General features: G+C 70.8%; 40 protein-coding genes and 2 pseudogenes. 29 read left to right on the top strand and 13 right to left on the bottom strand.

All coding sequences use genetic code 11. The annotated features are described in order from the left end of the window. Nucleotides 1–710, bottom strand: a 710-nt coding sequence (locus CR470_RS08795) for an IclR family transcriptional regulator (protein WP_097867004.1), incomplete at its 3' end; no start/stop codon positions are given. Nucleotides 711–950: 240 nt separating this feature from the next. Between CR470_RS08795 and metH the strand changes: the two genes are divergently transcribed. The 3 genes from metH to CR470_RS08780 all read left to right on the top strand — a co-directional run bounded on the left by metH (nt 951) and on the right by CR470_RS08780 (nt 7,244). Beyond that, on the top strand, nt 951–4,469 hold the full coding sequence (metH, locus tag CR470_RS08790; protein ID WP_097867001.1) for a methionine synthase: 3,519 nt from the start codon (nt 951–953) through the stop codon (nt 4,467–4,469). A gap of 142 nt (nt 4,470–4,611) precedes the next feature. Next, nucleotides 4,612–5,322 carry an HAD family hydrolase gene (locus CR470_RS08785; protein WP_097867000.1) on the top strand — a complete coding sequence of 237 codons (711 nt, stop codon included), beginning with the start codon at nt 4,612–4,614 and terminating at the stop codon, nt 5,320–5,322. A gap of 323 nt (nt 5,323–5,645) precedes the next feature. Next, nucleotides 5,646–7,244, top strand: coding sequence for an ABC transporter substrate-binding protein (locus CR470_RS08780; RefSeq protein ID WP_097866999.1), 1,599 nt, complete (start codon nt 5,646–5,648; stop codon nt 7,242–7,244). A gap of 124 nt (nt 7,245–7,368) precedes the next feature. Here the strand turns inward: CR470_RS08780 and CR470_RS08775 are convergent, their stop codons facing one another. Together CR470_RS08775 and CR470_RS08770 are read right to left on the bottom strand one after the other, a co-directional pair. Further along, nucleotides 7,369–8,040: a response regulator gene (locus CR470_RS08775; protein WP_003970158.1), complete on the bottom strand. Its 672-nt coding sequence runs from the start codon at nt 8,038–8,040 to the stop codon at nt 7,369–7,371. A 9-nt stretch (nt 8,041–8,049) separates the two neighbouring features. Further along, nucleotides 8,050–8,895, bottom strand: coding sequence for a RecB family exonuclease (locus CR470_RS08770; protein WP_257138520.1), 846 nt, complete (start codon nt 8,893–8,895; stop codon nt 8,050–8,052). Between the two features lie 177 nt (nt 8,896–9,072). On the opposite strand from CR470_RS08770, the gene CR470_RS08765 reads away from it, so the two are divergent. From CR470_RS08765 to CR470_RS08755, 3 genes are all read left to right on the top strand, one after another. Continuing rightward, complete coding sequence (locus CR470_RS08765) at nt 9,073–10,323, top strand: site-2 protease family protein (RefSeq protein WP_097866997.1); 1,251 nt, start codon at nt 9,073–9,075, stop codon at nt 10,321–10,323. A 92-nt stretch (nt 10,324–10,415) separates the two neighbouring features. Next, nucleotides 10,416–11,327 carry a tRNA (adenine-N1)-methyltransferase gene (locus tag CR470_RS08760; protein WP_097866996.1) on the top strand — a complete coding sequence of 304 codons (912 nt, stop codon included), beginning with the start codon at nt 10,416–10,418 and terminating at the stop codon, nt 11,325–11,327. Nucleotides 11,328–11,509: 182 nt separating this feature from the next. Further along, entirely contained in the window at nt 11,510–12,091 is a 582-nt protein-coding gene (locus tag CR470_RS08755; RefSeq protein WP_097866995.1) for a hypothetical protein, read from the top strand. A 51-nt stretch (nt 12,092–12,142) separates the two neighbouring features. Here CR470_RS08755 and CR470_RS08750 read toward each other — a convergent pair whose 3' ends face one another. Then, complete coding sequence (locus CR470_RS08750; RefSeq protein WP_097866994.1) at nt 12,143–12,454, bottom strand: ferredoxin; 312 nt, start codon at nt 12,452–12,454, stop codon at nt 12,143–12,145. A 240-nt stretch (nt 12,455–12,694) separates the two neighbouring features. Between CR470_RS08750 and arc the strand changes: the two genes are divergently transcribed. The 6 genes and pseudogenes from arc to prcA all read left to right on the top strand — a co-directional run bounded on the left by arc (nt 12,695) and on the right by prcA (nt 18,566). Continuing rightward, nucleotides 12,695–14,461, top strand: coding sequence for a proteasome ATPase (arc, locus tag CR470_RS08740; protein ID WP_097866993.1), 1,767 nt, complete (start codon nt 12,695–12,697; stop codon nt 14,459–14,461). A 233-nt stretch (nt 14,462–14,694) separates the two neighbouring features. Further along, nucleotides 14,695–16,206 carry a depupylase/deamidase Dop gene (gene dop, locus CR470_RS08735; protein WP_097866992.1) on the top strand — a complete coding sequence of 504 codons (1,512 nt, stop codon included), beginning with the start codon at nt 14,695–14,697 and terminating at the stop codon, nt 16,204–16,206. Between the two features lie 130 nt (nt 16,207–16,336). Next, nucleotides 16,337–16,555, top strand: a complete 219-nt coding sequence (locus CR470_RS08730) for a ubiquitin-like protein Pup (RefSeq protein ID WP_097867003.1) — start codon at nt 16,337–16,339, stop codon at nt 16,553–16,555. A gap of 162 nt (nt 16,556–16,717) precedes the next feature. After that, nucleotides 16,718–16,910: pseudogene (locus tag CR470_RS08725) on the top strand (endonuclease domain-containing protein); the annotation flags it as partial. Next, the gene (gene prcB / locus CR470_RS08720; RefSeq protein ID WP_097866991.1) at nt 16,862–17,707 is read left to right on the top strand and encodes a proteasome subunit beta; all 846 of its coding nucleotides are present in this window, start codon (nt 16,862–16,864) and stop codon (nt 17,705–17,707) included. The pseudogene CR470_RS08725 and the gene prcB, both read left to right, overlap by 49 nt. A gap of 55 nt (nt 17,708–17,762) precedes the next feature. Then, a complete protein-coding gene (prcA, locus tag CR470_RS08715; RefSeq protein ID WP_097866990.1) occupies nt 17,763–18,566 on the top strand; it encodes a proteasome subunit alpha in 804 nt (267 codons plus the stop codon). Between the two features lie 36 nt (nt 18,567–18,602). Here the strand turns inward: prcA and CR470_RS08710 are convergent, their stop codons facing one another. Beyond that, nucleotides 18,603–19,637: a LacI family DNA-binding transcriptional regulator gene (locus tag CR470_RS08710; protein ID WP_097866989.1), complete on the bottom strand. Its 1,035-nt coding sequence runs from the start codon at nt 19,635–19,637 to the stop codon at nt 18,603–18,605. A gap of 130 nt (nt 19,638–19,767) precedes the next feature. Here CR470_RS08710 and CR470_RS08705 point away from each other — a divergent pair, with 130 nt between their 5' ends. From CR470_RS08705 to CR470_RS08650, 12 genes are all read left to right on the top strand, one after another. Then, nucleotides 19,768–21,027, top strand: coding sequence for an MFS transporter (locus CR470_RS08705; RefSeq protein ID WP_097866988.1), 1,260 nt, complete (start codon nt 19,768–19,770; stop codon nt 21,025–21,027). A gap of 9 nt (nt 21,028–21,036) precedes the next feature. Beyond that, nucleotides 21,037–22,398, top strand: a complete 1,362-nt coding sequence (gene pafA, locus CR470_RS08700; RefSeq protein ID WP_097866987.1) for a Pup--protein ligase — start codon at nt 21,037–21,039, stop codon at nt 22,396–22,398. Between the two features lie 221 nt (nt 22,399–22,619). Further along, nucleotides 22,620–23,558 carry an FKBP-type peptidyl-prolyl cis-trans isomerase gene (locus CR470_RS08695; protein WP_097866986.1) on the top strand — a complete coding sequence of 313 codons (939 nt, stop codon included), beginning with the start codon at nt 22,620–22,622 and terminating at the stop codon, nt 23,556–23,558. Nucleotides 23,559–23,601: 43 nt separating this feature from the next. Further along, a complete protein-coding gene (locus CR470_RS08690) occupies nt 23,602–23,973 on the top strand; it encodes an FKBP-type peptidyl-prolyl cis-trans isomerase (protein WP_097866985.1) in 372 nt (123 codons plus the stop codon). Nucleotides 23,974–24,135: 162 nt separating this feature from the next. Beyond that, nucleotides 24,136–25,089, top strand: coding sequence for a helix-turn-helix transcriptional regulator (locus CR470_RS08685; protein WP_097866984.1), 954 nt, complete (start codon nt 24,136–24,138; stop codon nt 25,087–25,089). A 19-nt stretch (nt 25,090–25,108) separates the two neighbouring features. Then, nucleotides 25,109–26,065, top strand: a complete 957-nt coding sequence (locus CR470_RS08680) for a helix-turn-helix transcriptional regulator (protein WP_097866983.1) — start codon at nt 25,109–25,111, stop codon at nt 26,063–26,065. A gap of 23 nt (nt 26,066–26,088) precedes the next feature. Further along, on the top strand, nt 26,089–26,400 hold the full coding sequence (locus tag CR470_RS08675) for a hypothetical protein (protein WP_257138519.1): 312 nt from the start codon (nt 26,089–26,091) through the stop codon (nt 26,398–26,400). 51 nt (nt 26,401–26,451) lie between these two features. Further along, a complete protein-coding gene (locus tag CR470_RS08670; protein ID WP_097866982.1) occupies nt 26,452–26,649 on the top strand; it encodes a hypothetical protein in 198 nt (65 codons plus the stop codon). Between the two features lie 217 nt (nt 26,650–26,866). Then, the gene (gene tatA / locus CR470_RS08665; protein WP_097866981.1) at nt 26,867–27,163 is read left to right on the top strand and encodes a Sec-independent protein translocase subunit TatA; all 297 of its coding nucleotides are present in this window, start codon (nt 26,867–26,869) and stop codon (nt 27,161–27,163) included. Nucleotides 27,164–27,212: 49 nt separating this feature from the next. Further along, entirely contained in the window at nt 27,213–28,178 is a 966-nt protein-coding gene (gene tatC, locus CR470_RS08660; protein WP_097866980.1) for a twin-arginine translocase subunit TatC, read from the top strand. 18 nt (nt 28,179–28,196) lie between these two features. Then, nucleotides 28,197–29,090 carry a YegS/Rv2252/BmrU family lipid kinase gene (locus tag CR470_RS08655; protein ID WP_097866979.1) on the top strand — a complete coding sequence of 298 codons (894 nt, stop codon included), beginning with the start codon at nt 28,197–28,199 and terminating at the stop codon, nt 29,088–29,090. Nucleotides 29,091–29,183: 93 nt separating this feature from the next. Next, a complete protein-coding gene (locus CR470_RS08650; protein ID WP_097866978.1) occupies nt 29,184–32,024 on the top strand; it encodes a DEAD/DEAH box helicase in 2,841 nt (946 codons plus the stop codon). A 106-nt stretch (nt 32,025–32,130) separates the two neighbouring features. Here CR470_RS08650 and CR470_RS08645 read toward each other — a convergent pair whose 3' ends face one another. The 3 genes and pseudogenes from CR470_RS08645 to CR470_RS08635 form a co-directional block, all read right to left on the bottom strand. Beyond that, nucleotides 32,131–32,568, bottom strand: a complete 438-nt coding sequence (locus tag CR470_RS08645) for an SPW repeat protein (protein WP_097866977.1) — start codon at nt 32,566–32,568, stop codon at nt 32,131–32,133. Between the two features lie 129 nt (nt 32,569–32,697). Next, nucleotides 32,698–33,658: pseudogene (locus tag CR470_RS08640) on the bottom strand (ADP-ribosylglycohydrolase family protein). Nucleotides 33,659–33,756: 98 nt separating this feature from the next. Continuing rightward, nucleotides 33,757–34,404: a fasciclin domain-containing protein gene (locus CR470_RS08635; RefSeq protein ID WP_097866976.1), complete on the bottom strand. Its 648-nt coding sequence runs from the start codon at nt 34,402–34,404 to the stop codon at nt 33,757–33,759. Between the two features lie 297 nt (nt 34,405–34,701). Between CR470_RS08635 and CR470_RS08630 the strand changes: the two genes are divergently transcribed. The 4 genes from CR470_RS08630 (at nt 34,702) to CR470_RS08615 (ending at nt 38,876) form a co-directional block, all read left to right on the top strand. Further along, nucleotides 34,702–35,994, top strand: coding sequence for an NAD(P)/FAD-dependent oxidoreductase (locus tag CR470_RS08630; protein ID WP_097866975.1), 1,293 nt, complete (start codon nt 34,702–34,704; stop codon nt 35,992–35,994). Continuing rightward, nucleotides 35,991–36,713: a DUF1365 domain-containing protein gene (locus CR470_RS08625; protein ID WP_179892186.1), complete on the top strand. Its 723-nt coding sequence runs from the start codon at nt 35,991–35,993 to the stop codon at nt 36,711–36,713. The genes CR470_RS08630 and CR470_RS08625 overlap by 4 nt, the downstream gene beginning before the upstream one ends. After that, a complete protein-coding gene (locus CR470_RS08620) occupies nt 36,710–37,975 on the top strand; it encodes an SAM-dependent methyltransferase (RefSeq protein ID WP_097866973.1) in 1,266 nt (421 codons plus the stop codon). The genes CR470_RS08625 and CR470_RS08620 overlap by 4 nt, the downstream gene beginning before the upstream one ends. A 97-nt stretch (nt 37,976–38,072) precedes the next feature. Next, entirely contained in the window at nt 38,073–38,876 is an 804-nt protein-coding gene (locus CR470_RS08615) for a DUF1295 domain-containing protein (protein ID WP_097866972.1), read from the top strand. Nucleotides 38,877–38,971: 95 nt separating this feature from the next. Here the strand turns inward: CR470_RS08615 and CR470_RS08610 are convergent, their stop codons facing one another. The 5 genes from CR470_RS08610 to CR470_RS08590 form a co-directional block, all read right to left on the bottom strand. Next, nucleotides 38,972–40,339 (bottom strand): cryptochrome/photolyase family protein, encoded by a 1,368-nt coding sequence (locus CR470_RS08610; protein ID WP_097866971.1) that lies wholly within the window; start codon nt 40,337–40,339, stop codon nt 38,972–38,974. Between the two features lie 48 nt (nt 40,340–40,387). After that, nucleotides 40,388–41,140 (bottom strand): anti-sigma factor, encoded by a 753-nt coding sequence (locus CR470_RS08605; RefSeq protein WP_097866970.1) that lies wholly within the window; start codon nt 41,138–41,140, stop codon nt 40,388–40,390. After that, nucleotides 41,137–41,721: a sigma-70 family RNA polymerase sigma factor gene (locus tag CR470_RS08600; RefSeq protein ID WP_097866969.1), complete on the bottom strand. Its 585-nt coding sequence runs from the start codon at nt 41,719–41,721 to the stop codon at nt 41,137–41,139. Before CR470_RS08600 ends, CR470_RS08605 begins: the two co-directional genes overlap by 4 nt. 113 nt (nt 41,722–41,834) lie before the next feature. Beyond that, nucleotides 41,835–42,272, bottom strand: a complete 438-nt coding sequence (locus tag CR470_RS08595; RefSeq protein ID WP_097866968.1) for an ABA4-like family protein — start codon at nt 42,270–42,272, stop codon at nt 41,835–41,837. Next, nucleotides 42,269–43,237 carry a hypothetical protein gene (locus tag CR470_RS08590; RefSeq protein ID WP_097866967.1) on the bottom strand — a complete coding sequence of 323 codons (969 nt, stop codon included), beginning with the start codon at nt 43,235–43,237 and terminating at the stop codon, nt 42,269–42,271. The genes CR470_RS08595 and CR470_RS08590 overlap by 4 nt, the downstream gene beginning before the upstream one ends. Before the next feature lie 115 nt (nt 43,238–43,352). Between CR470_RS08590 and CR470_RS08585 the strand changes: the two genes are divergently transcribed. After that, nucleotides 43,353–44,120, top strand: coding sequence for a MerR family transcriptional regulator (locus tag CR470_RS08585; RefSeq protein ID WP_097866966.1), 768 nt, complete (start codon nt 43,353–43,355; stop codon nt 44,118–44,120). Nucleotides 44,121–44,269: the final 149 nt, after the last annotated feature.

Below are 44,269 nucleotides of genomic sequence, written 5' to 3'. Positions count from 1 at the left end.
GCCGCGATCAGCTCGGGGCGCAGCGCCCCGCCCGGAGCCACGCGCTCCACCGCGCCCGTCACGGCGACGGCCCCCACGGGCATCCTGCGCCGGTCGTGCACCGGGGCGGCCACGGCGGCGACGCCCTCCCAGGTCTCCTCGGCGTCGGCGGCCCAGCCCTGCGCCCGGATCAGGTCGAGCATCGACTCGAAGGCGTCGGCGGCGGTGACGGTGCGCCCGGTGAAGGAGCGGCGCTCCGCCTCCATGACCTCGCTGTGGGCCACCGGGTCGTACGCGGACAGCACCTTGCCCAGCGCCGTGGAGTGCAACGGCTGCATGGCCCCGACCTCCAGCACCTGGCGGCTGTCGTCGGGCCGGAAGACGTGGTGGACGATCAGTACGCCGTGCTGGTGCAGCACCCCGAGGTGGACGCTCTCGCCGCTGGAGCGGGCCAGGTCGTCCGTCCAGACCAGGGCGCGCGCCCGCAACTCGTGGACGTCCAGATAGCTGTTGCCCAGCCTCAGTAGCTCCGCACCCAACTGGTAGCGCCCCGACGCCGTGTCCTGCTCGACGAAGCCCTCCAGTTGGAGCGTGCGCAGAATGCCGTGCGCGGTGCCCTTGGCCAGCCCCAGCGAGGAGGCGATGTCGGAGAGCCCGAGCCGGCGCTCGCCGCCCGCCAGCAGACGCAGCATCGCGGCCGCCCGCTCCAGCGACTGGATGTTCTTGGCCATCGCGCCGTACTCCTCCACCTCGGTTCGACAATGCTGAACACTATCGGTCGATGCCGACCTGCGCCGGACTCCGGGGGAAAGTCTCCGCCACCGCGCCGCGCGCGCCGCACCCGCACAGCATGCAGTCCGCCCCATGGACGTCCCCTACGGTCCCGGGCGCCGTCCGGCTACGCTGGCGAGGTGCGCCTTCCCCAAGAAGGACGCAAAGCCGACAGCCGTCGCATCCCTGGGAGATCATCCATGGCCTCGTTGCCGACATCCGCCGCCGACAGCCGGACCCGCGCAGACGCACTCCGAGAAGCACTCTCCACCCGTGTGGTGGTGGCCGACGGGGCGATGGGCACCATGCTCCAGGCACAGGACCCCACGCTGGAGGACTTCGAGAACCTCGAAGGCTGCAACGAGATCCTGAACGTCACCCGGCCCGACATCGTGCGCTCGGTCCACGAGGAATACTTCGCGGCCGGCGTCGACTGCGTCGAGACCAACACCTTCGGCGCGAACCACTCCGCCGCGAACGAGTACGAGATCGCCGACCGGATCTTCGAGCTCTCCGAGTCGGGCGCCCGGATCGCCCGTGAGGTCGCCGACGAGTTCGGTGCCCAGGACGGCCGGCAGCGCTGGGTCCTCGGCTCGATCGGCCCCGGCACCAAGCTGCCCTCGCTCGGCCACATCACGTACGACGTCCTGCGCGACGGCTACCAGAAGAACGCCGAGGGCCTCCTCGCGGGCGGCTCCGACGCCCTGATCGTCGAGACCACCCAGGACCTGCTGCAGACGAAGTCCAGCATCATCGGCGCGCGCCGGGCGATGGACGCCCTCGGTGTCCACGTGCCCCTGATCTGCTCCCTCGCGTTCGAGACGACCGGCGTCATGCTGCTCGGCTCCGAGATCGGCGCCGCCCTGACCGCCCTGGAGCCGCTGGGCATCGACCTGATCGGTCTGAACTGCTCGACCGGCCCGGACGAGATGAACGAGCACCTGCGTTACCTCGCCCGCCACTCCCGTACGCCCCTGATGTGCATGCCCAACGCCGGCCTGCCCGTCCTCACCAAGGACGGCGCGCACTTCCCGCTCGGCCCCGAAGGCCTCGCCGACTCCCAGGAGCACTTCGTCCGGGACTACGGCCTCTCCCTCATCGGTGGCTGCTGCGGTACGACGCCGGAGCATCTGCGCCAGGTGGTGGAGCGGGTCCGCGGGATCACGCCGCCCGAGCGGGAACCGCGCCCCGAGCCGGGTGCGGCCTCGCTGTACCAGACGGTCCCCTTCCGGCAGGACACCGCGTACCTGGCGATCGGGGAGCGGACGAACGCGAACGGGTCCAAGAAGTTCCGCGAGGCCATGCTGGAGGCCCGCTGGGACGACTGCGTGGAGATGGCCCGGGACCAGATCCGCGAGGGCGCGCACATGCTCGATCTCTGCGTCGACTACGTGGGCCGTGACGGGGTCGCGGACATGGCGGAGCTGGCCGGCCGTTTCGCGACGGCCTCGACCCTTCCGGTCGTGCTGGACTCCACGGAGCTGCCCGTGCTGCGGGCCGGCCTGGAGAAGCTCGGCGGCCGTGCCGTGCTGAACTCGGTGAACTACGAGGACGGTGACGGCCCGGAGTCGCGGTTCGCGCAGGTCAGCGCCCTGGCCTCCGAGCACGGGGCCGCGCTGATCGCGCTGACGATCGACGAGGAGGGCCAGGCCCGTACGGTCGAGCACAAGGTCGCCATCGCCGAGCGGCTGATCGAGGACCTCACCACCAACTGGGGCATCCACGAGTCGGACATCCTCATCGACACCCTGACCTTCACCATCTGCACCGGTCAGGAGGAGTCCCGGGGCGACGGCATCGCCACCATCGGGGCGATCCGTGAGCTGAAGAAGCGTCACCCGGACGTCCAGACCACGCTGGGCCTCTCCAACATCTCCTTCGGCCTGAACCCGGCCGCCCGGGTCGTGCTGAACTCCGTCTTCCTCGACGAGTGCGTCAAGGCGGGCCTGGACTCCGCGATCGTGCACGCCTCGAAGATCCTGCCGATCGCCCGGCTGGAGGAGGAGCAGGTCAAGGTCGCCCTCGATCTGATCTACGACCGCCGCGCCGAGGGCTACGACCCCCTCCAGAAGCTCATGGAGCTCTTCGAGGGCGTCAACATGAAGTCGATGAAGGCGGGCAAGGCCGAGGAGCTGATGGCCCTGCCGCTGGACGAGCGCCTCCAGCGCCGCATCATCGACGGCGAGAAGAACGGCCTGGAGGCCGACCTGGACGAGGCCCTCCAGGACACCCCGGCCCTCGACATCGTCAACAACACGCTGCTGGAAGGCATGAAGGTGGTCGGTGAGCTGTTCGGCTCCGGCCAGATGCAGCTGCCGTTCGTGCTCCAGTCGGCCGAGGTCATGAAGACCGCGGTGGCCCATCTGGAGCCGCACATGGAGAAGACCGACGACGACGGCAAGGGCACGATCGTGCTCGCCACCGTCCGCGGCGACGTCCACGACATCGGCAAGAACCTCGTCGACATCATCCTCTCCAACAACGGCTACAACGTCGTCAACCTCGGCATCAAGCAGCCCGTCTCCGCGATCCTGGAGGCCGCCGAGGAGCACCGCGCGGACGTGATCGGCATGTCCGGCCTCCTGGTGAAGTCGACGGTGATCATGAAGGAGAACCTTCAGGAGCTCAACCAGCGCAAGATGGCCGCCGACTTCCCCGTCATCCTCGGTGGCGCCGCGCTGACCCGGGCCTACGTCGAGCAGGATCTGCACGAGATCTACGAGGGCGAGGTCCGCTACGCCCGCGACGCCTTCGAGGGTCTGCGCCTCATGGACGCGCTCATCGGCGTCAAGCGCGGTGTGCCGGGCGCGGTCCTGCCCGAGCTCAAGCAGCGCCGGGTACCCAAGAAGAACACCGACGCGGCCGTGCTGGAGGTCGAGGAGCCCGAGGGTTCGGTGCGCTCGGACGTCTCCACCACCAACCCCATTCCCACCCCGCCGTTCCGGGGCACCCGCGTCATCAAGGGGATTCCGCTCAAGGACTACGCCTCCTGGCTCGACGAGGGCGCGCTGTTCAAGGGCCAGTGGGGCCTCAAGCAGGCCCGGACCGGCGACGGACCGACGTACGAGGAGCTGGTGGAGACGGAGGGACGCCCGCACCTGCGCGGCTGGCTCGACCACCTCCAGTCGAACAACCTCCTGGAAGCGGCCGTCGTCTACGGCTACTTCCCCTGCGTCTCCAAGGGCGACGACCTGGTCCTCCTCCACGAGGACGGCTCCGAGCGCACCCGCTTCACCTTCCCGCGCCAGCGCCGCGGCCGCCGCCTCTGCCTCGCCGACTTCTTCCGTCCCGAGGAGTCCGGCGAGACCGACGTCATCGGCCTCCAGATCGTCACCGTCGGCTCCCGGATCGGCGAGGCAACCGCCGAACTGTTCGCCGCCAACTCCTACCGCGACTACCTGGAGCTGCACGGCCTCTCCGTCCAGCTCGCCGAGGCGCTCGCCGAGTACTGGCACGCCCGGGTCCGCAGCGAGCTCGGCTTCGCCGGGGAGGACCCGACGGACGTCGAGGACATGTTCGCGCTGAAGTACCGCGGCGCACGGTTCTCCCTCGGTTACGGGGCGTGCCCGGACCTGGAGGACCGGGCCAAGATCGCCGACCTCCTGCAGCCGGAGCGGATCGGCGTGCACCTCTCCGAGGAGTTCCAGCTCCACCCGGAGCAGTCCACCGACGCCATCGTCATCCACCACCCCGAGGCGAAGTACTTCAACGCCCGGTAGCCGCGTGTTTCCCCCGCGGTCCCGCGCCCTTCGCGCACCGCGGCCGGACACGTCGTAGACTGGTCGGTCCAGTGCAGGCCGGTCGCCCTCCCGTTCCGGGAATGGCGGCCGGCCTTCTCGTCCCCTACGGAAGGTGTGCCGGATGACCAGTACGGTCCCCGCGTCCTTGACCCGCACGGCCGAAGGCGCCGCCCTGCAGGCGGTCCTTCTCGACATGGACGGAACCCTGGTCGATACCGAGGGCTTCTGGTGGGACGTCGAGAAGGAGGTCTTCGCCGGTCTCGGACACCGGCTGGACGAGTCCTGGCGGGACGTGGTCGTCGGCGGTCCGATGACCCGCAGCGCCGGCTACCTCATCGACGTCACCGGCGCCGACATCCGGCTGGACGAGCTGACCGTGCTGCTCAACGACGGATTCGAGAGCCGCATCGCCCTCGGCGTGCCGCTGATGCCGGGGGCCGAGCGGCTGCTCGCCGAGCTGGCCGCGTACGAGGTGCCCACCGCGCTCGTCTCGGCCTCCCACCGCCGGATCATCGACCGGGTGCTGGAATCGGTGGGCCGTCACCACTTCGCGCTCACCGTCGCCGGGGACGAGGTCGCCCGGACCAAGCCCCACCCCGAGCCCTACCTCACCGCGGCCGCGGGCTTCGGCGCCGACCCCTGGCGCTGCGCCGTCATCGAGGACACCGCGACCGGTGTGGCCGCCGCCGAGGCCGCCGGCTGCCGGGTCGTCGCCGTGCCGTCCGTCGCCCCCATCGCACCCGCGGCCGGACGCGTGGTCGTCGGCTCCCTCGAAGAGGTCGACCTCGCCTTCCTGCGCAAGCTCATCACCGGAGCGGGCGGAACGGGCTGACCCGCGCCGAGCGGGCACCCGCGCCGAGCGCGCACTTGTGAACGAACAGCGGATTTTCTGGGCACCTCCGTGTGCGTTCCGGCAACGTTCCATGGATGTGGATCAGTTGCAGGGTGCTTGTGTGAAGAGGCCTGGCGGGTGACCTTTCTCACCTGCGGGTCTCCGGCGTGCCGCCGGGATCGGGTGAGCTGTCCGTAATGGTGATCGTATGTCGCCCCCTCCGGCCGTCGGGGGAGCGGGAGCCGTTCGCCGGACGGTCGGAGGGGCCACCCGCGGCTACTAGCTTTGATTCCTCACCTGCCGGGATGAGGGAGAACGTCCACATGAACCGCAAGACCCTGGTGCTGCCGGCCGTCGTCGGCCTGCTCGCCCCCGTGCTCGCCGCCTGCGGCAGCACGGACAGCGGCGCCGGTGGCAAGGGAGCCATCGTCGTCGGCACCACGGACCAGCTCGTGGCCTCCAAGGAGAACCCCGCGCCGCTCGACCCGGCCGTCGGCTACGAAGCGGGCGTCTGGAACGTCCTGCGGCAGACCGTGCAGACCCTCACCACGGTGCCGGGCGGTGGCGGCGAGCCGGTGCCCGAGGCCGCCCGTAGCTGCGCCTTCACCGACACCGCGAACGAGAGCTACCGCTGCACCCTGCGGGCGGGCCTCACGTTCGCCGACGGGACGCCCGTCAGCGCCGAGGATGTGAAGCACTCCATCCAGCGCGTCATCGACATCGACGCGGACAGCGGGCCCGTCGGACTGCTCGCCAACATCGACATGATCGAGACCAAGGGCGACGACCAGGTGATCTTCCACCTGAACACGCCCGACGCGACCTTCCCGTACAAGCTCGCCACCCCCGCCGCCGGCATCGTCCCGAAGGCGCAGTACCCGGCGAAGAAGGGACGCGCCGGCTTCCAGGTGAACGGCTCCGGCCCGTACACCATGAAGCCGCAGGTCGAGGACGGCCGGGTCGTCAAGATCGTCTTCGACAGGAACCCCTCGTACAAGGGCGAGCTGAAGGTCCTCAACGACAAGGTCGAGATGGACCTCTTCCGTGACGCCGAGGCCATGGGCAAGGCGCTCGACGAGAAGAAGATCGACATGATGACCCGGGCGATGTCACCCCAGCAGGCCCGGGACATGCTCGTGGCGCCGAAGGAGGGCATCGAGCTCACCGAGCTGCCCGGCCTGGCCATCAGCTACGTCGGGTTCAACACCAAGGACCCCGTGGTCAACAAGTCCGTCCGGCAGGCCATGGCGCAGCTCGTCGACCGGGGCGAGATCGCGGGCAAGGTGTACGGCACCACCGCCGAACCGCTCTACTCGCTGATCCCGTCCAGCATCGCCGGGCACACCAACGCCTTCTTCAACAAGTACGGCGAGCCCAGCACCGCCAAGGCCGCGGCGATCCTCCGCGACGGCGGGATCAAGACGCCGGTGAAGTTCACCCTGCACTACACCAGCGACCACTACGGCCCGGCCACCGCCGAGGAGTTCAAGGCGATCCGGCAGCAGCTGAACAGCTCGGGCCTCTTCGACGTCTCCATCCAGGGCAAGGAGTGGTCGGAGTACCGCCCCGAGCAGAAGCGCGGCGACTACGCGGCCTACGGCATGGGCTGGTTCCCCGACTTCCCGGACCCGGACAACTACACCGCGCCCTTCCTGGACGAGAACAACTTCCTCAACTCGCCCTACCGGTCGCGCGAGGCGCAGAAGGTCCTCATCCCGGCGTCCCGCCGCGAGACCGACCGCACCGCCGCCGCCACCACCTACGAGAAGCTCCAGGACATCGTCGCCACCGATGTGCCGGTGCTGCCGATCTGGCAGGGCAAGCAGTACGTGGCCTCCCGCGACGGGATCGCCGGGGTGGAGCGTTCCGTCAGCGCCACCTCCGAGCTCCAGCTCTGGGAGCTCAACCGGCCCGGCGTCTGAGACCTGACCGGAAAGCCGTCCGGCCCGTCCCCCTCCTTTCCCAGGACGGGGACGGGCCGGACGGCTTCGTCGTCGAATGCGCGTGTGCGTGCTGTGCGTGTCGCGGTGCGGGTGTGCGGGGCCGCTACTGCGCGCCGGGACGCACCAGCCCGCTCTCGTACGCGTACACCGCGGCCTGCACGCGGTCACGCAGGCCCAACTTCGTGAGCACATGGCCCACATGCGTCTTGACCGTCGTCTCGCTGACGAACAGATCCGCCGCGATCTCCGCGTTGGACAGGCCCCGCGCCACCAGCTTCAGCACCTCGACCTCACGGTCCGTCAGCGTGTGCAGGGCGTCCGGCACCGGGTCCTCACCGGACGGCAGATGATCCGCGTACTTGTCCAGCAGCCGCCGTGTGATGCTCGGCGCGAGCATCGCCTCGCCCGCCGCCACCACGCGGATCGCCTGCACCAGCTCGGCCGCCGGAGCGTCCTTCAGCAGGAAGCCGCTCGCCCCCGCACGCAGCGCCTCCACCACGTACTCGTCGAGATCGAAGGTGGTCAGCACCAGCACCTTCGCCGGGCCGTCCTTCCCGGGGCCGGTGATCTGACGGGTCGCCTCCACCCCGTCCATCCGCGGCATCCGGATATCCATCAGCACCACATCGGGCTGCAGCGCCCGCACCTGATCGATGGCCTGCAGACCGTCACCGGCCTCACCGACCACCGCCAGATCGCCTTCGGCCTCCAGAATCATCCGGAAACCGGTGCGCAGCAGAGGCTGGTCATCGACCAGAAGGACGCGGATCGCCACAGGAACTCCTTAAGGGCCCTCAAGGGCCACGGCACGGCCGGCCTCGGCCTGGACCGGTCCCATTCTGCCCTGGCCGTCCTCACCCGAATCCGCAGGGCGTACCGACAGCGGATACACCGGGGGAGTCCCGCCGAATTCCGGACAGACGGCCTGGTGGTCGCACCAGCCGCACAGCTTCGTCGGCCGCGGCCGCCAGTCACCGGTCTCCGTCGCCAGCGAGATCGCGTCCCACAGCGCCAGCAGCTTGCGCTCCACCCGCTCCAGGTCAGCCACCACCGGGTCGTACGTCAGCACGTCCCCGCTGCCCAGGTAGACCAGCTGGAGGCGGCGCGGCACCACGCCCTTCAGCCGCCAGATCACCAGCGCGTAGAACGTCATCTGGAACAGCGGACCCTCGGAATACTCCGGCCGCGGCGCCTTCCCCGTCTTGTAGTCGACGATCCGGACCTCGCCGCTCGGCGCGACGTCCACCCGGTCGATCACCCCGCGCAGCCGCAGCCCCGACTCCAGCTCCGTCTCGACGAACAGCTCACGCTCCGCCGGCTCCAGGCGCGTCGGGTCCTCCAGCGAGAACCAGCGGTCCACCAACCGCTCCGCCTCACCCAGCCAGCGCGTCAGGCGCTCGCCCTCGGTGTCCCCGGCGAACAGCCCGGTCAGCTCCGGCTTCGACTCCAGCAGCCGGTCCCACTGGCCGGGAATCAGCGCCCGCGCCCGCGGCGCCGTCCGGTCGGCCGCCGGAGCGTCGAAGAGCCGCTCCAGCACCGCATGGACCAGCGTGCCGCGGGTAGCCGCCTCGCTGGGCTTCTCCGGCAGCTTGTCGATGACCCGGAAGCGGTAGAGCAAGGGACACTGCATGAAATCGCTCGCCCGCGACGGCGACAGGGACGAAGGCGGCTGGGGCGGCCGCGGCACGGAAGTCATGTCTCCAGACCCTACGGCCCGCCACTGACAGCGAGCGGCATACCATCGACGGCAGACCCTCGCACACTGCATGATCGTGGCAAACGCCACTCACCGAACCGAAGGGACCCCGTGGACGACAGCGGCGACAGCGGGCGGCCGCAGCCCGGCGCAGGGGGAACGGCCCCCGGCGCCGATCCCGACAACGGCCAGCCGAAACGCCCCGCCGAGCCCGGCGGCGGCCTGCTCATGGGCCGGCCCTTCGGCGTGCCCGTCTACGTCGCCCCCAGCTGGTTCGTCGTCGCCGCGCTGATCACCTGGGTGTTCGGCGGCCAGCTCGACCGCGTGCTGCCCGAGCTGGGCGCCGCCCGCTACCTCGTCGCCCTGTTCTTCGCCATCGCCTTCTACGCCTCCGTGCTCGTCCACGAACTGGCCCACACGGTCGCCGCACTGCGCTACAAACTCCCGGTCCGCCGTATCCAGCTCCAGTTCTTCGGCGGGGTCTCGGAGATCGAGAAGGAGAGTGAGACGCCCGGCCGCGAGTTCGTCCTCGCCTTCGTCGGACCGCTCCTGTCCCTGGTGCTCGGCGGCGTCTTCTACGGCGCGATGCAGCTCGTCGAGCCCGGCACGGTCCCCGGCGTCCTGGTCGCGGGCCTGATGATCTCCAACCTCATCGTGGCCGCCTTCAACCTGCTGCCCGGCCTGCCCCTCGACGGCGGCCGGATGCTCCGCGCCGTTGTCTGGAAGATCACCGGCAAGCCCATGAGCGGCACCATCGCCGCCGCCTGGGTCGGACGCGGGCTCGCCGTCGTCGTCCTCGTCGGACTGCCGCTGCTCACCCACACCGGAACCCTGGGCGGCACCGCCCAGGACATCGGCGGGGTCGAGACCGTCATGGACGCGCTCCTCGCCGCGATCCTCGCCGGCATCATCTGGACCGGCGCCGGGAACAGCCTGCGCATGGCCCGCCTCCGCGAGCACCTGCCCGACCTCCGGGCCCGCACCCTGACCCGCCGCGCCGTCCCCGTCGAGTCCGCCACCCCGCTCTCCGAAGCGCTGCGCCGGGCCAACGAGGCGGGCGCCCGCGCCCTGGTCGTCGTCGACGGGCAGGGCAACCCCAAGGGCGTCGTCCGCGAGGCCGCCATCGTCGGCGTCCCCGAACACCGCCGACCCTGGGTCGCCGTCAGCGGCCTCGCACAGGACCTCACCGACGGCATGAAAGTGCCCGCGGAACTGGCCGGCGAAGCCCTCCTGGACCGGCTCAAGGCCACCCCCGCCACCGAATACCTGGTCGTCGAGGAGACCGGCGAGATCTACGGAGTCCTCTCCACCGCCGACGTGGAGCGCGCCTTCGTCAAGGCCATGGCCCGCCCCGGCGCCTGAGGGCCCCATGGTCCGGAGCGTGGCGGCTCGCGGGCCGGTCACCGCGTCGGCCGGGCGGTCGGCGGGCCCGGAATCACCGGTAGGCTGGTCACATGTCTGAACCGACCGGTGCCGCCCGCCGACGTGGGCCCTTCAAGGTCGGGGACCAGGTACAGCTCACCGACCCCAAGGGCCGCCACTACACCTTCACGCTCGAAGCCGGAAAGAACTTCCACACCCACAAGGGTTCTTTCCCGCACGACGAGCTGATCGGTGCTCCCGAGGGCAGTGTTGTCCGCACCACGGGAAACGTCGCCTATCTCGCGCTGCGCCCCCTGCTCCCCGACTACGTCCTGTCCATGCCCCGCGGCGCCGCCGTGGTCTACCCCAAGGACGCCGGCCAGATCCTGGCCTTCGCCGACATCTTCCCCGGCGCCCGCGTCGTGGAGGCCGGGGTCGGATCCGGCTCGCTCAGCACCTTCCTGCTGCGCGCCATCGGCGAGCAGGGCATGTTGCACTCCTACGAGCGCCGCGAGGACTTCGCCGAGATCGCCCAGCAGAACGTCGAGCGCTACTTCGGTTCCCCGCACCCGGCCTGGCAGCTGACCGTCGGCGACCTCCAGGACAACCTCTCCGACACCGACGTCGACCGCGTCGTGCTGGACATGCTCGCCCCCTGGGAGTGCCTGGAGGCCGTCTCCAAGGCCCTGGTCCCCGGCGGCATCCTCTGCGCCTATGTCGCCACCACCACCCAGCTCTCGCGCACCGTCGAGTCCATCCGCGAGATCGGCTGCTTCGCCGAACCGCAGCCCTGGGAGTCGATGATCCGCAACTGGCACGTGGAGGGCCTCGCCGTCCGCCCCGACCACCGGATGATCGGCCACACCGGCTTCCTGGTCACCGCCCGCCGCCTCGCGGACGGCGTCGAGCCGCCGCTGCGCCGCCGCCGCCCGTCCAAGGGCGCCTACGGCGACGACTACGACGGACCCGGCAGCCAGAGCGGCTCCGCCGCCTCCCGCGGCTGATCCGTCCAACGCACCGGCGCCGCCGCGCAGTTCCCCGACCGACCGGGGAACCGCGCGGCGGCGCCTTTTCGTTGCCCCCGCCGTTCCGCCCGGGTGTGAGGTGTGGCACGATGCCGCCAACCCCTCGGGGGTGTTCCCCACCCCCTCACCGGGCTTCCAGGAACCATCAGGAGACATACCGCGTGCAGACCCCCGCGCTCCCGGATCTCGCCCACACCGCCGCCAAGCCGGTGCACTGGCTCGCCACGGCCGCGGCGATGGCCGGCGTCGTCGCGCTGGCCGGGCTGCTCCAGCCCCGTACGGCCACCGCGACCGCCACGGCACCCGAGCAGCGGACCACCACACAGCACGGCGCCCCCGCGTCCGCCCCCGATCCGGACGGCGTGGAGTTCCCGCTGGAGTGCGGCGGCGTCGGGACGACCGTCGCGAAGAAGGCCTCCGGGGACCTCGACGGCGACGGGCGGCCGGAAACCGTCGCCGTGGTGCACTGCGCCGCCGGATCCGGGACCCCGCCGGGCGGCATCTACGTCCTGACACAGAGCGGCGGGGCCACACCCCGGGTCGTGGCGACCCTGGTGAACCCCGCTGACGGGAAGACGGTCGGGGACCTCGCCGTACGCGACGGCCTCGTCTCGGCGACCCTCCTCGGCTATTCCTCGCTCGATGTGCCCCGCTGCTGCCCCGACCAGGAGGAACAGGCCTCCTGGCGATGGAAGGGGAAGGCGTTCGTCCGCACCTCCGGGGACCTCGCGCGCAGCGTCTGAGCGCGCTTCGAGGGGACGCCGGCCTGCGCCGGGGCGCGAGCCCCGTGTCGGCTAGTCGGCGTCCGGCCCGTACACCTCGACGCTGTCCTTGACGCGCCGCACATGGATGCAGTCCCCGGGGCACTCCTTGGCCGAATCGACGACGTCCTGGAGGAGGGGCAGCGGCACCGGAGTGGTCGCCCCCGGGTTCTGCAGGAGTTCGTCGTCGCTGCTCTTCACGTATGCCAGGCCGTCGATGTCCAGCTCGAAGACATCGGGGGCGTACTGCACACAGATGCCGTCGCCCGTACAGAGGTCCTGGTCGATCCAGACCTCCAGGTCCTGCGTGTCACTGTCGCCCGGCGAGTCCTGCTGCACGGTCATGTGTCCTGCCGTTCCTGCGTATCTGAACCAATTGGAGCCAGCCCTGACGGGTGTTGAACAGTTCGACGATACAACCGGCGGCTTTCCGGTGCCGAAGGGTGGGTATTCCCTTGACGTGAGGGAGAGCGCAAGGGTGAAGATCGGACACGCCCCGCAGTCTTTGTGATCTAGGGGTTTCAATCACCACCCACCCAGGTAGGGTCAGGAAGCGTCCAGCTCCCCATGGAGGAGGTGAGGACCGTGGCAGCCCACGACGACGACATCAACCGCGGCATCCGGCCCGCGCGAGGGTCAGAGGACCCAGCCGGCCAGGTTGCCTATCTCGAGCAGGAAATCGCCGTCCTGCGACGTAAGCTCGCCGACTCTCCGCGTCACTCGAGGATTCTCGAAGAGCGGATCGTCGAGTTGCAGACGAACCTGGCGGGCGTGTCCGCACAGAACGAGCGGCTCGCCAACACGCTCCGTGAGGCACGTGACCAGATCGTGGCCCTCAAGGAGGAGGTCGACCGGCTCGCGCAGCCGCCGGCCGGCTTCGGCGTCTTCCTGCAGGCCAACGAGGACGGCACCTGTGACATCTTCACCGGGGGCCGCAAGCTCCGGGTGAACGTCAGCCCCAGTGTCGAGCTCGAGGAGCTCCGGCGTGGCCAGGAGGTCATGCTCAACGAAGCGCTCAACGTGGTCGAGGCCATGCAGTTCGAGCGCGCCGGGGACATCGTCACCCTCAAGGAGATCCTTGAGGACGGCGAGCGAGCCCTGGTGGTCGGGCACACCGACGAGGAGAGGGTGGTGCGGCTCGCCGAGCCCCTGCTGGACATCACCATCCGCTCCGGCGACGCCCTGCTCCTGGACTCCAGATCGGGTTACGTCTACGAGGTGGTCCCCAAGAGCGAGGTCGAGGAGCTCGTCCTCGAAGAGGTCCCGGACATCGACTACGACAAGATCGGCGGCCTGGGCGACCAGATCGAGCTGATCCGCGACGCGGTCGAGCTTCCGTACCTGCACCCCGACCTCTTCAAGGAGCACGAGCTTCGCCCGCCGAAGGGCATCCTGCTCTACGGTCCGCCCGGCTGTGGCAAGACGCTCATCGCCAAGGCCGTCGCCAATTCGCTCGCCAAGAAGGTCGCCGAGGTCACCGGGCAGCCCACGGGGAAGAGCTACTTCCTCAATATCAAGGGCCCCGAGCTCCTCAACAAGTACGTCGGCGAGACCGAGCGGCACATCCGCCTGGTCTTCCAGCGTGCGAGGGAGAAGGCGAGCGAGGGCACCCCCGTCATCGTCTTCTTCGACGAGATGGAGTCCCTCTTCCGCACCCGCGGCAGCGGCGTCAGCTCGGACGTGGAGAACACCATCGTCCCGCAGCTGCTCGCCGAGATCGACGGGGTGGAGGGCCTGGAGAACGTCATCGTCATCGGCGCCTCCAACCGCGAGGACATGATCGACCCCGCCATCCTGCGCCCCGGCCGTCTCGATGTGAAGATCAAGATCGAGCGTCCGGACGCCGAGGCGGCGAAGGACATCTTCGCGAAGTACCTCACCCCGGGGCTCCCGCTGCACGCGGACGATCTGGCCGAGCACACCGGCTCCCGGGCGGCCGCCGCCCACGCCATGATCCAGTCCGTCGTGGAGCGGATGTACACGGAGTCCGAGGAGAACCGCTTCCTCGAGGTGACGTACGCCAACGGCGACAAGGAAGTCCTGTACTTCAAGGACTTCAACTCCGGCGCGATGATTCAGAACATCGTCGACCGGGCAAAGAAGATGGCCATCAAGGCATTCCTGGAACAGGGCCAGAAAGGGCTGCGGGTCGCTCATCTCCTGCAGGCCTGCGTGGACGAGTTCAAGGAGAACGAGGACCTGCCGAACACGACCAACCCGGACGACTGGGCCAGGATTTCCGGTAAGAAGGGTGAGCGGATCGTCTTCATCCGCACACTCGTCACCGGAAAGCAGGGCGCGGACACCGGACGCTCCATCGATACGGTGGCCAACACCGGCCAGTACCTGTAATGCGCGGACCGGCTGCGGAAGCCCCCAGGGGCCTCCGCAGCCGGTTTCATTACCCGTTCCGGCCGTGCCGGAGCAATGTCGTAATTGATCTCCCCACCGGCGCAGAGGCGCTCTAGGCTCTGCGGTACCGCCGAGTCGCGCAGTGCGGAGACGGGCGCCGCATACGCACCGGACACAGCAGCGGTACTTGAGCGTCGTTCCCGGAGGGGCCGACGCCGGGCAAGGAGGGCCGCATGACCGTACGGCGAGTAATGGGCATCGAGACGGAGTACGGGATCTCCGTCCCCGGCCACCCCAACGCCAATGCCATGCTCACCTCGTCCCAGATCGTCAACGCCTACGCGGCGGCGATGCACCGGGCGCGACGCGCCCGCTGGGACTTCGAGGAGGAGAACCCGCTGCGTGACGCGCGAGGCTTCGACCTCGCCCGGGAGACCGCCGACTCCAGTCAGCTCACCGACGAGGACATCGGCCTGGCCAATGTCATCCTCACCAACGGCGCCCGGCTGTACGTCGACCACGCGCACCCCGAATACAGCTCCCCGGAGATCACCAATCCGCGCGACGCGGTGCTCTGGGACAAGGCCGGCGAACGGATCATGGCGGAGGCCGCCGAGCGGGCGGCCGCGATCCCCGGCGCGCAGCCGATCCACCTCTACAAGAACAACACCGACAACAAGGGCGCCTCCTACGGCACGCACGAGAACTACCTCATGCGGCGGGAGACGCCGTTCTCGGACATCGTGCGCCACCTGACGCCGTTCTTCGTCTCGCGCCAGGTCGTCACGGGCGCGGGCCGGGTCGGCATCGGCCAGGACGGCAACGAGCACGGCTTCCAGATCAGCCAGCGCGCCGACTACTTCGAGGTCGAGGTCGGCCTGGAGACCACGCTCAAGCGCCCCATCATCAACACCCGGGACGAGCCGCACTCCGACGCCGAGAAGTACCGCCGGCTCCATGTGATCATCGGCGACGCCAACCTCTCGGAGATCTCCACCTATCTCAAGCTCGGCACCACGTCCCTGGTGCTGGCCATGATCGAGGACGCCTTCATCAACGTCGACCTCGCGGTCGACCAGCCCGTGCGCACCCTGCACCAGGTCTCCCACGACCCGGACCTCCGGCAGCTGATCACGCTCCGCAGCGGCCGGACGCTCACCGCGGTCCAGCTTCAGATGGAGTACTTCGAGCTGGCCCGCAAGTACGTCGACGAGCGGTACGGCGCGGACGCCGACGAGCAGACCAAGGACATCCTGACCCGCTGGGAGGACACCCTCAACCGGCTGGAGACCGATCCGATGAGCCTGGCGGGCGAGCTGGACTGGATCGCCAAGCGGGAGCTCATGGAGGGCTACCGCCGCCGCGACGCGCTGGACTGGGACGCGCCCCGGCTGCATCTGGTGGATCTCCAGTACGCGGACGTACGGCCCGACAAGGGCCTCTACAACCGCCTGGCGGCCCGCGGGAAGATGAAGCGCCTCCTGGACGAGGACGAGGTCACCAGGGCTCGTACGAAGCCCCCGGAGGACACCAGGGCCTACTTCCGCGGGCGGTGCCTGGAGCAGTACGCCGACGACGTGGCGGCGGCCTCGTGGGACTCGGTGATCTTCGACCTGCCGGACCGCGACTCCCTGCAGCGGGTGCCCACCCTGGAACCGCTGCGTGGCACGAAGGAGCACGTGAAGGACCTGCTGGACCGCTGCCGGACGGCGGAAGAGCTGGTCCGCGTGCTGTCGGGCGGCTGAAAGGCCTCCGGGCTGGGAATCAATCACCTGAGGCGCGGGCGTTGCACCAACTACCGGGTCAAATGTCGGACCCCGTGGGTAGGGTCTGATCAAGAGCTTCGATTGCTTCGAACCGAGCGGGGTGAGCTACATGGCGACCAAGGACACCGGCGGCGGACAGCAGAAGGCGACACGTTCCACCGAGGAGGTCGAGGAGCAGGCGCAGGACGCGCAGGTGTCCGAGGACCTCGCGGAGCGCCAGGAGAAGCTGAGCGACGACGTCGACTCGGTCCTGGACGAGATCGACGACGTCCTCGAAGAGAATGCCGAGGATTTCGTCCGGTCCTTCGTTCAAAAGGGTGGACAGTAGTTCACCAATGTGAACGCCCGGGTGTGTGCCGGGCGCTCACGCGAACACCCGCGCAGATTACGGGGGAGAAAGGGGTGACGGCGTTCGCCACGGCGTGCGTCGTCACCCCGCCCACCGACCCGGGGGCCGGTTCCCGGTCCCGTCGGATTGGTGCGGATAACCCCCTCCGAACATGTGGATCACTCCCGCCGGGCGGGTAGGGTCCGTGGCGTACGTACTTGCTTCAACTGCAATTCGGCCATCGGCAAGTTGGGGGATGATCCTGACTCTCTTGCGCAGGGCCATCGCATACGTGGAGGGAAACGCGTGGAAGCCAACACTCGTAGCACCGGGCGTCTACCAGCTGCCTTCCTGACGCCGGGTTCGTCCTCGTTCATGGACTTCCTGTCCGACCAGTCGCCCGAGATGCTCCCGGGCAACCGGAGCCTGCCGCCGCTCCAGGGGGCCATCGAGGCGCCGCACGGGACGACCATCGTCTCGGCGTCCTTCCCCGGTGGCGTGGTCCTGGCCGGCGACCGGCGCGCCACCATGGGCAACATGATCGCCTCGCGCGACATGCAGAAGGTCTTCCCGGCCGACGAGTACTCCGCGGTGGGCATCGCCGGCACCGCCGGACTGGCCGTGGAGATGGTGAAGCTGTTCCAGCTGGAGCTGGAGCACTTCGAGAAGGTCGAGGGAGCCCAGCTCTCCCTGGAGGGCAAGGCCAACCGCCTCTCCACCATGATCCGCAGCAACCTCGCCATGGCCATGCAGGGCCTCGCCGTGGTGCCCCTCTTCGCCGGTTACGACGTCGACCGCGAGAAGGGCCGCATCTTCTCCTACGACGTCACCGGCGGCCGCACCGAGGAGAACGGCTACGCGGCCACCGGCTCCGGATCGATCTTCGCCCGCAACGCGATGAAGAAGCTCTACCGCGAGGACCTGACGGAGGAGCAGGCCCTCACCCTGGTCGTGCAGGCGCTGTACGACGCGGCGGACGACGACTCGGCGACCGGCGGCCCGGACGTGGCCCGCCGCATCTACCCGATCGTCACCGTCATCACCGACGAAGGCTTCCGGAGGCTGACCGACCAGGAGTCCTCCGAGATCGCGCGCTCCATCCTGGAACGCCGACTCGAGCAGCCCGACGGCCCGCGCGCCGCGCTGCTCTGATCCGGACCTCCAGCCTCAGACGCACTCGTCACTGACAGAAAGGGACGGATAGCCGGTGTCGACGCCGTTCTATGTCTCACCCCAGCAGGCCATGGCCGACCGGGCGGAATACGCCCGCAAGGGCATCGCCCGTGGTCGCAGCCTCGTTGTGCTGCAGTATGCCGACGGCATTGTGTTCGTCGGCGAGAACCCGTCCCGCGCACTGCACAAGTTCAGCGAGATCTATGACCGGATCGGCTTCGCCGCCGCCGGCAAGTACAACGAGTACGAGAACCTCCGCATCGGCGGTGTGCGCTACGCCGATCTGCGCGGATACACCTACGACCGGGACGATGTGACGGCCCGTGGGCTGGCCAACGTCTACGCCCAGACGCTCGGCACCATCTTCTCCAGCGCGGCCGAGAAGCCGTACGAGGTGGAGTTGGTGGTCGCCGAGGTCGGCAGCGCGGCCGAGGGCGACCAGATCTACCGGCTGCCGCACGACGGTTCGATCGTGGACGAGCACGGCTCGGTCGCGGTCGGCGGCAACTCCGAGCAGATCAGCAGCTTCCTCGACCAGCGCCACCGCGACGGTATGACCCTCGCCGAGGCGCTCAAGCTGGCCGTCCAGGCGCTCTCGCGCGAGCCCGGCGGCGGCGAGCGGGAGATCCCGGCGGAGCGCCTGGAGGTCGCGGTCCTGGACCGTACCCGCCCCCAGCAGCGCAAGTTCAAGCGGATCGTCGGTCGCCAGCTGGCCCGGCTGCTGGACACGGAAGCCGCCGGCAGCACGCCGACGGACGCCCCGTCCGACACCGAGGACACCGACAGCACGGACAGCATCGACACCGCCCCCGACTCCGCGGAGGAGACGGACAAGTAGACAAGCGGCGCCCCCGGGCCCCGGCCCGGGGCGCCGTCATGCCCGGCCTGCGGGTGGCGGCGCCGTGGAGCCGCGTACGACGAGCCGTACCGGCAGACCGTCCTGCTGGACGGGACGGCCGTCCAGCACCGTGAGCAGCGCCTCCATGCCCCTCTCACCGACCTGCTCCGCCGGCAGCCGCACCGTGGTCAGCTCCGGCTCCAGCGCGGTGGCCAGTGCGAGGTCGTCGAATCCGGTGACCGACAGCTCGTCCGGCACCCGCAGCCCGAGCCTGCGGGCCGCCTTGCACGCGCCGGCGGCCAGAATGTCGTCGTCGCAGACGATCGCGGTGGGCCGGTCCCCGGTGACGGACAGGGCCTGTTCGGCCGCCTCGCGCCCCGCCCGTACGTCCAGCGGGGCGCGCACCGTGCGCACCGTCGCGTCCCCCGCCGTTTCCAGCACGTCGCGCAGCGCTTCGGCGCGCACCGCGAACGTCCAGGTGTCCACGGCGGACGCCAGATGCAGGAAGCGGCGGTGGCCGAGCCCCAGCAGATGATCCGTCACCTGTCGCATCCCGTCCGCGATGTCGAGGTTCACATGGGCGGCGGGCCCGGTGTCCGAGGGATCGCTGTCCAGCATCACCAGCGGAAGATCCGCCCCGTGCAGCGCGCCCAGCGCGTCGGCGGCCATCGAGGACGCGATGACCCCGTCGAGCGCGGCGCGGGCGGAGGCGAACGGGTCCCGGGCCGGGCCCGTGCCGTCGGGCGAGGGGTAGAGCACCACGCCGAAGTCGTGCTCGGCGGCGAGCGCCGCCGCCCCGGCGTACACCCGTGCGAAGAACTCGTTGGTGAGCGCGGGAACCACCAGCAGCGCGGTCCTGGTGCGGCCGAGCCGGAGACTGCGGGCCGCCAGATTGGGCCGGTAGCCGATCTCCGCCGCGGTGTCCCGGACCCGCTGGGCCGTGGCCTCCGACACCCTGCCCGGCCACTTCTCGCCGAGCACCAGGGAGACCGTCGCCTGGGAGACGCCCGCCGCACGGGCCACGTCGCGGCTGGTGGGCCGGGCGGGGGCGGGCTGCTGCGCGCTGGTCACTCGTGCCTCCGTGCGGGATGTATCCGTAACGCCGCGAGGTGGACCCGCGAACTGCGCACATGGTACGTATGAGCCTCGACGTTATACGTAACACCTCGGGGCCGAGCGGCCGGGGTGGAGAGGGGCGGACATGGCCGCGGGATATCTGGAGATCCTCCGGGCGCGGCACGCCGCCCGGCTGCTGACGGGCACCCTGGTGGGGCGGCTGCCCAACGGCACCGCACACATCGCGATCGTGCTGTTCACCCGGGCGGAGGGCGGCAGCTACACGCTGGCCGGCGCGCTCGCCGCCGCCTACGGACTGGCCACCGCCGTCGGACAGCCGCTGCTCGGCCGCGCGGTGGACCTGTACGGGCAGCCGCGCGTCCAGTTGCCGGCCGCCGTGCTCTCCGCGCTCGGGATGGCTTTGCTGGCCCTCACCGGCCTCGGCTCGCTCCCGCTGGCCTACCTCGCCGTCGTCGTCGCCGGGGTCGCCACGCCGCCGCTGGAGGGCGGCCTGCGGGCCCTGTGGCCCAGCGTCCTCAAGGGTGAGGGCCAGGTGCACCGCGCCTACGCCCTGGACGCCGTGGCGCAGGAGATCATGTTCACCGTCGGCCCGCTCCTGGTGACACTGCTCGTCTCGCTCTGGTCCCCGGCCGCCGCTCTGCTCGTCATCAACGCCATCGGCGTCCTCGGCGCCCTCTCGGTCGTCCTGTCCGAGCCCTCGCGCACCTGGCGCTCCGCTCCCCGCGAGGCCCACTGGCTCGGCGCCCTGCGCTCGCCCGGACTCCTCGCCCTGCTCGGCGCGTTCTTCTTCGTCGGGCTCGCCCTCGGCTCCATCACGGTGGCCGGGGTGGCGTACGCCGACGACCACGGCCGGGAATCGGTGTACGGGTGGCTGATGGCCGCACTCGGGCTCGGCGCGCTGATCGGCGGACTCGGCTACGGGGCGCGGCAGTGGGCCGGCGCCCCCGAGAAGCGGCTGCGGGTCATCGTCGGGTTGCTGGCGCTGGGCTATCTGCCGTTGACCCTCACCCCCTCGGTGCCCGTCATGACCGCCCTCGCCGCCCTCGCCGGAGTGTTCCTCGCACCGGCCATCGCCTGCTCCTTCATCGTGGTCGACCGGCACGCTCCGCGCGGCACGGTGACCGAGGCGTTCTCCTGGCTCGTCACCACGTTCGGCGTAGGCGCGGCAGCCGGCACGGCCGTCGCGGGGCCGGCCGTCGAACTCGGCTCGACCGCCTGGAGCTTCGCCGTCGCGGGGGCCGGGGGAGTGGCCGCCCTGGTGGTCCTGCTGGCCACCGGGAAGGTCCTGGGGGGCGCCTCCCGTACGCCCGCCGTCGTGACGGGTTCGGAAAATGATCGAAACGGTGCCGTCGAACCCGGTTTCAGCTCAGGCCATAAGGCGTAATGTTCAGTCATGGACCGCCGCATTTTCGGGCTGGAGAACGAGTACGGCGTCACGTGCACGTTCAGGGGACAGCGCCGACTGTCACCTGACGAAGTGGCGCGCTACCTCTTCCGCCGTGTTGTGTCATGGGGCCGCAGCAGCAATGTCTTTCTGCGGAACGGCGCCCGCCTCTACCTCGACGTGGGATCGCATCCGGAATATGCAACCCCCGAATGCGACAATGTGACCGAACTGGTCACGCACGACAAGGCGGGCGAGCGCATTCTCGAAGGTCTGCTCGTCGACGCCGAACGCCGCCTGCACGAGGAGGGAATCGCGGGCGACGTCTATCTCTTCAAGAACAACACCGACTCTGCGGGAAACTCCTACGGCTGCCACGAGAACTACCTCGTCGCCCGCCACGGAGAATTCTCCCGGCTCGCGGACATCCTCATTCCGTTCCTCGTCACCAGGCAGCTGATCTGCGGTGCGGGCAAGGTGCTCCAGACCCCGCGCGGCGCGGTCTACTGCGTCAGTCAGCGCGCCGAGCACATCTGGGAGGGCGTCAGCTCCGCGACCACCCGCTCCCGGCCGATCATCAACACCCGCGACGAACCCCACGCCGACGCCGAGCGGTACCGCCGCCTCCACGTCATCGTCGGCGACTCGAACATGTCCGAGACGACCATGCTGCTCAAGGTCGGCGCCACCGACCTGGTGCTCCGCATGATCGAGGCGGGCACGGTGATGCGCGACCTGACCCTGGAGAACCCGATCCGGGCGATCCGCGAGGTCAGCCACGACATCACGGGGCAGCGCAAGGTGCGCCTGGCCAGTGGCCGGGAGGCCTCGGCCATCGAGATCCAGCGGGAGTACTACGAGAAGGCCGTGGACTTCGTCGAGCGCCGGGGCATCCGCACCGGCACCGTCGACCAGGTCCTGGAGCTGTGGGGCCGCACCCTGGACGCGGTCGAGGCCGAGGACCTCGACCGGATCGACACCGAGATCGACTGGGTCATGAAGTACAAGCTCATCGAGCGGTACCGGGCCAAGCACAACATGACCATGTCGAATCCGCGGGTCGCCCAGATAGACCTCGCCTACCACGACATCCACCGCCGCCGAGGCCTCTTCTACCTCCTGGAGCGCAAGGGGCAGACCGCCCGCATCTGCAACGACCTGAAGATCTTCGAGGGCAAGTCGGTGCCCCCGCAGACCACCAGGGCGCGGCTGCGCGGCGACTTCATCCGCAGGGCCCAGGAGCAGCGGCGGGACTTCACCGTCGACTGGGTCCACCTCAAGCTCAACGACCAGGCGCAGCGCACGGTGTTGTGCAAGGACCCGTTCCGTTCCGTGGACGAGCGGGTGGAGAAGCTGATCGCCGGCATGTGAGCCGACGTCACCGCGTCACGGCCCCGGCCCCCCGGACCCACCGGTCCTGGGGTCCGTGGCCGTCCGCGCGGCGGGGGAGGCCCGCATACGGGATGTATGGGGATGTTCCGACAACGCTGAGAGGTGCCGTGGCTGTCGTCGTGCGCCCGCCAGGGATGACGGAACAGCCCTTAGAGTGTTGCGGGACTGATTCACCGTGCCCCCTGAGATCTGAGGAACCAGTGCGCCGAATTGCCGGCCTTCTTCTCGCCCCCCTCCTGCTGCTGTCGGCAGTGGCGTGCGGCAGCGACGACAAGGCCTCCGACTCCGCCTCGTCCAAGAACGGCGTCCCCGCGATCACCGCGGGCGACAAGTTCGGCGAGAAGCCCACTCTCTCCAAGGGTGAGGGTGACCCGCCCAAGGAACTGACGACCGAAGTCATCAGCGAGGGGGACGGCGCGAAGCTCAAGAACGGCGACGCGATCCAGGTCAACTACCTCGGCCAGGCGTGGGACTCCACCAAGCCGTTCGACAACAGCTTCGACCGCAAGCAGCCCTTCGACCTGACGCTCGGCGCCGGAATGGTCATCCAGGGCTGGGACAAGGGTCTGGTCGGCCAGAAGATCGGCAGCCGCGTCGAGCTGGTCATCCCGCCGGAGCTCGGCTACGGCGAGCAGGGCCAGGGGGACATCAAGCCCAACGCCACGCTCGTGTTCGTCGTCGACCTCCTGAAGGCCACCCAGATCCCGGCTTCCGCCAAGGGTGCCGAGGTGGCCCAGGACAACGCCGACCTGCCCAAGGTCGGTGTGAAGACCGACGGCAAGGCCCCGACGGTCACCATCCCCAAGGGCGACCCGCCGAAGAAGCTCGTCTCCAACTACGTCCTGGAGTCCGACGGCGAGGTCGTCAAGGAGTCCGACAGTGTCGTCGTGAACTACGTCGGCATGATCTGGAAGGGCGCCAAGGAGTTCGACAACACGTACACCACGGGCAAGACCCAGACCTTCCCGCTGTCCCAGGTCACCCTCAAGGGCCTCAAGAACGGCCTGGTCGACAAGAAGGTCGGCAGCCGGGTGCTGCTCGTCATTCCGCCGGACCAGGCCTTCGGCGACCAGCAGCAGCAGGCCATCCCGAAGAACTCCACCCTGGTCTTCGCCGTGGACATCCTCGCCAAGGTGTAAGACTGTCCCGGTTGTCCAGTTCATCATTTAGAGGAGCAGTTCAGTGAGCATCGAGAAGCCCGAGGTCGACTTCCCGGGTGGCGAGCCGCCGGCCGACCTGGAGATCAAGGACATCTGGGAGGGCGACGGCGCGGTGGCCCAGGCGGGCCAGACCGTCTCCGTCCACTACGTGGGCGTGGCCTTCTCCACCGGCGAGGAGTTCGACGCCTCCTGGAACCGCGGCACCCCGCTGCAGTTCCAGCTCGGTGCCGGCCAGGTCATCTCCGGCTGGGACAAGGGCGTGCAGGGCATGAAGGTCGGCGGCCGTCGCCAGCTGACCATCCCCGCGCACCTCGCCTACGGCGAGCGCGGCGCCGGCGGCAAGATCGCCCCGGGCGAGACGCTGATCTTCGTCTGCGACCTCGTCGCGGTCTGATCCGTTCCGGTTGTGAGCGTGAGGGCCCCCGCCGCACGGCGGGGGCCCTCACCGCTGTCCGGCGGGCCCGTCACCGCTCTCCGGTCAGCGGCCCGCCTTTTGGTCCCCACACCCCGGGGCGGTACGGTCGACGGTCGTAGAGCAACAAGAGAAAGGGCGTCGATGGCGATTGCCAAGGCCGAGCGGTTGATGAACCTCGCGCTGTGCCTGCTGGGGACCCGGCGCCCACTCAGCAAGCGCGAACTCCGCGGATCCATCGAGGCCTACCTCGAAGCGGGCTCCGACGACTCCTTCAACCGGATGTTCGAGCGCGACAAGGACGATCTGCGCGAGCTCGGCCTCGTCATCGAGACCGTCGAGAACCTTGACGGCGACACCGGATACCTGGCCCGCCGCGACAGCAACCGGCTGCCCCCCATCACCCTGGACGCCGAGGAGGCCGCGGCCCTCGGTCTCGCCGCCAAGGTCTGGCAGCAGGCCCGCCTCGCCGGAGCCGCCAGCGGCGCCCTCCAGAAGCTGCGGGCCGCCGGAATGCCGGAGGCCGAGGACGCCTACGAGGTCCACAGCGCCCTGGAACCCCGCATCCCCGTCCACGAGGCCGCCTTCGAGCCCCTGATGCTGGCCTGCCGCGACCGCCGCCCCGTCACCTTCGACTACCGCAAGGCCAACTCCGCCCGCCCCGAGCAGCGTCAGGTCGAACCCTGGACCCTCGAATGCTGGCGCGGCCACTGGTACCTCGCCGGCTGGGACCGCGAGCGCGGCGCCGAACGCGTCTTCCGGCTCTCCCGCATCACCGGCAAGGTCCGCTCCCGCGCCGGGGCCTTCAGCGCCGAGGTGCCCGACGTGGTCACCGTCCGCGAGACCGTCGAGAGCTGGGCCGGTGAGACCGCGACCCGTACCGCCCGGATCAGGCTGCGCGCCGGAGCCGGCTACCCGCTGCGGTCGCGGGCGATAGCCGTGAGGGAACGCGGAGACGGCTGGGACGAGCTGGAGATCCCGTACGGGCACGGCCTCGACGCCTGGCTCGTCGAGTTCGGCCCGGACGTCATCGTGGAGGAACCCGCCGATCTGCGGGCCGATGTGGTGGACCGGCTCCGCGCCGTGGCCAAGGACTAGGGACAGGGACAGGGAAACGATGGCCACGAACGCGATCGACCAGACCCGCCGGATGCTGTCCCTGGTGACGTATCTGCGCGAGCGACCCGGCGCCCACGTCCAGGACGTGGCGCGGGCCTTCGGGATCACCGAGGACGAGCTGATCTCGGACCTCGACGTCCTGCCCATGTGCGGCACCAGCTTCCGCGGTGGCGACCTCCTCGACATCGACACCGACGGCGACCGGATCTGGTGGCACAACCCGGACGACGTCGCCGAGCCGCTCCGCCTCGCCGCGGACGAGGCCACCGCGCTGCTCGTCGCCGCCCGCGCGGTCGCCACCCTCCCCGGCCTGCGCGAGAGCGACCGGCTCGCCCTCGTCCGCGCGACCGCCAAGCTGGAGACGGCCGCAGGGGAGTCGGGGGCGGCCAGCTCCCGGCTCTCGGTCACCTTCGAGGCGGAGGGCGGCGTCTTCGCCGACGTCGACCGGGCCATCTCCGAGCGCCGCCGGCTCTGGCTGCGCTACTACTCGCCCGCCCGCGACGAACTCACCGAGCGCGAGGTCGATCCGATCCGGCTCTTCGCCGTCGGCCACACCTATATGGAGGGCTGGTGCCGGCTCTCCGAGGCCCGCCGGACCTTCCGGCTGGACCGGGTCGCCGAGATCCGCCTCCTCGACGCCCCCGCCGCCCCGCCCGAGCTGGAGCTGCGCGACCTGTCCGCAGGGCTGGTCCAGCCCGCCGCCGAGGACCCGGAAGTCGTCATCGAGGTCGGCACCGGCGGCCGCTGGGTCGCCGAGTACTACCCGCACGACTCCGCCGAGGAACTCCCCGACGGCGGCCTGCGGATCACCCTGCGCACCCCGGACCCGGCCTCCCTGCGCCGGCTCGCCCTGCGCCTCGGTGGCGACGGCCGCATCGTCACCCCGCCGCAACTCGCGGACAGCGCCCGCGAGGCCGCCCGCGAGGCACTCGCCGCCTACGAGGACGCGGTCTGAGCCCCGAGGAAGGGGAGACAACGATGAACCGGACGCCCCTGTTTCCGGCCGCCGCCACCTGGGTCCGCCCGATGCCCCTGCCCGGCACCGGACCCGTCCCCGTGCCGGTATCCGCCGCCGTACGCTTCCGGGCCGCCTGCCCCGACTGCCGCGGGCGCTTCGAGCTGGCCGCGGCGGCGCTGCGCCTGGCGATCGGCGCCACCAGCCGCACCACCTTCTACACCTTCACCTGCCCCGAGTGCGGCGCCTCGGTCCGCAAGCCCGCCGGGGAGCGCATCATCGAACTGCTCACCGGCGGTGGCGTACGGACACTGCGCCTGCACACCGCCCTGTAGCACCCCGACCACAGCGCCCGTTGGAAGCCCCGTAGGAAGAGGCACCGCCGAATGTTCTGGCCCATGCTCGCCATCGCCCTGGGATTCCTGGGCATCGCCGTGCTCGGTGTGCTCGGCGTCAAGGTCTTCGTCGAGGCTCAGCGTCTCGGCCGCCAGGTGACGGTCACCACGGAGCGGATCAACCGGGCGTCGGAGGACCTCGAACGAGCGGCCACCCGCCTCGCGGCCACCGGCGAAGGCCTGCGATAGCGGCCCCGGGGCCTGATGTTCGCCGGCACCGGAGGGTACGCTGCAGGGGTCGGCCCAGGCAGGGAGGTGCGGGTCGCAAGCGGGAGTACGCACGGGCATTGCCTCGCGTTTACCCTTGCGGGTTACGATCGCTGCCAAGCGCAACGATCGGACGTATGCCCGGTCGAACGGGTAGCGAGCCCACCCTCCAGCCGCCTCAGTGAGAAGGAAGTCGCACATGATCGGCAATCTGAAGCCCCTCGAGATCGTTCTGATCATCGCTGTCATCCTGCTGCTCTTCGGCGCCAAGAAGCTGCCCGACATGGCGCGCTCGCTCGGCAAGTCGGCCCGCATCCTCAAGAGCGAGGCCAAGGCCATGAAGAAGGACGACGCGGCGACCGCGGCGCCCACGACGGAGACCGTCGAGGACCCGACGCCCCCGCAGTCCACCACCGCGCGCACCATCCAGGCCGCGCCGGGAGACGTCACCAGTTCCCGCCCGGTCGGCGAGGCCAAGCCCACCACCCAGAGCTGACAGCTGACGCGCTCCGCCGACAGCCGCCGCACGAGACGAGGGAAGTGGGTTGCTCAAGTCTGCCCGCAAGCAGGAGAAGGACGACGAGGGGCGGATGCCTCTCCTCGATCACCTGCGTGAGCTGCGTAACCGGCTGCTGAAGGCCGTGCTGGCGATCGTCGTGGTGACGATCGTGGCAGCGTTCTTCCAGAAGGAGATCTACGACTTCCTTCTGCGCCCCCTTCTCGAATCCGTCGGGTGCAAGGACGGCGTGGTCGTCGCCGTCAACGGCAAGCCCTGCGCGCTGCTGAAGACCAACACCCTGCTGGCGCCGTTCACCAACGCCCTCAAGGTCGCCCTGATGTCCGGCGTCCTGCTGGCCACCCCGGTCTGGCTGTACCAGCTGTGGGCCTTCGTGGCCCCCGGGCTGCACCAGGGCGAGAAGCGCTACGCCTACGCCTTCGCCATCGTGGGCGCGCCCCTCTTCCTCTCCGGCGGCTACCTCGCGTACGCGATCCTGCCGCAGACCGCCGAGATCATGCTCGGGTTCAGCCCCGAGAACGTGCAGAACCAGATCGAGCTCGACAGCTATCTGGATCTGCTGGTCCGCATGGTGATCGTCTTCGGCATCGCCTTCGAACTGCCGCTGCTCCTCATCGCGCTGAACATGACCGGTGTCGTCACCGGCAAGCGGATGCTCGGCTGGTGGCGCGGGATGATCGTGGGCCTCACCGCTTTCGCGGCGATCGCGACCCCTGGCGGCGAACCGGTCTCCATGCTGCTCCTCGCCGGACCGCTCGCGCTGCTCTACTTCGTCGCCGTCGGCTTCTCCCTGCTGAACGACAAGCGCCGCAACCGCAACAACCCCGACGCCGAGCTCAGCGACGACGAGGCCTCGGATCTCGATCTGACGCCCGAACCCGTCGGCAGCATCGAGAACGTCTCCGGCTCCCGTCCCGCGCTTCCGGGGCAGGCGTCCGGCGAGTCGGACGGCCCCGGATCGCACCGGCTGAACGGTTACGACGACATCACCTGACCTTGTAGGGTCCGGCGGGTGACCAGCGAGATCACCCTCTTCGTCAATCCCACCGCAGGACGCGGCCGGGGCGCGCACGCCGCGCAGCCGGCCGCTTCCGCGTTGCGGGACGCCGGATTCTCCGTCCGTACGGTGCTGGGCGAGGACGCCGACGACGCCCTGCGCCGGGCCCGCGAGGCCGTCGCGGCGGGGACCGGGGCGCTGATAGCCGTGGGCGGGGACGGGCTGATGTCCCTCGCCCTCCAGGCGGTCGCCGGGACCGCCACCCCGCTCGGGGTCGTCGCCGTCGGCACCGGCAACGACTTCGCCCGCGCGCTGGGGCTGCCGATACGTGACCCGGCCGCCGCCGGACGGCTGGCCGCACGGGCGCTCAAGGAGGGCGGCCACCGCGACGTCGACCTCGGACTGGTCGGGGACCGCTGGTTCGGCTCCGTCCTCGCCTCCGGCTTCGACTCCCGGGTCAACGACCGGGTCAACCGGAGGCGCTCCGTCGGCGGCCGGTTCACGTACGACCTCGCGATCCTCGCCGAACTGGCCGCCTTCCGGCCGATCCCGTACCGGATCCGGCTCGACGGGCAAGAGGCCACCGAGATCGAGGCCACCCTCATCGCGGTCGGCAACGGAACCATGTACGGCGGGGGCATGCGGATCTGCGCCAACGCGGAGATGGACGACGGTCTCTTCGACGTGACCGTGGTGGGGCGGTGCACCCGCACCACGCTCCTCAAGGTCTTCCCGAAGGTCTACCGGGGCACGCATCTGGGCCACCCCGCCGTCACCGTGCACCGGGTCTCCTCGATCGAACTCGCGGCGGCCGGGGTCACGGCGTACGCGGACGGTGAACCGCTGGGCGCGCTGCCGCTCACCGCCACCTGCGTACCGGGTGCCGTACGGGTGCTCACCGGACGCTGAGCGGGCGCCGGCCGGAGCCCGGGCGAGGGAACGGCCAAGGGCATTTAAAGATCGCGCTGAGTGTCGGAGGTGGCGGGTAGGCTCGTAGCCAAGATGACAGAGGACCTCTCACCAGCTGAGCGATACCAGGCTTCTCGGGACCGTGCGGCCGAGATGGCGACGGCCCTCGGGCCCTTCCGCGAGATGTACGACTTCGGTCTGGACCCGTTCCAGATCGAGGCCTGCCAGGCCCTGGAGGCGGGCAAGGGGGTGCTGGTCGCGGCACCCACCGGGTCGGGCAAGACGATCGTCGGCGAGTTCGCCGTGCATCTGGCCCTGGAACAGGGCCGCAAGTGCTTCTACACCACACCGATCAAGGCGCTGTCCAACCAGAAGTACGCCGATCTGGTCAAGCGGTACGGCGCCGACAAGGTCGGCCTGCTGACCGGCGACAACAGCGTCAACTCCGAGGCGCCGGTGGTCGTGATGACCACCGAGGTCCTGCGGAACATGCTGTACGCGGGCTCCCAGTCGCTGTCCGGCCTCGGCTATGTGGTGATGGACGAGGTGCACTACCTCTCCGACCGCTTCCGGGGCGCGGTGTGGGAGGAAGTGATCATCCACCTCCCGGAGTCGGTGACGCTGGTCTCCCTGTCGGCGACCGTCTCCAACGCGGAGGAGTTCGGCGACTGGCTGGACACCGTGCGCGGCGACACCGAGGTGATCGTCTCCGAGCACCGCCCGGTGCCGCTCTGGCAGCACGTGATGGCCGGCCGCAAGATGTACGACCTCTTCGAGGAGGCGACCGACCACGGCGGCCGGGGCGCCGGACGGCGTGAGGTCAACCCGGACCTGGTCCGTCTCGCCCGCCAGGAGAGCCAGAACGTCTACAACCCGCGTGACCGCCGCCGGGGCAAGATGGTGCGCGAGGCCGACCGTGAGCGCGAGAGGCGTCAGCGCGGCCGGATCTGGACGCCCGGCCGGCCCGAGGTCATCGACCGGCTGGACAACGAGGGCCTGCTGCCCGCGATCACCTTCATCTTCAGCCGGGCCGGCTGCGAGGCCGCCGTCCAGCAGTGTCTGTACGCCGGTCTGCGGCTCAACGACGAGGACAAGCGCCGGCTGGTCCGGGAGATCGTCGAGGAACGGACCGCGTCCATCCCCGGCGAGGACCTGCACGTCCTGGGCTACTACGAGTGGCTCGAAGGCCTGGAGCGGGGCATCGCCGCACACCACGCGGGCATGCTGCCGACGTTCAAGGAAGTCGTCGAGGAGCTGTTCGTCCGCGGTCTGGTGAAGGCCGTCTTCGCCACCGAGACGCTGGCGCTCGGCATCAACATGCCCGCGCGTTCGGTGGTGCTGGAGAAGCTCGTCAAGTGGAACGGCGAGCAGCACGCCGACATCACCCCCGGCGAGTACACGCAGCTCACCGGCCGGGCCGGACGCCGTGGCATCGACGTCGAGGGCCACGCGGTGGTCCTGTGGCAGCGCGGCATGGACCCGACGGCGCTCGCCGGCCTCGCGGGGACGCGTACGTATCCGCTGCGCTCCAGCTTCCGCCCCTCGTACAACATGGCGGTCAACCTGGTGCAGCAGTTCGGTCGGCACCGCTCGCGCGAGCTGCTGGAGACCTCGTTCGCCCAGTTCCAGGCGGACAAGTCCGTCGTGGGGATTTCGCGTCAGGTGCAGCGGAACGAGGAGGGCCTGGAGGGCTACCAGGAGGGCATGACCTGCCACCTCGGCGACTTCGAGGAGTACGCGCGCCTGCGGCGCGACCTCAAGGACCGCGAGACGGAGCTGGCCAAGCAGGGCGCGGCGCAGCGGCGGGCGGCGGCGGCCTCCTCGCTGGAGAAGCTGAAGGCCGGGGACGTCATCCATGTGCCCACGGGGAAGTTCGCGGGGCTTGCCCTGGTGCTGGATCCCGGGCTGCCTGCCGGGCGGGCCAACGGGCACCGCGGGTTCGATCACCACGACGGGCCGCGTCCGCTGGTGCTGACCGCCGAACGGCAGGTCAAGCGGCTGGCCTCGATGGACTTCCCGGTTCCGGTGGAGGCGCTGGACCGGATGCGCGTCCCGAAGTCGTTCAACCCGCGCTCGCCGCAGTCCCGGCGCGATCTGGCCTCCGCGCTGCGGACGAAGGCCGGGCACATCGTGCCCGACCGGCACCGCAAGGGGCGGGCGCCGGCCGCCGACGACCGTGAGATCAGCCGGCTGCGGACCGAGCTGCGCGCCCACCCGTGCCACGGGTGCGACGAGCGGGAGGACCACGCGCGGTGGGCCGAGCGCTACCACCGGCTGCAGCGGGACACCCGGCAGCTGGAGAAGCGGATCGAGGGGCGGACGAACACGATCGCCCGGACCTTCGACCGGATCGTCGCACTCCTCACCGAGCTGGACTACCTCCGGGGCAACGAGGTCACCGTGAACGGGCGGCGGCTGGCCCGGCTGTACGGGGAGCTGGACCTGCTCGCCAGCGAGTGCCTGCGGGAGGGGGTGTGGGAGGGGCTCAACCCCGCCGAACTCGCCGCGTGCGTCTCGGCGCTGGTGTACGAGGCGCGGCAGGCCGACGACGCCGTCGCGCCGAAGCTGCCGTCCGGTCCCGCCAAGGTCGCCATGGGCGAGATGGTGCGGATCTGGGGGCGGCTGGATGCCGTGGAGGAGGACTTCAAGATCAATCAGACGGAAGGGGTCGGGCAGCGAGAGCCTGATCTCGGCTTCGCCTGGGCGGTCTACATGTGGGCCTCCGGCCGGACGCTGGACGAGGTGCTGCGCGAGGCGGAGATGCCGGCGGGGGACTTCGTCCGGTGGTGCAAGCAGGTGATCGATGTGCTGGGGCAGGTGGCCGCGGCGGCCCCCCGGGATGCGGGGGCGGGCGCCTCCGGCGTGGCGAAGAACGCGCGTAAGGCCGTGGACGCGGTGTTGCGGGGAGTGGTGGCGTACAGCTCGGTCGGGTGACCGGGCGGTGGGCCGTGGCGGGGTGGGGTTCCGGACCCCGCTCCTCGAACGCCGGAGGGGCTTGATCGGGCTCAACGAGGGGCGGGGCTGCCCGGGTGCGTCGGGGTCAGGTGCTGCGGGTTTTGGCCGCTGCTCCCGCGCAGACCATGCCCAGCAGTACGGTCAAGCCGCCGACGATGATGTTGTTGATCACGATCCCGGCGTCCGGGCTGCTGCCCACCACCCAGCTCGACACGATGATCCACGCACCCATGGCGCAGATCGCCCAGCTCAGGCCGTACATGCGCTCCGGCATCACGGTGAAGCCGAGAGCCAGTACCGCGATGGCGATGCCCATCACCAGGTTGTGCGTGACCAGGGCCGGCTGGCTGGCCGTGAAGTGGAGCACCCACGGGGAAACGGCGCAGTAGAGGCCGACGAGGAACACCGGCGCGTCCACCAGTGCCACATCGCGACCGCCCATCACCCGGTCGTACCGCGCACGCATCTCGGAGGCATCGGGGTGGCCCGATATGTCACTCCTCGCGTGTGAGACGTTGCTCATGAGATCTCGTCTCCTTCGTCGTGCGGGCCCCGCCGCCGTGCGGATGGATACGGCGGGCACCCTCATCCCCATAGTGCTCTTATCCGGCGCTTATGTGTACTTTTCGGGCGATGTTGTTGGTGGGGATTCTCAGGTGATCCGAGGCCCTTCGGAGTCCAGCCGGCCGGCCAGGGTGCGAAGGTCCCCCGTGGTCAGCCGGCGGTCCCCGTAGCCGGGCAGTGGTACGTGCAGGGGCTCGGTCCAGCGGGCGGGGATCGTTCCGATGCCGTACACCGCTCCCGCCAGGCCACCCGTCACGGCTGCGACCGTGTCGGTGTCCCCGCCCACGTCGACGGCGGCCGCCAGGGACCGCTCGAAGGTGTCCGTCGTGCGCAGCGCCCAGAGCGCCGTGCCCAGGCAGGGCCACACCGCGCCGTTGAACTCGGTCGCCAGGCCCGGGTGCCAGTCGGGGGCCAGCACCGTCGCCCAGCGGGCCCGGTGGTCGGCGTGGACCTCGGCCAGCGTCGCGGGGAGGGCGGCGAGCGGGTCCTCGCCCGCCAGAGCGACCCGGACCAGTTCGTGGAAGACCGCGGTGCCCTCCCAGGCCGCCCGGTCGCCGTGGGTCAGCGCCGCGATCCTACGGGCCGCCTCCATCGTCGCCGGGCGGCCGGAACGTGCGAAGTACACCGCCGACGTGATCGCCCGCATCAGTGAACCGTTGCCCGCGGCCCGCCCGTTGAGCTGGAAGTGCAGGGCCGCCGCCAGGTCCCACGGTTCGCCGTTGGTCAGCACGTCCTCGGTCTGGAGGCCGATGTCCTTCGGCCCGCCCGCGGCCCACCTCCGGAACCGGTCGAACACGTCCGGCAGGTCCAGGCCGCTCCGCTCCAGCAGCGACTCCCCGACCAGCACGGCCATCTGCGTGTCGTCCGTCGCCTCGCCCGGGTCCCAGCCGCCGGCCCCCGCACAACGCCCCGACGCCGTCCGGGAAGCGGGTGGTGAACACGCCGGCGGGGCCGAACTCGAACGGGGCGCCGAGCGCGTCCCCGGCGGCGGACCCGACCACGGCTCCGGCCACGCGGTCGCCACGGCCCAGGGGTTCACGGTGTGTCATCCGGTCAGGCTAGTAGGCAGCGCCCGCGCACGACGAGGGGCGGGGAGCCGCGGCACGCCGTGACTCCCCGCCCCTCGTCCGCGGGGGACCGGTGGGGGCTACTTCGGGGGCATCAGGACCGTGTCGACGATGTAGACCGTCGCGTTGGCGGTCGGGACATTGCCGCAGACGACCTTCGAGGCGTCGTTCACGGTGTACTCGACTCCCGAGCCGGCCGTGGTGAGCTTGCTCTTCTCCAGCGTGTCGAAGGAGCCCTTCTCCAGCTGCTGCGGCGTCAGCTTCTCGCCCACCACGTGGTAGGTGAGGACCTTGGTGAGCTCGGCCTTGTTCGCCAGCAGCGCGTCCAGGTCGGCCTTCGGGATCTTGGCGAAGGCGTCGTTGGTCGGGGCGAACACCGTGATGTTCTCCGCGTTGTTGAGCGTGTCGACCAGGCCTGCCTGCTTCACGGCGGCCACCAGCGTCGACAGCGCCTCGTTGTTCGAGGCGGCCGTGGCGACGGGGTCCTGTGCCATGCCGTCGAACGAGCCCGCGCCCTCCTTCGGCACCGAGGAACAGGCCGGGCCGAACGGCCCGTCCATGGTCGTCGCATCGTCGGCCGAGGGGCTCGCCGGCGCGGCCGAGCTGGGCGTCGAGCCTGCCGCCGAGTCCTTGGACGAGTCGTCCGACGAGCAGGCGGTCAGTGCCAGCGGCAGCACGGCCGCCGCGGACACGGCGACGGCTGCGCGGCGGAAGAGGAGCGTGTTCATGGTGTTTCTCCTGGATCGAAGGTCTGGTGCGAAGAGAAGAAAAGAGAAAGGGGGAGTGGGGCGCGAGGCGAGCGGGACCGCCGGGGCGGAAGTGCCCCGTCCATCCGCGCGTCGTGCCGGTCCGCTCTCACACCAGGGGTTCGGTGCCGGTCGGCCGGCGGATTGGTCCCCGGCCCTCATTCACTCGTTCGGAGCAGATCCGATGACGGACCAATCCATGCGGTCACCAGCCACGAATGGAGGGTGAGGAGCGCTCCAGCAGCGCTCCGACCAGCGGAAGGACCGGAGGGAGCCGGAATGGCAGGGGAACGACGGCGGACGGCCGTGGTCGGATCCGGAGTGGCGGGACTGACCGCCGCCCACGTTCTCCGGGACGCCCACGAGGTGACGCTGTACGAGGCGGAGGACCGCGTCGGAGGTCACGCCCACACGCATGATCTGACTGCGTCCGACGGCCGGGTGCACCGCGTCGACTCCGGGTTCATCGTGCACAACCGGCGGACCTACCCCCACCTGCTGCGGCTCTTCGGCGAACTGGGCGTCGCCACCCAGGAGTCCGAGATGTCGATGTCCGTACGGTGCGAGGGATGCGGCCTCGAATACGCGGGGGCGCGCGGCCCGGCCGGACTCTTCGCACAGCCGCGCTCCGCCGTGCGCGGCCCCTATCTGCGGATGCTCGCCGAGGTGCCGCGCTTCCACCGCGCTGCCCGGGCCCTGCTGGAACTGCCGGAGAGCGGGGCGGGCGGGGCGGGCGGGACGAGTGGGATGACGTTGGGGGAGTTCGCCCGGCGCGGGCGCTTCTCGCCCTACTTCCACGCCCACTTCCTCACGCCCATGGTCTCCGCCGTCTGGTCCTGCGACCCGGTCACCGCCCTCCGCTACCCGGCCCGCCATCTCTTCCGGTTCCTCGCCCACCACGGCATGCTCGCCGTCGGCGGCTCCCCGGTCTGGCGCACCGTCACCGGGGGCTCGCGCAATTACGTCGACCTCGTCGTCAAGCAGCTCACCGCCGTGCGCACCGCGACCCCGGTGCGCGCGATCACCCGGCACGCGGACGGCGTCGAGGTCACCACCGAGGACGGCACGAGAACCCCGTACGACTCCGTCGTCATCGCCACCCACCCCGACCAGGCGCTGCGGCTGCTCACCGACCCGACCGACGCCGAGCGCGGCACGCTCGGCGCGTTCCGGTACACCCGCAACCCGACCCTGCTGCACACGGACACCGCGCTGCTGCCGCGCGCCCGGGGGGCCAGGGCCTCCTGGAACTACCTGATGCCCTCGTGCGCCGCCGACGCCGACCACGTCACCGTCAGCTACGACATGAACCGGCTGCAGCGGCTCGACGCGCCCGAGACCTTCGTGGTCACCCTGAACGGATCCGACCGCGTCGACCCCGCCTCCGTACGCGCCCGCATGGTCTACGAGCACCCCGTCCACACCCCGGAATCCGTCTCCGCCCAGGCCCGCCTGCCCGCCCTGTCCGGCGCCGTCACCGCCTACGCGGGGGCGTACCACGGCTGGGGGTTCCACGAGGACGGCTGCCGTTCGGGGGCCGAGGCCGCGGCGGCCCTGGGGGTGAGGTGGTGAACGCCCTCTATCCGTGCACCATCACGCACGTACGGAACAGGCCGACGACGTACGCGTTCCGGCACCGTACGTATCTGTGGCTCATCGACCCCGACCGGCCGCCCCGGCTGCCGCGCCTCCTGCGGCCGTTGGCCCGGTTCGACCCCCGCGACCACTTCGGCGGCACCGCCCCCACCATCCGGGCCGGCCTGGAGCGCTTCCTGCGGGCCCGGGACGTCGAACTCGGCGACGGCACCGTCACCATGCTCACCCAGGCCCGGGTGTTCGGGCACGTCTTCAACCCGATCACCGTCTACTGGTGCCACCGCGCCGACGGGGACCCCCTCTGCGTCGTCGCCGAGGTGCACAACACGTACGGCGAACGGCACGGCTACCTTCTGCGCCCCGACGGGAACGACCGGGCCGTGGCGGAGAAGCAGTTCTACGTCTCGCCGTTCTTCCCCGTGGACGGCGGCTACCGGATGCGGCTGCCCGAGCCCGGACCCCGGCTCGACCTGAGCATCCACCTGGAGCGCGACGGGGCACGCCCGTTCACCGCGACCGTCCGGGGCAGCCGCCGGCCCGCCGCCCCCCGGGAGCTGGTGCGGCTCGCCCTGCGCCACCCCCTCTCCACCGCCCTCGTCTCCGCCGCGATCCGCCTGCACGGCATCCGGCTCCACCTGCGCGGGCTCCCCGTGCAACCCCGACCCCCGCACCGCCCACAGGAAGGCATGCAGTGACCGCGCCCACCTCCGCGCCGCCGGCAGAACACACCCCCGGGACCGACCCGGAACGCTGGCCCGACATCGTCGCGCTGCCCCGGGCCTCCCGCGCCCGGACCGCCGTCGCCGAACGCGTCGTCCGCCACGCGCTGCGCCGGCTTCCGCTGCGTGTCAGGCTCGCGGGCGGGGACGACATCGGCCTCGGCGGACCGCTCCTGGACGTCCGCGACCCCGACGCCTTCTTCCGGCGGATCGGCGCGAGCGGACTCATCGGCTTCGGCGAGTCCTACATGGCGGGGGAGTGGGACGCGCCCGACCTGGTCGGCGTGCTGACCGTGCTGGCCGACCACGCGGCCGACCTCGTCCCCCGGTCGCTGCAACGCCTGCGCGGCATCTGGGCGCCGCGCAGGCCCGCCGCGCAGCTGAACACCCCTGAAGGCTCCCGGGACAACATCAGCCACCACTACGACCTGTCCAACGAACTGTTCGCCCTCTTCCTCGACGAGACGCTCTCGTACTCCTCCGCCGTCTTCCGCGGCTTCCCCGCCGAACACGACCTGCTGCCCGCCGCCCAGCACCGCAAGATCGACCGGCTGCTGGACGCCGCCGGGGTCACCGAGGGCACCCGCCTCCTGGAGATCGGCACCGGCTGGGGCGAACTGGCGATCCGCGCGGCCGCCCGCGGCGCCCGGGTCGTCACCGTCACCCTCTCCGCCGAACAGCGCGAACTGGCCCGCGTCCGGATCCGCGAGGCCGGGTACGCGGACCGCGTCGAGGTGCGGCTGAGCGACTACCGCCAGGTCACCGGCGACCACGACGCCATCGTCAGCGTCGAGATGGTCGAGGCGGTCGGCGACGAGTTCTGGCCGGTCTACTTCGAGACCCTGGACCGGTTGCTCGCCCCCGGCGGCCGGATCGCCCTCCAGGCGATCACCATGCCCGACGACCGGCTGCGCGCGAGCCGCTCCACGTACACCTGGATCCAGAAGTACATCTTCCCCGGCGGACTCCTGCCCTCCACCGAGGCCGTGGAGCGGATCACCACCGGCCACACCCGCCTGCGCACCACACGGCGCGTCCGCTTCGGCGCGCACTACGCCGAGACGCTCCGGCTGTGGCGCGAGAGGTTCACCGAGCGGGCGGCCGAGGTCGACGCCCTCGGCTTCGACGCCGTCTTCCGCCGGATGTGGACCTTCTACCTCGCCTACTCCGAAGCGGGCTTCCGCTCCGGCTATCTCGATGTGCAGCAACTGCTTCTGACCCGCGAGGAGTCCGCGTGACCACGACCGCCGCACGGCCCGGCCCGGTCGGCTGCTCAGCGACGCCGGTCACCCGGCGGGACGGGTGCACGCCGGCCGCCGCCCGGGAGGAGGACCGATGAGCGGCTTCGCCTGGCCCGCGTTCGCGAGCGGGCTCGCCGGCGCGGCCGTCGCCGCGCTCGGCGTCATGCTCGTCACCTTCGCCGTCGCCCTGAACAAGGGCGTGCACCGGATCGTCGACATCGCCTGGGGCATCGGGTTCGCCGCCGTCGCCCTGGTCTCCTTCGGCCTGTCGGCGGGCGTCGGCGACGACGGCCGCCGGCTCCTGGTGACCGCGCTGACCGTGATCTGGGGGCTGCGCCTGGCGATCCACATCGGCCGGCGCGGCCGGGGCCACGGGGAGGACCCGCGCTACGCGAAGATGCTGGCCAAGGCGCCCGGTGCCCCGAACCTGTACGCCCTGCGCAAGGTGTATCTGCTCCAGGGGGCGTTGGTCTGGCTGGTCTCGCTCCCGGTGCAGGCGGCGCAGTACCTGACCGCGCCGCTCGCCCGGTGGGCCTGGGCGGGGGCGGTCCTGTGGGCGGTCGGTCTGGCCTTCGAGGCGATCGGCGACGCGCAGCTCGCCCGGTTCAAAGCCGACCCCGCCAACAAGGGGAAGATCATGGACCGGGGGTTGTGGTCCTGGACCCGCCACCCGAACTACTTCGGCGACTTCTGCGTCTGGTGGGGCCTCTTCCTCTTCGTCTGCCAGGCCCCCGCCGCCGCCGCGGCCACCGTCGTCGCCCCGCTGGTGATGAGCTTCCTGCTGACCAAGGGCAGCGGCGCGGCGCTGCTGGAGCGTCATATGGCCGACCGGCCCGGGTTCGACGCGTACGTGGCGCGCACGAGCGGCTTCTTTCCCCGGCCGCCGCGCCGGACCTGAGCACATCGACCGGAACCGAGCACATCGAGGAGGGCCCCGGTCCGCGGCGTGCGGAACGGGGCCCTCCTCGTGTGTCGCCTCGCGTCGTCGTCCGGTCAGTCCAGGCCGCGGGCGCGTTCGAAGCGGGTCCGCGCCTCGGCCAGGTCCACCACCGGGTCCGGGTAGTCCAGGCCCGCGCGGCCTGGGCCCCGTAGCTTCCAGGGCTCGTGGATCGTGGCCCCCTCCAGCTCCGCCAGCTCCGGCACCCAGCGCCGTACGTAGTCACCCCGCGGATCGAAGCGCTTGCCCTGGATCACCGGGTTGAGCACCCGGTTGGGCCGGGTGTCCGTGCCGGTGCCCGCCACCCACTGCCAGTTGAGCTGGTTGTTCGCCAGATCGCCGTCGACCAGCAGGTCCAGGAAGTGCCGGGCGCCCACCCGCCAGTCCACGTACAGCGTCTTGGTGAGGAAACTCGCGGCCAGCATCCGGCCCCGGTTGTGCATCCAGCCCTCGTGCGCCAGCTGCCGCATCGCCGCGTCCACCAGCGGATAGCCCGTCCGCCCGGACTTCCAGGCGTTGATCTCGTCCTCGTCGGAGCGCCAGCGGTCCCGGCGCGTGCGGAAGTCGGACCAGGAGGCGTCGGGGCGGGCCGCGAGGACCTGGTGGTGGAAGTCGCGCCAGGCCAGCTGCCGCACGAACGCCTCGCCGCCGGGCCCGCCCTTCTCCCGGGCGCGGTGTACCAGTTCGGCGGCGGAGACCGTACCGAAGTGCAGATGGGGGGAGAGCCGGGACGTCGCGTCCCCGGCCAGGTCGTCGTGGCCGTCCCCGTAGTCGGCCATCGGCCCGTTCAGCCAGGACGTCACCAGCTTGCGGGCCGCGTCCTCGCCGCCCCGGGCGAGACCGGGGGAGAGGTTCTCGACGCTGTCCCGGTCCGGAAGGGGGTCGCTCGCCACGCCGTCCGGCACCCGCACCGTGCGGGGGGCGGTCAGGGTGCCCCGCACCCCCTCCGCCTCCCAACGGCGGAAGTACGGGGTGAACACCGCGAAGTGGTCCTTGCCGCCCGTCGGGGTCACCCGGCCCGGAGCGAGCGCGGTGACCACCGCGTCATGGACGCGCAGCTCGCACCCGGCGCCCGCGAGAGCCTCCCGGATCCGCTCCTCGCGCCGCGCCGCGTACCGGCTGACCCCGGCGGCGACATGCACGGAGGCCGCCCCGGTCTCCTCGGCCACCCGCCTCACCGCGGCGGCGACCTCGCCCCGGCGGACGACCAGCCGGCCGCCCCGGTGGCGGAGTCCGGCGTCCAGACCGGCCAGACAGTCGGCGAGGAAGGCGAGCCGGTTGGGCGCGTCGAACCCGGCGCGGTGGACGGCGTCGTCCCGGACGAACAACGGGACGACCTCGTCCGCGTCCCGCAGCGCGGCACGCAGCACCGGGTTGTCGTGCAGACGCAGATCGGAGGTGAACAGCACCACCGCGACACTCATCGAACAGACGCTCCCTTGCATGGTTCTGGGTGAGGGGTCAGGCGGGGGTCAGGCCGTGGGGAAGTCCATCAGCGCCACCGGGGACGAGGTCGGTTCGTCGGAGCCTCCGGCGGGTTCGAGCGTGATGCCCATCCCGGACGCCCGGTCCACCGGCCCGTCCAGCAGGACCGCGTCGTCGCCCGCCTTCGGGGCCATCAGACCGGCCGAGCGCATCGTGCCCTCGTCGTTGAACCAGAGCTGGTAGACCTTGCCGCTCGGCGGCCGTTCCATTCCCGAGGCCAGGAACACCGCACGGTTCTGACTCCGCGAGACGACGACGGTGCCGTGCGCGCCGCCGGTCAGCTCGCCCGAGGAGGTCTTCGCGTCCGGAGCGGAGAGCACCTGGGCCAGCTGCTCGTTCTGCCGCTGCGCCCGGTCCGCCTCCTGCCGCGCGTCCTGGGCCACCTGGTTCTGCCAGACCGCGACCCCGCCGAACGCGGCGGCCGCGGCGACACAGGCGGCGAGCGCGTAGGCGTACCACCGGCCGGTGCGCCCGCCCCCGCCGGTCCGCGCCCGTCCCTCGGGCGCCGGGGTCTCCTGGCGTACGGTCGTGATCTCCCGCAGGACCCTCTCGCGCAGCTCGCGCGGCGGGGGCTCGGCGACGGCGAGGCCGAGCCGGGCGGCGGTGGCGATCAGCTCCCGCACCTCCTGGGTGCAGGCCTCACAGTCCTCCAGGTGCCGTTCGAACGCCCGCCGTTCGGGCTCCGGCAGCGCATGCAGGGCATAGGCCCCGGTCAGCGTGTGCAGTTCGGCCGTGTTCATGCGCTCACCCCCAGGCAGTCGCGGAGGCGGATGAGGCCGTCGCGGAGTCGTGTCTTGATGGTGCCCAGCGGCACGGCGAGCAGCTCGGAGACCTCACGGTAGGTCAGACCCCGGTAGTAGGCCAGGGTGACCGACTCCCGTTGCAGCTCGGACAGGGTGCGCATACAGCGCCGTACCTGTTCTCTCTCCAACCGGGTCTCGACCTGTTCGGACACCTCGTCGAAGGCGGGCGTCCGGTCCAGCAGCGCCGCCTTGTGCTCCCGGGCGGCGGCGGCCTCGGCCGAGCGGACCCGGTCGACGGCCCGGTGGTGGGCCAGGGTCAGCACCCAGTTCATCGCGCTGCCGCGGGAGGCCCGGAAGCGGGGCGCGGTGCGCCACACCTCCACCAGCACCTCCTGCGCCACCTCCTCCGACTGGGCCGGATCGCGGAGCACGCTGCGCACCAGGCCGAGCACGGGCCCGCTCACCGCGTCGTACACCGCGGCGAACGCGTCCTGGTCGCCCCGGGCCACCCGCACCAGGAGCTCCTGGAGATCGGGGCCGGGCGAGGGCGCCCCACTGATGTGTACGGCTTCCTTCACGCGGGCTTCCTCCCGGGACGATCGTCGCTTCCGGCAGTGATTCGGAGCCGAGGACCGTGCGGATTGGTCGGATGCCCGCGATCTTTCCAGACGGGGCCCCGGGAGGGCGCGACTCAGCCCGCGAGCCTTTCGCGCCGTCGCAGGCGGACGGCGCGGACGGCCAGGAAGATCAGCAGCCCGAACGGCGACAGCAGGATCGTCAGGGCCAGCAGCGGCCCCATCAGCAGCGGCGAGAGCCCCAGCTTCCGGCCCTGGAGGTACATCCACTGCCCGAGCAGCAGGTCCCAGGCGATCACCTGCGCCCAGATGGCCCCCGCTCCGCCGGCCAGGGCCGTCAGATCACGGAACGTGTCGATGTCCGGACCGCTCACCGCCGTCCAGAGCTCCGGGAACACCGGGACGGCCATGACGACGTACACGGCGAGCACGGGCAGCACGGTCAGCGGCGAGGCGACGACGCGGGCGGTGCCGGACCAGGTGGGGGCGAAGATCATCAGCAGCCAGAACGGGGCGGCCAGATAGTACGTGATCTCGAACAGTGCGCCGGTCATGCCACGGGTTCCCTGTCGTCGGCGGTGCGGGGGGACGGGCGGTCGTGGGCGGTCGTGCGCAGTGTGCTCCACGTTCCGTACGCCACCGCCGCGAGGAGGATGCCGGCGGCGGCCAGCGTGGCCCCGTCCGGGTGGATCAGCGGTTGGCCCCGGAGCGCCTGCCAGGTGATGAGCGCGACGAGCGCCGCGTAGCCGCCCGCGGCGACCCGCACGAGACGCAGCCGCACTCCGGCGTCGCGCAGCGGGGCGAAGCGGGGCGCGAGGAGCACCAGGACGATCAGGAGGAGCGGCAGCAGTTGAAGGGCGTGCATGCCCACGAAGTGCGGGGCCCGCAGGTCGCCGCCGGTCGTCGACCAGCCGGTCAGCGGCATGGCCGGGCCGCCGTCCGGTACGCCCACGGAGTGCGCGCCGACGATGTCGGCGGTGTCGAGGTTCCCCGCCGCCCGCTGGCTCTCGCTCGGCAGCGCCATCAGGAAACCGAGGGCCGAACCGGCCAGGGCGATCAGCAGCCCGCCCCGGACGGCCAGGGCCGTCGCCCGGTCGGCGATGCGGGTGCGCAGCAGCAGGACCGCTATCACCAGGGTGGCCGCCCACAGGACGACGATGGTCACCCCCATCGCGTCCCACAGCACCGCGTCGAAGGGAGTCGCGAAATTGAAGTGGCTGCGTCGGCCCCGGACGACCTGCACCGTGATCAGCACCATCTCGGTCAGGCTGGTCAGCACGACGACGTGCCCCGCCCACCGGCCGGCCCGCCGCCCGCGGGTGAGATGGGCCAGCATCCAGGCCAGGGTCAGGCCGTACGCGGCGAAGGACACGGCGAACTTGAACGGCTTCGCCCAGATCGGCGCGCCCACCAGGACGCGGTCGTCGACCACGAGGCCCACGGCGGAAACGAGGGCCAGAACGGCCATCGCGGCGGAGAAGACGACTAACGGGCGATGCCAGGAACGCCATGACGACATGAGAGACCCCCTGTGATGACGCGATCAGTATGGATAGCCGCACTGTCCGCTATCCGATAGGGGGACTATCTATGATGAGTGTGGTTTCTGGCAAGGGCGAAAGGGCGAACACGCGGTGCGCATCGGTGAATTGAGTCGCAGGTCCGGGGTTCCGGTGCCGACGATCAAGTACTACCTACGGGAGGGGCTCCTGCCCGCGGGGGAGTTGACCAGCCCGAACCAGGCGCGCTACGGCCCCGGGCACGAGCGCCGACTGCGCCTGATCCGGGCGCTGCTGGACGTCGGCGGCCTCTCGCTCGCCGGCATCGGCGAGGTCCTGGAGGCCATCGACGACCCCGAACAGCCGGTGCACAAGGTGCTCGGCATCGCGGCGGACGGCGTCACGCCGACCGGTGAGGAGAAGTCGGGGCCCGAGCTGGAGGACGCGCGGGAGGAAGTGGCCGAACTGCTGCGGCGGCGGGGCTGGCAGGTCGATGAAGAAAGCTCCGCCGCCGAATCGCTGGCGGGAGTGCTGTCCGCGCTGCGCAGGGCGGGGCACGACGGATACATCGACCTGCTGGACGTCTACGCGGATGCCGCCGAGCCGGTCGCCCGCGCCGACCTCGACTACGTACAGCGGCGGGTGGCCCGCGAGGACCTGGTCGAGAGCGTCGTCGTGGGCACCGTCCTCGGCGAGGCGATGTTCGGCGCGCTGCGGCGGCTGGCGCACATCGACGCGTCCTTCCGGCGCTTCGAGTCCCCGCAGAACCTCTCGGGGCAGCTCGACCCGGAGGGCTCCGGAGCTGCGGAAGCGGGCGAGCTCCGCGGGGCGCGGGAGGCCGGGGCTGGTGGCGGTGCGGGGGCTGGTGGCGGTGGTGCGGAGGTGAGCCCTCCGGGCGCCTGAAGCCGGGGTGGATCCGGCGGACGGACCCGGTGTGCGGCCCGGTGGGACGGGGGTTGCGGCCCTGGCCCGGCGGCCTCGTCCGCTGCCCCCCCCCGACGCGCGGACCCCGCCCGCCGCGGGTGCGGCGGACGGGGTCCGGTGGTCTGCTT

The organism is Streptomyces sp. rh34 (assembly GCF_002551245.1).
Taxonomy (GTDB): Bacteria; Actinomycetota; Actinomycetes; order Streptomycetales; family Streptomycetaceae; genus Streptomyces.
Note: the sequence above shows the minus strand (reverse complement) of the source record. Positions and strands in the feature narration are given on the sequence as shown.

Bases quoted from the DNA above. Each gene is read 5' to 3' on its own strand.
- CR470_RS08750 (WP_097866994.1), bottom strand. From the start codon at position 12,454: ATGACCGTGCAGCAGGACTCGCCGGGCGACAGTGACACGCAGGACCTG.
- CR470_RS08685 (WP_097866984.1), top strand. From the start codon at position 24,136: ATGGCGATTGCCAAGGCCGAGCGGTTGATGAACCTCGCGCTGTGCCTG.
- CR470_RS08590 (WP_097866967.1), bottom strand. From the start codon at position 43,237: ATGTCGTCATGGCGTTCCTGGCATCGCCCGTTAGTCGTCTTCTCCGCC.
- CR470_RS08670 (WP_097866982.1), top strand. From the start codon at position 26,452: ATGTTCTGGCCCATGCTCGCCATCGCCCTGGGATTCCTGGGCATCGCC.
- CR470_RS08615 (WP_097866972.1), top strand. From the start codon at position 38,073: ATGAGCGGCTTCGCCTGGCCCGCGTTCGCGAGCGGGCTCGCCGGCGCG.
- CR470_RS08780 (WP_097866999.1), top strand. From the start codon at position 5,646: ATGAACCGCAAGACCCTGGTGCTGCCGGCCGTCGTCGGCCTGCTCGCC.
- CR470_RS08680 (WP_097866983.1), top strand. From the start codon at position 25,109: ATGGCCACGAACGCGATCGACCAGACCCGCCGGATGCTGTCCCTGGTG.
- tatA (WP_097866981.1), top strand. From the start codon at position 26,867: ATGATCGGCAATCTGAAGCCCCTCGAGATCGTTCTGATCATCGCTGTC.
- CR470_RS08605 (WP_097866970.1), bottom strand. From the start codon at position 41,140: ATGAACACGGCCGAACTGCACACGCTGACCGGGGCCTATGCCCTGCAT.
- CR470_RS08650 (WP_097866978.1), top strand. From the start codon at position 29,184: ATGACAGAGGACCTCTCACCAGCTGAGCGATACCAGGCTTCTCGGGAC.
- CR470_RS08770 (WP_257138520.1), bottom strand. From the start codon at position 8,895: ATGCAGTGTCCCTTGCTCTACCGCTTCCGGGTCATCGACAAGCTGCCG.
- metH (WP_097867001.1), top strand. From the start codon at position 951: ATGGCCTCGTTGCCGACATCCGCCGCCGACAGCCGGACCCGCGCAGAC.
- dop (WP_097866992.1), top strand. From the start codon at position 14,695: ATGACCGTACGGCGAGTAATGGGCATCGAGACGGAGTACGGGATCTCC.
- CR470_RS08630 (WP_097866975.1), top strand. From the start codon at position 34,702: ATGGCAGGGGAACGACGGCGGACGGCCGTGGTCGGATCCGGAGTGGCG.
- CR470_RS08705 (WP_097866988.1), top strand. From the start codon at position 19,768: ATGGCCGCGGGATATCTGGAGATCCTCCGGGCGCGGCACGCCGCCCGG.
- CR470_RS08610 (WP_097866971.1), bottom strand. From the start codon at position 40,339: ATGAGTGTCGCGGTGGTGCTGTTCACCTCCGATCTGCGTCTGCACGAC.
- CR470_RS08675 (WP_257138519.1), top strand. From the start codon at position 26,089: ATGAACCGGACGCCCCTGTTTCCGGCCGCCGCCACCTGGGTCCGCCCG.
- CR470_RS08595 (WP_097866968.1), bottom strand. From the start codon at position 42,272: ATGACCGGCGCACTGTTCGAGATCACGTACTATCTGGCCGCCCCGTTC.
- CR470_RS08645 (WP_097866977.1), bottom strand. From the start codon at position 32,568: ATGAGCAACGTCTCACACGCGAGGAGTGACATATCGGGCCACCCCGAT.
- CR470_RS08635 (WP_097866976.1), bottom strand. From the start codon at position 34,404: ATGAACACGCTCCTCTTCCGCCGCGCAGCCGTCGCCGTGTCCGCGGCG.
- CR470_RS08785 (WP_097867000.1), top strand. From the start codon at position 4,612: ATGACCAGTACGGTCCCCGCGTCCTTGACCCGCACGGCCGAAGGCGCC.
- CR470_RS08730 (WP_097867003.1), top strand. From the start codon at position 16,337: ATGGCGACCAAGGACACCGGCGGCGGACAGCAGAAGGCGACACGTTCC.
- pafA (WP_097866987.1), top strand. From the start codon at position 21,037: ATGGACCGCCGCATTTTCGGGCTGGAGAACGAGTACGGCGTCACGTGC.
- CR470_RS08760 (WP_097866996.1), top strand. From the start codon at position 10,416: ATGTCTGAACCGACCGGTGCCGCCCGCCGACGTGGGCCCTTCAAGGTC.